The sequence below is a fragment of the Anoxybacillus sp. J5B_2022 genome (assembly GCF_026847645.1).
Lineage (GTDB): Bacteria > Bacillota > Bacilli > Bacillales > Anoxybacillaceae > Anoxybacteroides.
Genome location: NZ_JAPSMC010000011.1, coordinates 1 through 56,478, shown reverse-complemented (window position 1 = coordinate 56,478; position 56,478 = coordinate 1). Strand labels below are relative to the sequence as shown.

Sequence of the window (56,478 nt, the reverse complement as noted above, 5' to 3'; positions counted from 1 at the left end):
GTATATGAAAAACCAGAAAACATTTTCGTTGGCGGCTTTATCGGATCACCGGCGATGAACTTCTTAAAAGGCCGTTTGGAAGATGGAAAATTCATCATTGACAATGTCGTCATTGGCGTTCCAGAAGGCAAAATGAAAGTGCTTCGCGAACAAGGCTATGTCGGCAAAGAAGTCATTTTAGGAATTCGTCCGGAAGACTTCCACGATGAGCCCGTATTTATTGAAGCATCGCAAAACACGAAAATTACCGCCAATGTCGAAGTTGCGGAATTGCTTGGCGCCGAAACAATGGTTTACTCACAAATTGCCGGCCAAGAAATTGTAGCGCGCATCGATGCTCGCACGGAAATTAAACCAGGGCATCAACTTGATCTTGCGTTAGATATGAATAAAGCACATTTCTTTGATATCGAAACGGAGAAGCGCATTCGCTCCAATAATGAAAAGTGAGTCCCCCTAATTTTTATATAAATAGCCCCTGCCTTTTTTGGCTGGGGCTACTCTTTTACGAAACGAACTTCTTCGTTTTGGCAGCACGGACAATAAAATAAATGCACACATTCATGATTTCGCCACGTCATTGGGTATCCATCCGCTTGTTTCATCAAATCAATCTCCATATATGGGCTATAGTCATCAAAATAATCGGTCACTTTTCCTTGATCTTCCATCTCGGTCTGACAACGCGGACAAAAAAAGTGGAATGTTCTAAGGCCATTGCAAAGCGGACAAATAGTCATAGTCATCCTCCTGTTGAAAATCTTCCTTATTTTTACTATTCCCTAACTTCGCAAAACATAAAATACCAAAAATTACTATATGAAAAAAAGCATAATTGAACAAAAACGCTTCAAACTACTAGTACGAAAGTAACCATTGGGTTCAGCCAAGTTTGGCAGCATGCTTTTGAATTTTAGGGCATGCGCGCTGGTGCAAATCCAGCCAACCCAACCATAAAATGAAAAATGAGGAGATGATTCCACATGGCAAGATCAACTAACAACAATCAAGTATTAGTTGCTGGTGCTCAACAAGCGATTGACCAAATGAAATACGAAATTGCTCAAGAATTTGGGGTAAGCCTTGGCGCTGACACAACTTCTCGCGCAAATGGCTCTGTTGGCGGAGAAATTACAAAACGTTTAGTGGCGATAGCGCAACAACAACTTGGCGGCCAATACACTGCTCGCTAAAAACTGCATACACATGGCAAACGCCCCAGGCATCGTGCCTGGGGCATTTCTTTCATACTTTCTCCGCAATTGGCTCGTTCAACGATACGAGCACTTTGCGAATTCTTCGGTTTTCGACCTCGCGGACAGTTAAGGTGAGGGGGCCGTATTGCAACGTTTCACCAACGGCGGGGATGCGTTCAAACATTTCAAACACCCACCCTCCTAACGTATGCGAGGAGCTTTCCGGCTCTTCAATTTTCATTAATTCACAAAATTCATCGAGCGGCAATTCCGCATTCAGTTCATAGCTGTATTCGTCAATTTGATGAATGACTTTGACCGCATCATCATGTTCATCCCATATTTCACCAACAATTTGCTCGATAATGTCTTCGAGTGTAACCAGCCCTGCCGTTCCGCCAAACTCATCAACGACAATCGCCATATGCACTTTGCTTTTCTGCAAGGCCGGCAACAAATCCGAAATTTTCATCGATTCAACAACGAATAGCGGCTTTCGCAATAATTCACGAATGTTCACTTCTTTTTGCTGCACAAGTTGGCTTAAAAAATCACTCTCGGATAAAATCCCGATGACATGGTCAATATCTTCTTCATATACGGGCACGCGCGAATAGCGCTCCTCTAAAAAAACGTCGCGAATTTTTTCCACCGGATCGTTCACTTCGACGGCGACCATGTCAATGCGCGGCGTAAAAATTTCCCCAACTAAAATGTCATCGAAATCAAGCGACCGATGCACTAGTTCTTTTTCTTTATTATCGATGACCCCTTCTTCTTCACTTAAATCGATCATCTCTTTAATTTCTTCCTCGGTCACCGATGGACTAACGATCCCATGTGTCAACCGTTTGATTAACTTTCCTTTTAATTCAGAAAACAGCCACGTCAGCGGAAGCATCGCTTTCATTAGCACATACATCACGCCTGTATATTTTAACGCAAGCGACTCCGCATGTTCTTCCGCAATCGTTTTCGGCAAAATTTCGCTAAAGATTAACAGAAGCACCGTCATGACGATTGTGCTAATCCATAGACCAATATCTTCGCCAAGCAAATCAATGGCCATTTTCATCGAAATCGCAACCGCAGAAATTTTCACTAAATGATTGGCCACCACAACCGTCAGCAGCACTTCATCTAAATGTTCCGCGATATAAAATGTCCGCCTGTTTCCGTCCACATTTTCGTCGGCATCATGCTTTAACCGCATTTTATTGACAACAGAAAAAGCCGCTTCTGCCGAAGAAAAAAACGCCGACAACGCAATTAAGAAAAGAAGCAAACTTAAAAGGCTCAGAGGCAATTCTCCCAACGAATATTCACACTCCTAAACCGTTGCTTTATGTTTATTATTATGTATTATCATATCAAATTTTTCACAAAATTCCTATCGCCTAAACATAGGCGCAAAAAAACTGCAGCTATCTTGCTGCAGTTTTTACGAATCGAGCAATGTCGAGCCAATCACAAAAACTAACGTTAACAACGATGCGATATTCAATGTGATAGATAGGTCTTCCACTTTTTCAGCCTCCCATGCGTAGAAAGAATTCCCCCACTATCACATTAACATAAAACGTGGCGCCTTCTGTTTTCAAAATCGCACAATTTTTTGACAAGCAAAGCCTACCCTAAATACCGATGGTAAATCGCTTTCGCTTCTTGTATATCTTTCGTTCCATGAACGAGCGCACGCCCATCGCGAAACACGACAAGGCGATGGGAAGGAAGCGAAACAGAGACAAGATACGGATTCACGTCCACTTGCAACCCTTGTTTCGAAAACAAATCGGCAAGCTGCGCTAAATCATATTCCCGCTTTCCAGCTGGCCGAATTTGTACGGAATTTCGTCCGCACAATACAGCCGTTTTCGTTTGCATCTCGTACGATAAATACGGATACGTCGGATTCGCCCCACAAGACGGGCAATTTTCTTTTTTCACTTGATCGACGCGAATAGCGGTATGTTGATTGTTCCATACGTCGAACGACACGAGTTTTCCACGCAACGCCTGCTCATCCCCGACAAGCAGCTTCAACGCTTCCGCCACTTGATAAGCAACGACCATTTGCACTGCGGGGCTAATAATGCCTGCCGTATCACACGTCAACCCGCCAATTGGCATCGTTTCAAGCAGACAGTGTAAACACGGCGTTTTTCCAGGAATAAAGGCATAACTAATGCCGTAGCTCCCAACACAGGCGCCATAAATCCATGGAATGCGGTATTTACATGAAATATCGTTGATCATCATTCGCGTTTCAAAATTGTCAGTCGCATCAATGATCACATCCGGCTTCGTTTCTGTCGCTAACCGTTCTAATTCGTCTACGTTCGCATCACCAACAATTGTCTCAATCTCCACGTCCGAATTGACTTGTGTTAACCGTTGTTTGGCGGCAACCGCTTTCGGAAGCCGCTCTTTCGCATCGTCCTCGCTGTATAGTTGTTGACGCTGCAAATTGCTCCATTCGACATAATCGCGGTCAATCAACGTCAGCTTCCCCACTCCCGCGCGCACAAGCGCTTCCGCGTTTCCAGTGCCGAGCGCCCCAGCGCCGACAATCAACACGTGTTTTGTCGAAATACTTGCTTGTCCTGCTTTTCCAATCGGACGAAACAGCTCTTGCCGTGAATAACGTTCGTTCAAACAGTACTCATTCCTTCCATTGGGCTGCTTGCGGTTGCGTATCGTTTCTTCGGAATTCTTCCCGCCTCATAGCCGAGACGCCCTGCTTCAATCGCTAGCTTCATCGCTTTTGCCATTTTCACCGGATCAGAAGCACCGGCAACCGCTGTATTTAACAACACGCCGTCTGCTCCCAACTCCATCGCGAGCGCCGCATCCGCCGGACTGCCAATACCTGCGTCCACAATGACCGGAACGGTCGCTTGCTCGATAATAAAGCTTAAGTTTAACGGATTAATAATCCCTTGGCCTGAACCGATCGGCGAAGCCCCCGGCATAATCGCATGGCACCCAAGCTCTTGTAATCGTTTCGCGAGCACGACGTCATCGGACGTGTATGGCAGGACGATAAATCCTTCTTCCAACAACATTTCCGTTGCTTTCAGCGTTTCGATAGGATCTGGAAGTAACGTTTTATCACAACCGATGACTTCGACTTTAATCATATCACATAATCCCGATGCTTTGGCGAGTCGAGCAATGCGTACCGCCTCTTCCGCTGTTTTAGCACCAGCTGTATTCGGAAGGAGTTTATATTTTGTTAAATCAAGTTGCTCTAAAAAATTCGGCTGATCGGGCGCAAAAATATTCATCCGGCGCACCGCAAATGTTAAAATTTCCGCCCCGGACACTTCGACGGCTTCTTTTTGAATTGCAAAATTCGGATATTTTCCCGTTCCTAATAAAAGTCGGGATTGAAATTCATAAGGTCCAATTTTTAACATCATCATCCGCCTCCTACAAAATGAACGATTTCCACGCGATCCCCATTGCATAGCGCCGTCGTTTCATATTGATGTTTTTGCATAATCTGAGCATTCACTTCCACAATCACGATTTTCTCAATCAATTGAAAATGATCAAGCAAATCCGCGATCGTTCGAATGTGTTCCGGTACCTGAATCGTCTCCCCGTTAATGATAAATTCCATTTCGTTCCCACCTTTACACCGTATATGTCGCCTGATGCCTTGTCAGTGAAAACGGCGCAAGATCAAATTCACCGCTTCCCTTTCCCTCCACTAAATCAGCGATGATCACCCCAGTAATCGGGCTCAGTAAAATGCCGTTACGATAATGACCGGTCGCAATCCAAATATTTTTATAATGTGGATGCTCGCCAATGTACGGTACTCCGTCCCCGGTTTGTGGGCGAATACCGGCCCATGCCCGCTCCCATTCCGCCGTACGAATGGTTGGTAGTAATTGCTGCGCCCGTTCTAGCAAACTCATGATTCCTTGCACGGTTACTTTTTTGTCAAACGTATACGGCGTCGACGTCGCCCCAATCAACAAACGATTGCCTTTTTTCGGAACGATGTAGCAGCCGTTTTTCGCAAAGACGGTTGTTTGAATGATCGGCTTTTCCACTTTTACAAGCAAGCATTCCCCTTTGACCGGATACATCGAGAGTGAGAGGCCCGTTTTCTCTAAAAAGAGCGCCGACCATGCGCCTGCAGCGACAACAACAGCACCCGCGTGAACGGTTCCATGATTGGTGCGCAAACGATAGTCATCCCCTTCCTGCGCGACATCGAGCACTTCCGTAAATTCTTGCCACTCTGCTCCATAAACAATCGACGCTTTCGCGAACGCAAGCGACAAATCAGGGGCGCTCACTTGCCCGTCGTTTGGTAAATACATAGCCCCGCGCAAGTTTTTCGTTACATTTGGCTCGAATACTGCCACGTCATCGACAGATAGCCATTGAACCGACTGCTCCATTCTCCTCCAAAACTCGTAATTGCGTTGCAACGCTTCGTTTTCTTCTTCCGTCAATGCAATTTTCAAAATCCCTTTTTGAACAAGTCCGATATCAATGCCTGTAAGTTCTTTCAATTCCTCTGCGAGCGGAACGATCATGTCGCGGCTTTTTAATGCAAACGGAATAAAGCAAGGTGTCGAAGGGCATTTTTCGCATGGATACGCCATGCTAGAAATGAGCGGATGTTCGTTCGAAAATTCCGACTGCGCTCCCAACATTCCTGCTGCTGCGCTGGACGCTTCGCTTGCGATTCGATCTTTTTCCAATACGACGACCCGCACATTTCGTTTCGCTAATTGAAAGGCAATGGATCCCCCGATCACTCCACCGCCAATAATTGCTACATCGTAATGATTGCCATTCATCTCTATCCCTCTCCCTTTTGTGCAACTTTCCCCTACATCATCTGCGCGTAGCTTTTCACTTGAGCAAGCGGATCTTCCGCTAAAAATACACCCGACATCACGGCAATTCCATCAGCCCCTGCCTCCCATATGCTCGGCACGTGATGCGGTTGAATGCCGCCAATTGCGATCACCGGAATGCGCACCGCAACCGCAATTTGCGCCAATGTTTCCACCCCTCTTGGTAGCACCCCCGCTTTGCATTCCGTTGGAAACACATGCCCATATAAACAATAATCCGCCCCGCTATTTTCTGCTTTTTTTGCTTCGGATAATGAATGAACCGAGCAGCCAACGAAAAGTGCTGGGAAACTCGCTTTCACTTTTTGAACCGGCAAACTGTGATAAGCAAGCTGCACCCCTTTTACTCCATAAGCGATGGCCACATCGATGCGATCGTTCACGATCAGTTTTTCTTTCGGCACGCCATTCGAAAGGAGCGCCTCGATCATTTCTGCCAACTCTTTCGCCGTCTTTTCTTTCTCACGAAGATGAATCGCATCTACATACGGATGAATACGTGAAGCGATCGCCACCACTTGTTCGGTTGGCTGCCTTCCTGTCGAAATCACGTGAAGCTGCTTTTTCATCGTGTATCCCCCGCTAGCGGACATCGGTCACCGGAATATACGGGAAAACCGTTGCCATATAATACGACAGCACGACCAGTCCGATCAGCGAAACAAGAAAGACCACATCGTATCGGCTAAAACCGATATGATAGTAAAACGTCCGCTTCGTTGTGTCAGAAAAACGTTTCGCTTCCATCGCCACGGCAATGCGCTGCGCCCGGCGAATGCTTTGCGATAAGAGCGGGACTGCATACCGCTTCACTTTTTTGAACACCCCGCCATGATCGGCACCGCGCACTTTTAACGCGTTTTGTACGGTTTGAAATTCCTCGAGCATAATCGGAATAAGTCGTACTCCCGCCAAAAAGCTATACGCATATTTCGGTTTCAATTTTAGCTGCTGCATTAACGAGTAAAACAAATATACAGGTCTTGTCGTTAACGAAAAAATTAAGCCTAGCAACGCAAATGTTAACGCACGAAAGCCGAGGTGCATTCCCCGCAAAAAGCTTTCTTTCGTGATATGAACAAGCCCCCATTGAACCCATGTCGTCGTTCCTTGTCCAAACAACGTCATCGAAGAAGCGGTCGAAACGAAAATGACGAAAAACGGCAAAAAGAACAACACTAAATATTTCAGTGGATAACCGGTATAGATGAAAAGCAATAGAAGCAACCCGATCGATAAATTGATAAGCACGTTCGGATTATGCAAAAAGAGTACAACGATAAAGACGCCGGTCATCACTAGTAGTTTTAAGCTCGGATTCGTCCGATGCAGCCACGTTTCACGATAGCGAATATCCCATCTCACGACTCAATCCCCTTTCTCTTTCCGTCTGTGTGACCGGCTCATCGCGAACGAGCTGCCCGTTTTCAATCACCCATCTACGCGTCGCAAAATGCTTCACGATTTGTTCGTCATGAGTGACCATGATGATCGCTGCGCCTTGCTCACGATACGACTCTAGCAATTCTAACAACGCAAACGTATTTTTCGCATCTTGGCCAAACGTCGGCTCATCTAACAAAAATAGTTTTTGCCCACTAATGATCGCTGCCGCGACGCTTAACCGGCGCTTTTGCCCCATCGATAATTGATATGGGTGCTGCTCTTGTTGCGTTTCTAAATGAAATAGCTTCAATAGTTCCTCTACTTTCGTGGCAATTTCCTGCTCATTCCTTTTTTCCAGCCGAAGCGAATACGCCAACTCTTCCCATACGGAATTCGTAACAAACTGAAACTCTGGGTTTTGAAAGACAAAGGCTATCTGGCGAGCGAGCTGCTTCGTCTGTTCCAACCGTGTTCCGTACACTTCATACTCCCCGTCGGTTGGAATAAGCCTCATTAATGCATGGAGAAATGTGCTTTTTCCAGCGCCGTTTTTACCGGTAACAACAATCCATTCTCCACTCTGTACCCTAGCTGTCGGAACATAAATTTTCGCTTCTTTATTTCGGTATCCACGAAAATGGTGCAAGTGGATGACTTCTTGCCGTTCGCCGCTATCCGCGCGCGCCTTTTTCTGTTTCAAGTAATCGTCCCATACTCCCGGGTACCAAATGCCTTGTGAGGCAATGAGCTCCTTATGAGTGCGAAAAATAATAGACGCTTCGCCGTCCGCCACAATTTCTCCCGCATCGTTAAACAAAATGATGCGGTCAACGAAATCTAAGACGTGCTCAATTTTATGTTCGACGATAATGACCGTCTTATCATGCGCAATTCGCTTCACAGTCTGCCAAATCAATTTTGTCCCTTCGTCATCGAGCATCGCTGTCGGTTCGTCGAGAAATAACACATCTGGCTCGAGCGCAAGAACAGAAGCGAGGGCGAGCCGCTGCTTCATTCCACCTGATAACGTATGAATATTCGTATGGGGCGGCACGGACAAATCGACCGCTCGCAATAGGTGCTCGATTCGCTCGTTCATTTGTTCGCGCGGGACGCCGATGTTTTCAAGCGCAAACGCGATTTCCTCGTCGACAAACGGCATGCAAAATTGCGAGTCAGGGTCTTGAAACACGTATCCCCAATTGGTAGGAATACGAATATGCTTTACCTTCATCGGAATGTCTAACGAGTGTGGAATGATTCCGGATAATACTTGCAATAGCGTCGACTTCCCGCATCCGGACGGACCGAGCAACAATACTTTTTCTCCTTTTGTAAAAGAAACGGATACATCTTTAAATAACAACGTATCCGTTCCAGGAAATTTTAATCGCAACTGTTCAACAGATGCTACATATTCCATGCTAAAAAGCCACCTTCTAACGGTTTAACTGATCGAAATCTTCTTTTGCCGCCGAACGAACGAGCTGCGTCACCCCGGTCGCTTCGAGCGCTTTGACTAATGAAGAAGCAAATACGCCGGAAATGAGAATCGCACCGACAAATCGCGCAATGAGGAATAACGCTAAGTTCCAAGGAGCTAACGCCTCAATATATCCTTTGTAAAAGTCCATGATTAACGATCCGATCGTGGAACCGATAGCCGCTAATGAAACGACAAACAAATCGAACCGCTTATAGCGGAATGCTGCAAACGCCACTTCCGCAAATAATCCTTGGATGACACCATAAAGCAATACTTCTAATCCCCACTCCGAGCCCATAATAAACTCGCCGGAAGAAGCAGCAATTTCCGCTAGAAGGGCTACCCCTGGCTTGCGAATGATAAGAAATGCCACTGTCGCGGCGATAAACCACATCCCGTAGATGAATTGATCAATATGAAGTCCAAACGGTTTCACAAAATAATAAAACGGTCCCCATAACTTATACACAATACCGAATACAACAGAAATGACAATCGTTGTTAAAATATCTGCTAATTTTAATCCTTTTTGCATCGTGTCCTCTCCTTTCCTTTTCTCTAAACTTCCAAACACCCAACTGCTGCGCGCTCCTACATCGATGAACCCCCTTTTAAAAGATAAAAACCACTTTCTTCACAAGCGTAAAGAAAGTGGTTACAAACGTGAGTGAGCGAATGTATTTTTCCACTTCCCTACGCTGGTATAACCCAGATCAGGTTCTAAGGGTCTCAAAGGCACACTTTGATCTCAGCCTATCTAAAGGCCCCCCTAGTGGATGCTAAACGCAGCCATATTCGATTGTTTACATTTATCATATCACGGCTCTTACCGTTGTCAAGTTGTTTGCTTCTTCTTTACTATATTCCTCACACCTTGCGATCATTCCATCTTCAGCTAACGTTGCGTCTTGGCGGCCAATTCTGTATGATAAAAAGGCAAATAACTAGGTAATGGAGTGGAGAACGTGGCAAACGTATTTTTAAAACGAAAGCGGAAAAAACGGCTCGAACAAGGGCATCCTTGGATTTTTCAAAGCGAAGTCGATTATATTGAAGGGGATTTTGAACCAGGTGACTTTGTCAACGTATATAATCATCAGCGCCATTTTCTTGCGAAAGGATATATTAATCCAAAATCACAAATGATTGTGCGCGTCTTGACGCATCATCAAGAAGACGAATTAAATGAAACGTTTTTCATCGAGCGCATTCGAAACGCGTGGGCTTATCGCGAGCGAATGATTCCTAGCGTCCGTTCTTGCCGCGCTATTTATGGTGAAGCAGACTTTTTACCAGGGCTGATTGTCGATAAATACGAAGATGTGCTCGTTGTACAAATTCTTTCGCTCGGGATGGAAAAACGAAAAGATTGGATTTTAAAAGGGCTGCTCGACGTATTTAAGCCTAAAGCGATCTACTTGCGCAATGACGTATATGTCCGGGAGCTAGAAGGGCTGCCGCAAGAAAAAGGATTTTGGTACGGCGAATGTGAAACAGAAGTGATCATCGAAGAAAACGGCGTTCGTTACATAGTTGACATCGAAAACGGACAAAAAACAGGCTTTTTCTTTGATCAGCGACAAAACCGCGCCGCCATTCAACCGCTTATCGACCGTCACACGACTGTATTAGACTGCTTTACTCATACAGGGTCATTTATGTTAAACGCGTGTTTATACGGAGCTAAACATGTAACAGCGGTCGATATTTCGGAACATGCGATCGAAACCGCCAAACGAAACGCGGCATTGAACGGGTTTACGAACGTCGAGTTTGTCGTCGCCAACGCGTTCGACTATTTACGCGAAGCTGTTCATGCCGAAAAGAAATGGGACGTTGTCATTATCGATCCTCCTGCGTTCGCTAAATCAGCGCACGCCGTTCCGAAAGCGCTCGGCGGCTATAAAGACATTAACTTAAATGGGCTAAAGCTCGTCAAAGACGGCGGATTTTTCGTCACCGCCAGCTGCTCGTACCACGTTCATGCCGACTTATTCCGAGCGATGATCGAAGAAGCGGCCTTTGATGCGAAAAAGATTTTGCGACAAGTCCATTGGAGCGGCGCCGGCTACGACCATCCAAAACTGCTCGCTGCCGACGAAGGCGACTACTTAAAATTTGCCATTTTTGAAGTGCACTCACGGAAATAGCATATTGGCAAAAACAACAAATATATAAGTTGCAATAAAGAATTTCCGATTTTTCGTTTCCGTTTTCATCTAAATACAAACCGATATGATATAACGTGGTGAAGTGATCCGCTGGATGTAAAACAAAATTTCAACTTATATAGATTTTCCGTCGCTATTTCTCGATCATCATAAAAAGGATGTCCCGATGTGGACATCCTTTACGTTTACTTGTCTTTCAGCAAATATACCCGCGCTTCATACGGTTTCAGTTTAAAACGAGTAGCGTTTTTATGTGGCTTCACCTCATAGTTTTGTAACACTAAATGCTCTGACGATAATTTGATACGATCATAACGGTAAAGCGCAGGTTTGTCGGTCATGTTGACAATGATCACCGCTTTTTCATTCCCTAATGTTCTTGTATAAGCGTAAATTGCTTTATCTTTCTCTAAAATTAAATCGTACGTTCCGTAAATCAATACGTCGTTTTCTTTGCGTAGACGAATCATTTTTTTATAGAAATGAAGCACGGAATCAGCATCACTTAGCTGCTTCTCCACATTAATTTCTTTAAAGTTCTCATTTACCCCCATCCACGGGGTCCCTGTCGTAAAGCCAGCGTTCGCTGCGCTTGACCATTGCATCGGTGTCCGCGAATTATCACGCCCTTTTTTCCAAATTATTTCCATAATTTCTTCGTGCGGCCGTCCTTTTTCCCGTTCAAGACGGTAAAAGTTTTTCATTGCCACATCATCGTATTCTTCAATCGTTGCAAAGCGCACGTTCGTCATCCCAATTTCTTGCCCTTGGTAAATAAACGGCGTTCCTTGCATGAAAAAGTAAAGGGCTCCTAACGCTTTTGCGCTTTCTTTCCAATATTCTTTATCATTTCCCCACGTCGAAACAGAACGAGGTTGGTCATGGTTTTCTAAAAATAGCGCGTTCCATCCTTTGTTTTCCAACGCTTTTTGCCACTTCGTGAGCGTGCGTTTTAATTGTCGCACATCGACGCCACCATCTGTACCTTTCTCCCATAGCCCTAAATGCTCAAACTGAAAAATCATATTAAAAATGCCATTTTCTTCGCCGACCCACGCTTCCGCTTCTTCCGCTTTCACGCCGTTTGCTTCCCCGACTGTCATAATGTCGTAACGCGCAAACGTTTGCATTTTCAGCTCTGTTAAATAATCCATAATCCCTTCTTGGTTCATATGCCCAGCGAAAGACGGGACATAATCGAGCCCTTTTGGGTTTGGCAAATCCGGCAAGCCCGGCTTTTTCTTAATATGTGAAATCGCATCGACCCGGAAGCCATCAATCCCTTTATCTAGCCACCAATTAATCATCTTATAAAGTTCACGGCGCACTTCTTCGTTTTCCCAGTTTAAATCTGGCTGCTTTACCGCAAACACGTGCAAATAATATTGATCTGTTGTCGGATCATACTCCCAAGCTGATCCGCCGAAAATGCTTTCCCAGTTGTTCGGCTCACGTCCATTTTTTCCATCGCGCCAAATATACCAGTCGCGTTTCGGGCTATCTTTTGCCGAACGTGATTCAATAAACCATGGATGTTCGTCGCTCGTATGGTTAATAACAAGATCTAAAATCACTTTCATGCCGAAGTTATGGACTGCTTCTAATAGCTCGTCAAAGTCGGCCATCGTTCCGAACTCTTCCATAATCGCGTGATAATCGCTAATATCGTAACCGTTATCAGCATTTGGTGATTTGTAGATCGGACAAATCCATATGATATCGATTCCAAGGTCGCGCAAATAATCTAATTTCGAAATAATACCACGCAAATCCCCAATTCCATCCCCGTTGGAATCCATAAAACTGCGCGGATAAATTTGATAGGCGACGCCTTCTTTCCACCATGCCTTTTTCAATGCTGTTTCCTCCTCTTTTTTCGTATACGCTTTCAATGCTATTCTTCATTTTAATACACAATGACCGTTGGGAAAAGAGAAAGTTTTTACTTCACAAAATTTTTAACACTTCAAAGATTAAACAAAAAAGGCTAGAAAACATCTAGCCCCGTTGTTGCTCGTACAATTTCAAATGGTGGTACACTGCTTTTAATAGCGGCGCGTCGATTTGATATTGTTTAGCCAATGTCAGCAAATATCCTTGCAAATGGTCAACTTCGACCATATTCCCTTTTTCCATATCGCGCTGCATTGACGATTTCATGTCTGGAGACATTTCATTCATTTGCGCCAATTGCTTCTCTTCGATATTAGCGGCAATTGGTGCGCCATGTGCCCGCATAATTGCTGCAATCTCTTTCAACAATGCAAACAAAAGCTCTTGTCCGTATTCTCCGGAACGGACGGGACCCATCGGCGCACGAAATAACGTTGTTACTCCCGACATCGTCGCAATAAACAAATATTTATGCCACATATCGGTGACGATCTGCTCGCTTAAACGAAAGCGGGCATTGCAGTTCGAAAATAGCTCATGAAGCGCTCGCACCCGTTCAGTTATTTCCCCTGACCATTCCCCAAATTTCACATCATGGGACGGGCTTGATTGAATAATCGTTCCATCTTGATCCATTGTCGTTTCAATAAAGCAAAGGCCGCCTAACACATTTTCTTTGCTAAACTCCCGCCAAAGCACTTCCATATGAGCCATACCGTTTAATAATGGCAAAACGATCGTCGTTTCCCCTACATACGGCTTCGCATCGCGAATCGCTTCTTGTAAATGGTATGCTTTATTCGAAAAAATCACGACATCAAACGGCTCTGCCTTTTCTCCGGTGACAAGTGTTTTGGGCGTTAATACCACATCGCCGTGGACACTACGAATGACTAGCCCCCGCTCCTCTAATTGCTTTTTTCTACGCTCGCGGACAAGAAATGTGATATCTTCCCCTTTTTCCAACAGCCGACCGCCAAAATAGCCACCAACGGCACCCGCACCAACGACTAACACGCGCATTCATCATTCCCCCTTTATGAAATAGATTGAGGCTGCACATCCTAACAGATATGACAAAGCAAAATGAGAAAAGGGAGACTGCCTCTCCCTTTTCGTTCCATTTAACAACAACGCGAAACTTTTCCGCCTTTTCCGTTATATCTCGCTTCTTGAGCCTCACAAAAAAATTCTTTCCGCGACTTAATCGGCGCGCCTGGATGATGCGTTTTCATATGTTCCACATATCGTTCGTAGTTCGGTACGCCGACAAGCAAATCGACAAACTGCCGGCGATATTTCATTAGCTCTGCCATTAGCTTACGCATAATGCTTAACCTCATTTCCGGCATCGCGCGGAATGTAAGGTGACTCTTGTAATGGAGTTCCCTTGTTGTTCAATACTTTAATCCACATATTGATCGACGAAATGAGCATCACCAAAACAACTAGCATGAAAATAGCGCATAACGTCGCATCGACATAGTCGTTTGTAATAATTTGCTGCATTTGCGCTTCCGTCGTTGCGGGAGGTAAAATTTTCCCTTGGCTCAACGCATCTTTAAATACTTTGGCGTGGGCTAAAAAGCCGATTTTCGGATTTTCATGGAACAATTTTTGGTATCCAGCCGTCATTGTCACCACTAAAATCCATGTCGTCGGCACTAATGTGACCCATACGTACGCTTTTTTGCCCATTTTAAATAAAACGGTTGTGCCTAGTAATAACGCAATACCAGCAAGCATTTGGTTGGCGATTCCGAACAATGGCCATAACGTATTGATCCCGCCAAGCGGGTCAATTACCCCTTGATACAAGAAATAGCCCCATCCGAAGACGCACAATGTCGTTGCAATAATATTCGCCGGCAGCCAATCTGTTCTCCCGAACGGCTTATAAAAATGACCGAGAATATCTTGAATCATAAAGCGGCCGACGCGTGTTCCCGCATCAATCGTCGTTAAAATGAACAGCGCTTCAAACAAAATCGCAAAGTGATACCAAAACGCCATAAACGCTTTTCCACCAATTACTTTCGAAAGAATAACAGCCATGCCGATCGCTAATGTCGGCGCTCCGCCTGTGCGTGATAAGATCGTTTGTTCTCCGACATCTTTCGCCAATTCCGTTAACACGTCCGGAGTAATCGTAAAGCCCCAAGAAGAAACGGTTTTCGCTGCTTGCACGACATCTTGGCCGATCACCGCAGCCGGGCTGTTAATAGCAAAATACGCCCCCGGTGTCAACACGCAAGCTGCCACAAGCGCCATCACAGCAACAAACGATTCCATCAACATCGCGCCATAGCCGATTGGACGAGCATGGCTTTCCCGCTCGATCATTTTTGGCGTCGTGCCTGAAGAAACAAGCGAGTGGAATCCGGAAACGGCTCCGCACGCAATCGTAATAAACAAGAACGGGAATAAGTTGCCGGCAAATACCGGCCCTGTACCGTCGACAAACTTCGTAACCGCTGGCATTTGTAAATCAGGCGCAACGACAAGAATTCCTAACGCCAAGCCAACGATCGTTCCGATTTTTAAGAACGTACTTAAATAGTCACGCGGCGCAAGCAAGAGCCATACCGGTAACGCTGACGCTACGAAACCGTAACCAATCATTAACAGAGCGATCGTTTCTCCTTTAAATGTAAACATATTCGCTAATGTCGGATTTTCTGCCACGTATTGACCGAAAACGATTGAAGCCATCAACAAAACAAAACCGATGAGCGACGCTTCACCGACGCGACCCGGACGGATGTAGCGCATATACACGCCCATAAAAATCGCAATCGGAATCGTTGCCGCGATCGTAAACATCCCCCAAGGGCTTCCTACAAGCGCTTTCACAACAACTAACGCTAAAACCGCTAATAAAATAATCATAATGCCTAAAATACCTAACATCGCAATGAGACCTGTAAAAGAACCAATTTCTTCTTTAATCATTTCGCCAAGTGATTTTCCGTTGCGGCGCATGGACGCAAATAAAATCACGAAATCTTGCACTGCCCCAGCCAATACGACACCGACGACAATCCAAAGCGTCCCTGGCAAATAGCCCATTTGCGACGCTAAAATGGGACCGACAAGCGGACCTGCCCCAGCAATTGCTGCGAAATGGTGCCCGAACAATACCCACTTATTCGTCGGCACGTAATCTTTTCCGTCGTTAAACACTTCCGCTGGTGTTTTACGGTTGTCATCTAATTGGAACACTTTTTGCGCGATAAATTTACTATAAAAGCGGTAAGCAACAGCATACACACTGACGGCCGCAACGATGAGCCAAATGGCGTTAATCGTTTCGCCACGGTGCAATGCTAATACACCAAATGCGGCTGCTCCGAGGGCAGAAATGAGTCCCCAAAGCAAAATCGACTTCAGTCCTTTCAATCGTCTCTCCTCCTTCGGATATATTCATCGCTATTATACTAACTATTCTGAAAAGTTAGATAAACATCGTCATATCATGCTAAAAATAGATGATAACATGTCAAAATTCACCGACAACATGCAATGAATTCGCTTTTTCCTGTTTCATTATTGTAAAAAAATATAAAATACATATATTTGCTAAAAATGTAATCATAAAAGCGACACAAAGGGGGATTATAAAAATAAGAACCATACACTCCCCGAATTCTATACAAAAATGACTGATAATGACCGAACAAAATTCACTAGTAAAGGGTTAAGAACACGTGAAAGCGCTTGAACAATTATTATGGAGCATTGCGTTACCAGGATTCGGACAACTTTTAAATAAAAAATATTTCAAAGGAACTGTATTGATTTTATTGGAATTTCTAATCAATGCGCAATCGCGGTTTAATGAAGCGATCCGGTTAAGCTTTTTAGGTGAAACGAGAAAAGCAACAGAAATTATTGATTTTCAGTGGCTAATGTTTTACCCGTGTCTCTACTTTTTTGCGATGTGGGACGCGTACAAAGATGCAGGCGGCGGGCAGTCTCCTTATGCGTTTCTTCCGTTCATTTTTTCTGCTTATTTTGTCACAGTTGGGCTTATTTATTCTACTCATATAACGGTTTTTGGCATCTTTTTTGGCCCGATTTGGTTTCCAATGCTAACGGTCATTCCTGGTGTATTAATCGGACTATTCATGCAATCCATCGTAAATCGCTCATGAACGCGCGACAAAGCCGCCAATTATCCGTTGGCGGCTTTCGCTTCCTCTTTATGCGTTTTTCCTTTTTTCAATATTCCCGCAAGCAGCACACCAGCAACAACAAGAATTTCAAACCCATACTTTACGACCGGATTCGTAAAATAGTCTGCTAAAAATGGCTCGCCAACGATCATTTTCGCAGCAGTCCATGCCAACACACCAGCCCCGATCGTAATAATGATCGGAAACCGCTCGACCCATTTCAAAATGAGCGTGCTTCCCCAAACAACGACCGGAACGGAAATAAGCAACCCTAAAATGACTAATAAAAAGCTGCCGTGCGCGGCTCCTGCTACCGCTAACACGTTATCAAGACCCATTAACGCATCAGCGATAATAATCGTTCGAATCGCTTCCCACATACTTTTTCCAGCTTCCACTTCGTGTCCTTTTTCTTCAATTAGAAGCTTATAGGCGATCCAGACAAGCAGTACGCCACCAACAAGCAATAGTCCTGGAATTTTCAATAACCATACAACAGCGATTGTCGCCAAAGCTCGAATGACGATCGCCCCAACTGTTCCCCAAATGATCGTCTGCTTTTGTTGATGCTTCGGTAAATTTCGTGCCGCCAGTCCGATCACAATCGCATTGTCCCCTGCTAATACAAGGTCAATGATAATAATGGACAATAGTGCTGACCAAAATTCGATAGAAAATAATTCCATATATAGATTCCTCCTTTACACTTCATATTTATGTTTCAAATGATCTGGTGCTGTCTTTATCATTTTTTGCAAAATCAACATGAATATAGCTACATCATCTATTATTCCAAAAATCGACAACCAATCTGGAATTACATCGAATGGGAAAAGGAAGTAGCCAACAAATATGAGCATATACACTATTTTTTTGCGTAGCGCCACTTCATGTGAACGAAAAAACTCAATAAAGAACGGAATAAAGCTCCGAACCTTCAGAAACAACTTTGCTCTTTTCCATAATTTTTTCATCATCTCCCTCCTCTCAAATTTGAAATAAAAAAGACCTTTACCGTTTTGGTAAAGGTCTTTTATTCGAAACAGACCTTTACCATGCTGGTAAAGGTCTCGCTAACAACGTCACCGTTGCCAACAAAGCCGAGGGCGCATAACCCTGAACTGACGACTTTGCTGTAAAAGCTACTCCCCTTTGACACACGTTTCCATATATATTGTCATTTTTATGATAGCTGATTTTTTTCTACTTGTCAATAGTTTCTATTCATTACCGCCTGTACAAATTGTTTGTCGAACTGTTTGCACGTTTCTTTTTCTTCCGCGCTTGGCGCCAATTCGATTTTTAGTCCTTCGAGCACGACTTCCGCACCTAATTGTTGCAGTTTTTCGATTAAAATTATTGGGACTCATTAGAAGCGATTCAGCAATGGAAAGAACATGCATCGCATAAAATGGCGCAAGAAAGAGGAAAGAAGGAATGGTACCGTCGCTTTTCGTTAAGGGTATGCAAAGTAGAGCAAGAATCTTTTTTTGAAGCATAAACAAGAAAATGAGCGTCCAACTGATGTGGCCGCTCGTTTGCTTTTCACCTTATATTATGCTGTCTGCAATTCGATCTGATTTCCTGACGGGTCATTGACAACAACGCGTTTTTCGTCGTGCTGAATCGCTGCCCCTATTTGCTGAAGCTGATCAACTACTTTTTTTCGTTCTTCTTCGGTGGGAAGGACGATGGAAAATACACGCAACCCAACCGCATTTTCCGGTGGCTTTGGTGCACCGACTCCCGCCCACGTATTTAAGCCGATATGGTGATGATAGCCGCCAGCGGAAACGAACAACGCATGATCGGCCATGCGAATGACTGGCTCAAATCCAAGCCCATGCACATAAAACCGATACGTTTCATCCATGTTTGCGACGTGAAGGTGGACGTGCCCGATTTTCGTTTTTTCCGGAAGGCCACTCCATGGCTCGTTTCCCGCTTCAGCAAGAAGGCCGTTCACATCCAACGGTTCTGTTACTCCTTTATACTCTCCGCTTTCAGTTTTTTCCCATTTTTCCCTAGGGCGGTCAGCGTATATTTCAATGCCGTTTCCGTCCGGATCCGCCAAATAAACGGCCTCGCTAAACAAATGATCCGCCGCTCCGTGCAATGGATAGCCGCTTTTCAATAAATGCAACAATGATTGGGCAAGGTTTTTCCGCTCAGGAACTAAAATCGCAAAGTGATATAATCCTGTCGTTCGCGGCGGTTTTGGCACGGCATCGGCGTTTTCTTCCAACACAACGAGCGGTGTCACGCCATCCGCCGTTAATATCGCCTTTTTGTTCTCTTCGTTCAACACGTGAAACCCGATCATCTCCTTGTAAAAGCGAACCGAACGGTGCAAATTCGACACAATCAAATGAACATAACCAATTTCTGTTGCTGGGTGAATGATATGATTCATAGAACAACTCCTCTCTTTCCGATTTATTTCGATATCGAGATATCTTATTATCGGACGGTAAATTCCGTTTGACTAAAACATCGATTCTTTACTTCATCATAGTTATAACGATTAAAAATGTCAACAGTTCACCAATATAAAAAGCAAGGCTGCCTCTTTAGTTCGAAACAACCTTGCTTCTTTAATGTTTTATCCTTTTAAAACAAACTCATTCCCATCTTCATCTTTAAATTGGACAAACGTTCCCCATTGCATTTGCTGCGGCTCGCCTAAAAATTCGACACCTTTTGCTTTCATCGCTTCATATGTAGCCAAAACATCATCGCACTCAAACACAATCGACGGCTTTCTTTCATTCGAATCTTTCATCATCGCTTTCGGATAGATGACAACGGCTGTTTGAGCGCCTTTTGGGGCAACTTCGAGCCAAAAAGCGTTCGGCTCCATCGGATGCTCCGCAACGACTTCAAACCCTACTTTTTCTGTCCAAAACTGTTTTGCTTTTTGTTGGTCTTCGACGTAAACTGCAACTGTTGCAATTCGCTGAATCACGAAAATTCCTCCTCTTCGTCGAAACGGCTTGATTAAAAAGAACATACATTCTGATTTTACCATAAAAAAAGAAAAGAAGGTGGAACCACCTTCTTTACAAAATGTCAACCCAAATTTTGATCGCCGTTGCTAAAATTAAAACTGCTAAAATGACTTGCAATACTTTTGTATTCATTTTCTGTCCTACTTTCGCCCCTAATGGAGAAGCGATAATACTCGCAACTACCATAATCAATGCTGGAACAAATTCGACTTGCCCTGTCGTGATTTTGCCGATCGTCGATCCGATCGAAGAAATGAACGTAATCGCTAAAGAAGAAGCGATCGTCATTCTCGTTGGAATTTTGAGCACGACAAGCATAATTGGTACTAAAAGGAAGGCACCAGCTGCTCCCACAATTCCCGATCCTACTCCGACAACAAAAGCGAGACTAGCAGCGAGCCATTGATTAAAGGTAACTTGGTCTAACGGAACATCGTCGATCCCTTTTTTTGGAACAAACATCATAATAGCCGCTAATGCCGCAAGTATTCCGTAAACAAGGTTGATGCTACCTTCTGTCATTAATTTCGAGCCGTATCCTCCAATGAAACTACCGATTAAAATACTAATTCCCATATAGAGAATCAATTTTTTATTGAGGTAGCCACCTTTTCGATATGCCCATACACCGCCAATCGTCGCAAAAAAGACTTGCACTGCACTTACCCCGGACACTTCATGCGCACTAAACGCCGCAAGACCAAATAGCGGCGGGAGATAAAGCAGCATCGGATATTTAATAATCGAACCGCCGATTCCTACCATTCCAGATATAAAAGAGCCGATAAAACCGATGAGAAAAATAACGATAATATAATTGAGTGTCACGTCCATTTTATAAGGCCTCCTTTATGAAAACCGGGGGTACTTCCTGTGCGTATCCCCCTGTGTTTTCCTTTTTTAATGCGTATGATGTAACGCGCAACGGTTCGGTCCGATTTCTAGCTCTTGTTGTTGTTCGGCATCGACGACTTTTTGGCCGCGGTTAATCGCCACAATGTCCTCGAAGTTTGGCGGTGTTTCGGTATTGGCATTTTGGACGACGATTTCAATAAATTCGTCTTTTTGTTTATTTTGCATCATCTCATTGCGTGCGCGAATGTTTCCTAGCGTATCTCCAATGTATCCATCTTTATTCATTTCGTCGTCTAAGTTTGCATAATGCGCTGGCAATACGATCACATCGTCCGCAATTGTAGCGACTTTTTCATATACTGTATCGTATAAGTCCGCTGCCCATTCTGCCACTTTTCCGCCTAAGTCTGGACGGCCTAAACCGCCGACAAAAATCGTATCTCCTGAGAAGAGCAGTTTTTGGTTCACGAAGAACGATACACTTCCTGGCGTATGTCCTGGTGTTTTCACTGCTAACACTTCTAACTGAACTTGCTCAAACTCAATTTTGTCATGCGCTTCTAGCGGCTCAAAATCGAATAAAGCTCCTTCGCTTTTCATTAAGTAATATTTCGCACCTGTGCGTTCTGCTAACGCTCTGCCGCCAGAAATGTGGTCAGCATGCAAATGTGAATCCACAATATGCGTAATGTTGACGCCTTCTTCTTTCGCCACATTCTCGTATACATCAATAAAGCGTGAAGGATCGACAACAAGCGCTTCGTTTCCGGAGATGACCATGTAAGACAAACAGCCTTTTCCAACGCGAATAAATTGATATACTTTTATTTTGTCATCTTCATACACTTTTGCTTGATGAAGATGTTCGCTCCATGCTTTCATTCCGTCCACAAGCGTATACACATTGTCAAAGCCCGCTTCTTCCAATTGTTCGGCGATAAATGCAGCGGAACCGCCTTTGGCACAAACGACCACGATTTCTTTATCTTTTGGAATGCGATCCTTAACCTCTTCAACACCTTCCAACAACTCAAAATAAGGAACGTTTAAGTATTCAAAATTTTCCCCTTCAATTTTCCAATCGTTAAAATCGCTTTCGTTACGCACGTCGAAAATAAAGACATTTTCTTTATTTAACACTTTGCTTGTTAATTGTTGCACTGTCATTTCTTTCATAGCTTTTATACCCCCTATAGTATAAATTTATCAATAAAACTCCCCTTCATTACACCTGTTCTGTTTCCACTGGTCCAGTCCATTGCGACATGCCAGGAACGACATTCCAGACGTTAGCAAACCCTTTTTCCGCTAATTTTTGTGCGGCCAAGTCGCTACGATTACCTGTACGGCATACAACATAAATCGTATTGTCTTTCGATAATTCTTCTGTCCGGTTTTCCAATTCACCAAGCGGAATGGAAATCGCTCCTGGAATATGTCCGAACGCATACTCTGCTGGTTCGCGAACATCTAAAATCGTAACGGATGCATCATTCAATTTCGTAAGCAATTCTTCATTGGAAATCACATGAGGAAACTTTGCTTCTTCTTTTGCTTCATTCTCGCTTGCTTTGCGAATGTAATGTTTTAACACATTTCCTTCTTCGATCGTGCCAAGATATTGATGTCCTGTGCTTTCTGCCCACGCTTTAATATCCGCTTTGGAACCTTTATCTGTTGCTTCGACTTCTAGCACTTGACCTGGTTGCAGTTCGTTGATCGCTTTTTTTGTTTTGACAATTGGCATTGGGCATGATAATCCTTTTGCATCGATCGTCATATTCACTTGAATCATGTTCTCTCTCCTCCTTGCAATATTGGCTTATTCAACAGGCCCTTCCCATGCTAGCATTCCGCCTGTCATGTTCGTGACGTTGTATCCGTAGCTTTCTAAAAATTGAGTAGCACGAGCACTTCTTGCACCTGAACGGCAAACAATAATGTATTCTTGATCTTTTTCTAATTCATTCATGCGAAATTCCAATAACCCTAACGGAATATTGACAGCACCAGGAATTTTCCCAGCAGCGACTTCTTCCACCTCCCGAACATCAATGATATTTAATGAATTTCCGTTTTGCAGAAGTTGTTCGACTTCTTTTGCAGTAATTTCTTTCATGTTTCTCCCCCCTTACACCCAAGCATTCATGCCACCTGTCACATTCGTGACGTGTTTAAAACCGAGTTTCTTTAATAATTTGCTCGCTTTTGTACTTCTCATACCGCTTTGACAAATAACAATGACTTCCTTTTCTTTTGACAATTCATGCGCCCGCTTCTTCAATTCGTGAAGCGGAATGTTTTGAAAGCCGCGAATATGATGAGCCCGAAATTCCATCGGTGTACGAACATCGACATATTGTACATCTTTTTTGCCTAATTCCTTTTTTAATTCGCTCGCCGTAATCGTTCGCACACCTTTCGCCGGCAAAAGCCGACCGACAAGAAACCAAGCAGCAAGCAAAAATAATAATATATTCACGATGGTTTGGGTCATTGATCTCACCTTAAATAAATAAGTTGACGTTGCCTTCGGAAGCGTCTGCTAAGTAAGCGGCTACACCCGCAAATTCGATGCCGTCAATCAACTCTTCTTGCTTTAGCCCTAACAGGTCAACCGTCATTTGGCAAGCTACGAGTTTCACTCCTTGCTCTTTTGCCATTTCAATGAGCTGTGGAAGCGGCATCGCATTATGTTTCTTGATCACATGTTTAATGAGCTTCGGGCCCACACCTGCAAAGTTCATTCTTGAAAGCCCCATTTTATCCGCTCCGCGCGGCATCATTTTCGCAAACATTTTTTCTAAAAAGCCTTTTTTAACTGGGACTTGTTCCTCTTTTCTTAGAGCGTTGAGCCCCCAAAATGTATGGAAAATAGTCACTTCATGGTCATAAGCAGCGGCGCCGTTGGCAATGATATAAGCAGCCATCGCTTTATCATAATCGCCACTGAATAAAATAATCGTTGTCTTCTTCTTTTCTGACATTCCTTCGCCTCCTCTAACTTATACTAGTATAGGTATATAACAAACCGAAAAGTTATGCTTTTTCAATCCAAAATGTGAGTACGCCGTTTTCTTCTTTCATATCCACTAATTTATGGCCGCTCACTTTCGCCCAAGCGGCTAAATCGTTTTTCGCACCTTTGTCTGTTGTTTGTACTTCTAACACTTGCCCAGATGTTAACTCGTCGATCGCTTTTTTTGTTTTGACAAGCGGCATCGGGCAAGATAGTCCTTTCGCATCGACCATTTTTGCTACGTTCATATGTCAATTCCTCCTTAATTTTTGTTGTTTTGTTTTGTTTTTTACCATTACCCCTATATGTATATTATTATGCCTCAAAAAATTTGTCAACTCTTTTTTAAGAGTTGACGATTTATTTTATCGGCTTTTGACTAACAATTCGACCGCTTCTTTGACAAGATGTTCCGTTTGTTCCCCTTTTTCAACGTTTTCTCTAATGCAATGTTCGAGATTGGAACTTACGATCACCGCCATCGCGCGGTCGATCGCATTGCGTGCAGCGGACAGTTGAGCAACGACGCTTTTGCAATCTTTTCCTTGCTCCATCATCCCTAAAACACCTTTAATTTGCCCCTCAATTCGTCTGAGCCGGTTTTTTATTTCTTTATTATATTCCATCGTTCACACCTCTTTTCACGCATACAACCATTGTATGTCTATTATAGCATATACACAAATAATTATATACCCCTCACTGTATTTAATCAAGTATTTTTCCGATTGTTTCTATCGGGCTTATGCAGGAATGGAAAAAGCGAGACTAGTTGGTCTCGCTTTTTGATTATTTAATAAGCGCCATAATCGCTTCCGGATCAAACCCAAGCACCCATTGCCCGTTAATCTCTGTTTGCGGTACGCCCATATGTCCGGTAGTGGCAACTAATTTTCTAGCCGCAATCGGATCACGTTGAACATTCACTTCCGTAAACGGAATCCCTTGCGCCTGCAAAAAGTTTTTCAACATAACACAATACGGACATGTGGTGGTCGTATATACCGTCACCTTATTCATGTCTATCCCCCATTAGAACGTGAGTGTAATATCCGCATCTTTCGCAAAGCTTAAAAAGGTCGCTGCTCCAGCAACGTCTACGCCGTCGACGAACTGGTCTTTTTCAAGTCCCATGACGTCCATCGTCATTTGACAAGCGATCATTTTAACGCCAAGCTCTTGGGCCATTTTCACAAGTTCTTCAATCGATGGAACGTTCGCTTTTTGAAATCCTTCTTGAAAATGTTCTTTTCCTGCTGGCATTGGCAACTGCTTATACGTTTCTTTATGGATGAGATTCAATCCCTCAAACGTAAAGAAAATCGCTACTTCTCCATCTGTTGCCGCTGCCGCTGTGGCAATGTTAAACACTTTATACGCATCAAACAATCCACCATTTGCTGCAATAATCGCTACTTTCATCTTAACATCCTCCTTCACCATAATCATAAATACATATACAGGTATATTACCCATGCAGGTATATAATAAAATAGATCTTACAAAATGTCAACGTTCTTTATTATTTTTCCCAATAACCTAACTTTTTTCTACCTCTACAAAAGAACATCGCTACCTCTGTTGAAAGTTCTTAGCACGTTGCGCAAATTAGCATAATGAGGAATTGGCAAAGAAAATGATGAAGTATACGAAAGAAGATAGCATCTAAAAAAGTTCCGCATACCAACATTGTTTTATATGTTTAGACTATTTTCTCGATCGTTTCATCCATTCGAGCATACACCCTCATTCCCGCGCTAAACGGTAGTAGAGCAACTAACCCCATTGCCCATGTGACCCCTAGTACATCGGCAACCATTCCAGCTATAAGCGCCCCTATTGCGTATCCACTATCTCGCCAAAACCGATATACTCCCATGGCAGAAGCGCGCCAGTGTGGGGCAGCAACATCACCGATAGCTGCTTGTAATGTCGGATACACCATAGCTGTTCCTAGTCCTAAAAAGACTGCTCCGACAACCCATAAAAAAAATGGTTAACAATGAGAATGAACCAAATCGCCAATGCTTGCAACCACATTCCGTATGTGATCATCCATTTTCTCCCGATTTTATCACTTAAAGGGCTCTTCACCGAAAGTTGTACTTGACTATTTCAGAACACGCCTTCTCTGTACTTATAAGGAAAAATCAGTAAATCAGATTTTTCGTACACGGCGGCTCAAGAAAATCCCCCGCTTGTCAAGTACATGTTGTGGTGATGAACCTCTTTTATCCCAAGTTTTAAAAAAGCCATCTTTTACATCCCCTTCAAACAAAAATAAGAACGGCCATCGTTATCGCTAACCATCCTTATTCACATTTATAAATGCGTCAACAATAATCCATACACCGCTGGATGAAAATGAATAAGTTGCATGTCTATATGTTTTGTTTTCGCATACGCAAGCAACTCCTCGGATGGAATGTTCATGTAGCGGTGGCCCCATCTCGCTTTCGACAGTTTCCCAGTCAATCAAAAGAAATTTTCCATTTGGCTTCATGATTCGCTTTATTTCATCAAACGCCGCGTCCCACTCCGCAATTTCGTGAAAAACAAACGCCATTATTCCTTTATCAATGAAATGAGAAGGAAGAGGGGTTTCTGTCACATCACTAACGATATATTCAATATTTGCAACCTTTTCTTTTTCCGCATGTCCCTTCAACAGTTCAAGCATTTCAGGTTGCACGTCGATTGCATAGACAACTTCTTTTGTCGTTTTGGCCAATGGTACAGTGAAATAACCATTACCTGCACCTAAATCAGCAACGATATCACGCTGATCCATTTGTAATAAAGAAAGAACTTGCTGAGGAGAAATCAGTTCCTTCCGCTTTGGGTCTAACAGCTTTCCCGCTTTTTCTGGATTAAATCGATGTCCTGCCATTTATATCCCTCGCCTTTCATCACATATTTCTAACGCTAGCTGTTTTACACCTTTTCAACTACTTTATTCCATCATCGCTATATACCTATGTATGTATTCTACTACATACATAATGGTTTATGCAAAAAAATTCACCGCCCAATATAAAGGCGGTGAGAGAATAACCTTATTCTACTTGCTCGTCTTTTAGCCCTGCCCAAAAAGCGGCAACGATTGATAAAGCAACAACAAGAAGTGGTGCATACATGATTAAAAACGTTTGCATAGCGAAATCCCTCCCTTACACTTGTCCTTTGACATATTTTTTATCAAATAAAAATAACTTCAATAACAAAAACAACGACGGAACGAGCAAGAACAATCCAGCGATAAACGCAATGACAAGAGCAACAGCCATCGTGCGATTCGTAAAGCTGTCATAAATCGTCAAGTACGGATAAAGCAAATACGGATAATGCGAAATACCGTATGCGTAAAACGCAAACGCATATTGTAACACTAAACTAATAAACGACCAACCAAAATAACGTTTTTTTATAAGCAAGTAAAGCGATAAGACGAAAAAGAGGAACGAAACAACAAACATCCATGATACATCCATCATTTTGGTATAATGTTCCGCATTATGATGTTTTAGTTGATAAATAATGACAAGCGCGGATAAAATGGTCGGCCCGCTCCAAACAAGCGCGTATTTTCGCAACAAGTCGCGCGCTCGGTCATCCCCGGCGGCATTCGCATAATACGTTAAAAAGTTCGCCGAAATATATAACACGCTCGTCAAACTTAACAAAACAACGCTCCATGTGAACGGGCTAACGAATAACTGCTTATATAATAACGCCGGCTCTCCACCATCCATCCGCACAAATCCACCTTCTGAAATCGTGAGCACAATCGAAAGCGATGCCGGAATAAACACACCGGTCATTCCATATAGGAACATATACGCTTTATTGTCTTTTATGCCGTACGTACTAAAAGCATAATACGAACCACGAATCGCCAGCAAAATGATGGAAATGCTCGCCGGAACTAATAAAATCGTTCCGTAGTAATAGGCTGTTTTTGGAAAAAAACCGACCATGCCGACGAAGAAAAAAACGAGAAATACGTTTGTCACTTCCCACACTGGCGACAAATACCGTTGAATCACTTGATGAATAACATGCTTTTTGTTTGCTATTTCACTATATGCACTAAAAAAACCAGCGCCAAAATCGATCGATGCAACAATAATATAGCCGAATAAAAACAGCCATAATACAGAAATCCCCACTATTTCTAACGTCATGAGGACACCCCTCCTTGATTCAGCGCACGTTCTTCAAGCTCTCGCTCCACCGGATTGTTGCGAAACATTTTCGTTAACACGACTACACTAGCAATCCCCAGCACGACATAAAGAAGCGAGAAAACAACAAGCAACGTATCGACATGGGCAGACTTCGTCGCCGCTTCCGCCGTTTTCATATACCCGCGTAAAATCCAAGGCTGTCTTCCCACTTCTGTAAAATACCAACCAATTTCAATCGCAAGCATCGCAAGCGGACCTGACAACACTAACTGCATCAAAAACGATTTTTTCATCGTAAACGCTAACCCTTTTTTCATGCCTGCCCAATACAAAGCAGCAATGACCGTTAACCAAATACCAATGAGCACCATCAAATTAAACAAATAGTGAATATATAGCGGTGGCTGCTCCTCTTTCGGAATGTCATTTAATCCTGTTACTTCTGCTCCCGGCCGATTATATGCCAAAATGCTAAGGGCGTACGGGATTTTAATGGCGTTTTTCACTTCCTTGTTGTCATCTAACGTCCCGAACAAGACGAGGGGGGCATACGTGCTCGTTTCAAAATGCCATTCGGCAGCCGCTAGTTTTTCCGGCTGGTATTTCGCCAAAAACTTTCCTGATAAATCCCCAACGACAATCGTAGCAAGCGAGAAAATAAGCGCCGCTTTCATCGTCAAATGAAGTGCTTTTTTATGGTACGGATGGCGATTCCCTTTGAAAAGATGGTACGCCGCAATCGACGCTAATACAAACGCTGATGTCATGTACGCTGTCGTTAATACGTGTGCCACTTTTGTCGGCATCGCTGGCGTAAACATCGCGACAAGCGGCTGAATATTCGTAATCACACCGTTTTTCAGTTCAAATCCTTGCGGCGTATTCATGAACGCGTTGACGATCGTAATAAAGAGCGCGGAGGCCGATGAACCGATCGCCACCGGAATCAACAATAAAAAGTGCTTTTTCTGGTCGTTAAAACGATCCCACGTATATAAATAAATCCCTAAAAAAATCGCCTCGAAAAAGAACGCGAACGTTTCCATAAATAACGGAAGGCTAATCACTTGCCCCGCCAAATTCATAAAATTTGGCCATAATAGCGAAAGTTGTAGCCCGATCGCTGTACCTGTAACCACCCCGACTGCTACCGTAATGACAAACCCACGCGTCCATCGTCTCGCCAATAAAATGTAATGCTCATCCTTTTTTCGAATTCCTACCCATTGCGCAATCGCAATCATGAGCGGGACGCCAACGCCGATCGTTGCGTAAATAATGTGAAACGTAAGTGTCAACTCTGTCAATATTCGGCTAAACAACACCGGATCATAGGTGAACATCCAAACTCCTCCTTCACGAAAACAATCTTCCTATCATCGACAGCAACATAATCGAAGCGACGACAAAACTAAGCACCACTAACCGTTTTTCGTGCGTTTTCCACATTACCTTTCTCCTTTCTATCATTACCCCTGTATATAGTTCTAAAACAACAATCTCTCCTCACTCGCCACTCATATTTTGTGATATTTTTCATATAAATATTTGCACTTTAAACAGTATCGAAAACAGAGAAAACAAGCAATGGCAAAAGCGTGACGATTTTTTGTCGGTTTTATGTCTAAAAAAGCTGCCCTTACAAAAGGACAGCAAAAAAATACACGCCGAACATCGAAAGGACTAGCAGCATCAAAATAGATAAAAATAAAATGAGCGGTCTTGATGTGCGGAATGTTTGTTCATTAATTTGTTTGGCCTTTTGGAAATAGCTGATCGTTGAAAAAATAATCGTACTGATCCCCGCCAATACTGATAACGCTCCAATTCCCTGCACCGCGATATTCGGCAGCGAACGGAACGAAGATTTAATATGTAAGTTGATGATTAAAAACCCGATCCCTGTGATCGCAATCGCGGTTCGGATCCATGCCAAATACGTCCGCTCGTTAGCCAGATGCTGCTGAATATACTTTGAATCTTCCGTCATTATCCGCGTTTGTTTCTCCATTGCTTTAACCTCCTGTTTGGCAATACTCGCTTCTATTTTCATCATAACATTTTTCACCGGCAAAAATTTATCTCCTTCCCCTATTGACAAAATATTTTTGATCGTTGTAATGTTTAACATATGATGTTAGAAAATCTAACAAACAAGCGGGTGGATGATAAATGAAAAAAATCGAGGCGATTATCCGGCCAGAAAAATTAACGGAGACAATTAAAGGGCTAAAGCAAATCGGCGTGACTGGTTTTACAGTATCGCAAGTCGTCGGAAGAGGAAAGCAGAAAGATACGCAAGGAGTATATCGCGGTAAAAACTATAAAGTAACACTCCATCCGAAAGTCAAGCTAGAGATTGTTCTTTCTGACTATATGGTGGAACGGACGATTCAAACGATCGTCACTGCCGCGCAAACAGGTGAAGAAGGCGATGGAAAAGTTTTTGTTTATCCGATTTTAGAGGCTTACAACATTCGCACAGGAACGCTTGATTATGATATTGACGATTTAGCAAACCAACAGGAGGGACGTTCATGATGACGTATGTGAATACCATCTGGGTCGTTCTCGCAGCGGCGATGGTGTTGTTTATGGAAGGCGGATTCAGTTTATTGGAAGCAGGGTTAGTCCGGACAAAAAACGCCGTCAACGTGACGATGAAAATTTTTGTCGACTTAACGATCGGAGCGCTCGCGTTTTGGCTCGTTGGCTTTGGCATTATGTTCGGAAAAGATGCGTTTGGACTTATCGGCACGAATTTGTTCGGAGCGCCTGAAAATATTTCGCTTTCGCTCAAGCTGCCTAGCGCCGCGTTTGTCCTTTTTCAAATCGGTTTTGCGGTCGCATGCATCTCGATCATTTCTGGCGCCGTAGCGGAGCGCATGAATTTTAAAGCGTATGTCGTCACAGCAGCGCTTGTTTCCATGATCGTTTATCCGTTGTCTGGCCATTGGATTTGGAACAGCGACGGCTGGTTAGCAAAGTTAGGCATGAAAGATTTCGCTGGATCAGCCGCGATTCATGCGGTAGGAGGATTCGCCGCTTTCGCCATGGCAAAGCTGTTAGGTCCTCGCAAAGGTCGGTTCAATTCTGACGGCAGCGTCAACGTCTTTGCCCCAAGTAACATTCCGCTAGCTTCAGCAGGTGCGTTTATTTTATGGTTCGGCTGGTTTGCGTTTAATGCGGGAAGCACGTTGGACGCTTCGAATGCGTCGCTTGCTTCGATCGCTTTGAATACGATGTTGGCAGGCGCCAGCGGGGGCACGACAGCGTTGTTTCTAACGATGAAAAAATACGGGAAAGCAGACCCAAGTATGACGATTAACGGCGTGTTGTCGGGTCTTGTCGCCATCACAGCCGGATGCGCGTTCGTTTCCCAATGGAGCGCAATTGTCATTGGGGCGATCAGCGGAATCATCGTCATTTATGCGACGCTGCTCGTCGATTCGGTCAAGGTGGACGATCCGGTTGGTGCGGTAGCGGTGCACGGTTTCAATGGCGTGTTCGGTACGATTGCTGTCGGGTTGTTTGATACGACACAAGGCCTTTTGACAACCGGCCATGCTTCCCTTTTTGCTGTTCAGCTATTAGGTGCGGCCGTTGTGATCGTTTGGGGATTGCTCGGCGGGGTGTTTATGGCTAAAGTTTGCGAAAAAACGGTTGGATTCCGCGCAACAGAACGCGAGGAAGAAGAAGGATTGGACATGGCTTATCACGGTATTCCGGCCTACAACGAATTAGAGCGCTTCACCGATCTTCCTACCGGCTTGTATGACTTTGAAGAAACGACCGGCATTGTCGTTGCTCCAGTCAATAACAAAAAAGTGCTTGGATAAAAAGAAAAAAGGGTGCCCTTGCATAAAGGGGCGCCCTTTTTTATATATACTTCCGATGCACCGTTTTTCCGTCATACGTAAACAACACCGGTTTATTTTCCACCATCGTTTCCATATGCACCGTACGGCCCCATAGATGGTAAATGTACGGCAGCACTTTTTCTAAATATTTAATATCAAGTTCAATGCCTTCGTACCAATGTTTTAAATAAAGCTCGCCATTTCTCATATAATCGCCGTCATTGACAGTAATATACGGGAATCCGCCGTTGACGCGCATGCTCACTAACTGATCACGAACGTTTTCCCAATTTTTATCGACAATTTTATAATCTTTCCCTTGCTTTTGGAACAAATACATATCTTCGCGCATGACAAGCTCTTTCGTTAAATAATTGCGAAGAAACGAAATATCGGAATCAAGCTCACGCACTTCGAAAATTTTCTCTCTTCCCGAACCCGGCTTCACCCCTCTTCGCTTCATTTCTTCCGTCGGGTTGTTCCACCGCTCTTCAATGTCCTCAAAAATTTTCAACCCTAAATAATATGGATTAATGCTCGTGCGCGATGGTTGCACTACCCCTGCATTCAACTTTGCAAACTCAATCGCCTCATCGCTCGTTAAATCCATCTCTCGCAAAATGCGCTGATGCCAATACGAAGCCCATCCTTCGTTCATGATTTTTGTTTCCAGCTGCGGCCAAAAATAAAGCATCTCTTCACGCATCATCGTCATAATGTCACGCTGCCAGTCTTCGAGTTCACGGCTGTATTCTTCAATGAACAACAGCACATCTTTTTCCGGCTGCGGCGGGAATTTCCGCCGTTTTTTGCGCGGAGGCAGTGCCGTCTTGTTCTTTTTGTCAAGCGACCATAAATCGTCATACGGGCTCGGCTTCACTTGCTCTTCTTCTTCATATACTTCTGTATCCTCAAGTGTCCACGATAGCTTCGGCCGCAAAAGCGACGGGTCAATATGTTCTTGAATCGCCAAGACTGCATCTAAAAATTTCTCTACTTCCAATTTTCCATATTGATGCTCATACTGTTTAATCCGTTCCGCTGTTGCCGCCATGCTTTCAACCATGTCGCGTTTCGTGTTGCTGAAGCGAATATTGTTTTTGAAAAAGTCGCTATGGGCCAATACGTGGGCGACAATCAGCTTATTTTGAATCAGCGAATTGGAATCCAACAAAAAAGCGTAGCACGGGTCGGAATTAATAACTAATTCATAAATTTTACTAAGTCCTAAATCGTAATGAAGCTTCATTTTATAAAACTGTTTGCCGAAACTCCAATGGGAAAAGCGTGTTGGCATTCCGTACGCCCCGAATGTATAAATGATATCCGCCGGACAAATTTCATAGCGCATCGGATAAAAATCCAGTCCAAACCCTTCCGCAATTTCCGTAATTTCCGCAATCGCCCGCTCCAACGCCTTCAACTCATCCTGTTTCATTCACATCCCCCCTTTACCTCAATGTATGAACAAGAGGGGGATTTGATACGCAAAAAGGATAAAACACCACAAAAGCGTGGTGTTCTCGCAGTTTAATGCTCCTGTAAGCTCGAAACGGATACGCGTTGTTTGTTATTTGGCGCGTGTAACGGATGAATTAAAGCGGTGCCGTTTTGCTCATCCACTTGTTCAATGTATATGCGTTCTCCGTTGTACGTGACATTTGCCATCACCGGTGAAGCAGCAATTTCTTGTGCGCGTTTTGCGTTCATGAGCATAGCCTCCTTTTGCGTGATAACAGTTATAATATTCGTTATTACCCGCTTAAATATACGCATAGCAAAGAACCTAAAATAACATGCTAAGAAGGGAGATGATCGCCTTGACACAATCAAAACGGCAAAAAGAGCGGCAATGGACGGTGCGCAAACAAGCGAAAAACCCGCCGCATGAAAAAGCAAAGTCGTTCGAACAATTAGGCAAAGAAGAAAAATAATATTCATTCCCCCGCTTTCCGTCCATCGGAGCGGGTTTTTTATAGCACTGCTTCCTTTGTCGCGCTTAGTGGTTTATAATAAATAGCGACGAATAGTAAAGTGCGGTGATTCAATGGAACAGCATTTGCATCATTTTATCGAGCAATTCGGCTACATCGGCATTATAATCGCCCTCGCTGGGGGAATCATTGGCCTTCCTGTGCCTGACGAAGTATTGCTGACTTACGTCGGATATAACGTTTCAACCGGCACGATGTCTTACTCGCTTGCACTGACATGCAGCTTTGCCGGAGCGCTGTTAGGCATTACGATCAGCTATTATTTAGGCATCCGATTAGGGCTTCCTTTTTTGCATAAATTCGGTCCGAAAGTGCATATTACCGAAAAAAGAATCGAGCAAACGAAAACGCTTTTTACGAAAATGGGACCGTTCGTCTTGTTTATCGGCTACTTTATCCCAGGCATCCGCCACGTTTCTGCCTTCCTTGCAGGGATTAACGAATATCGCTTCAAAAAATTTGCGACATTTGCCTATACTGGTGCCTTCTTTTGGGTCTTTACGTTTATTACATTAGGAATGACATTAGGGAGAGATTGGAAAATAGTCAGGTACTATGCCGAGCATTACAGCATCTATCTCATCCCGTTACTTATCATCGTTGCAATCATCGGTATCTTTTTTTATTCACGAACAAAAAAGCACCTCCCTCATAAGTGAGCAAAGTGAGCACCGTTTTCGCCTAAAAACGGTGCTCACTTATTTAAGAAGGTAGCTCATTTTTTGGATACGTTTCTGTTAGAATCCCCATAAACGTGCCAAATCCGAACATAAACATCGACGCACCCATAATTCCTAAACTAACAATTGTTAAGAAAAAATCTGAATTGTAAGCGTTTGCGATAAAACTTAGCAAAAATAACGAAAATCCAACAATTAATCCGACAGACGCAATCATTTTACACATTTGTGTAATTGCTTTTCCTTCATTCCGTTCTTTCATCGCTATCATCTCCTTTCTTTAAAGATAATACTTTTGTCACAAAATCGCAACATTTTCATTTACACATTTGTTTTATTTTCATTTATAATTTATTTTTTGGCTCATCGCGCAACATTTACAACGCAAAAAACAAATAACGCACCACAAACTAACGATAGCTCCTCAATGAAGGAGGCAGGCACATGAATACAATCGATTACGATAAAGCGCTATACTACACGCATCGATCTGAATGGGACAACTTGCTTATTTTAATGGTTCGCACGAAAGATGACTTGCTTTCGAAAAAAATCGAGCATTTTCTCCACGCCTATAATTTTGAACATGACTACTCCGTCATCCAAAAACGACTAACCGCCCTTTTGCGCTATATCGATCACGCTTTAGAAACAAACGCGCACAACGAAGCAATAGAACAACACGCTTATTATTAACAAAAAAGGAAGGGGTTCCCTTCCTTTCACTTTCTACACCTGTTTCGCCGGCATGTTTAAGTAATCATGCACCCGTTTCATCACACTTTGCGATAATTTCTCAAGCAGTTGTTCGCTGTCCGATAACGAACGACCTTTCACACCAAAATACACTTTCGCTTTCGGCTCTGTTCCAGAAGGGCGCAAGCAAAACCATGAGCCGTCTTCGAGCAAATACTTTAATACGTTCGACTTCGGAAGCGTAATCACCGTTTTTTCTCCTTTTGTCATATCGATGCGTTCGCTCGTTTGATAATCCTCAATCGCCACAATTTTCTTTCCTGCCATTTCTGTCGGCGGCTGTTCACGGAAAGAAGCAAGTAGCCCTTGAATTTGTTCCGCTCCTTCTTTTCCTTTTAGCGTTAACGATTGTAGCCCCTCGCGATAATAGCCGTATTGTTCAAACAGCTGCATTAGTCCTTCGTACAACGACATCCCTTTCTTTTTATAAAAAGCGCATACTTCCACCGCTAGGACGGCCGCTTGAATCGCATCTTTGTCGCGGGCAAAGTCGCCAATTAAATAGCCGTAGCTTTCTTCATAGCCGAATTGAAACGCATATTGCCCTGTTTGTTCATACTCTTTTATTTTTTCGCCGATAAATTTAAACCCTGTTAACGTATCAACCGTCGTTAACCCAAACGAGGACGCAATATCACGCCCGAATTCGGACGTAACGATCGTTTTCAATACGACGCCGTTCTCCGGAAGCGTTCCTTGTTTCTGCTTTTGTGACAAAATATAATGGAGCAATAAGCCGCCTGTCTGATTGCCTGTTAAGACGACATATTCGCCCGCTTCGTTTTTAACCGCAATCCCTAGCCGGTCGGCATCCGGATCGGTAGCGATTAACAAATCGGCATCGATTTCTTTTCCGACGTGAATCGCCCGTTCAAATGCTGCGTGTTCTTCTGGATTTGGCGATTTTACGGTAGAAAAATTCGGATCCGGCAGCTCTTGCTCTTTCACAACAACTACGTTTTGATAACCGAGCGCTTCTAAAGCGCGGCGCACTAGCTTATTAGCCGTACCGTGAAGCGGGGTAAACACAACCTTTACATCTACTTGTTGCGAAAGCTCTCGATTAAGCGAAAGCGTTTTGAGCTTTTCTATATACGCTCGGTCGACAGCTTCGCCGATCATTTGAATCAGCCCTTTTTCCTTTAGCACCGCTTCGTCTTCCACCGCAATCGTTAGTTCATTTTCTACTTCATTTACATAGCGGATTACTTCATCCGCACTCTCCGGAGGAAGTTGCCCGCCGTCTTCTCCATATACTTTATAACCGTTATATTCCGGCGGATTATGGCTCGCGGTGATGACGATCCCAGAAAACGCCTTTAAATAACGGACCGCAAACGAAAGCTCTGGCGTCGGGCGCAATTCGTCAAACACATATGTTCGAATTCCGTGAGTCGCCAGCGTTTTTGCTGCTTCCATCGCAAACTCCGGCGATTTATGGCGTGAATCGTAAGCGATGACCACCCCACGTTGTTTCGCGTCTGTGCCAAATGACTCTATGTATCGTGCCAATCCTTCAGAGGCTTTACGCACCGTATAGACGTTCATCCGGTTCGTTCCCGGTCCGATCTCTCCGCGCATGCCTCCTGTGCCAAATTCTAAATTTTTATAAAAACAATCTTCGAGCCATTTTTCGTCGCTGCTTCGTTGTTCCAGCACCGCTCTTAACTCTTCATCTAAATGCTCGTAAGCCATCCACTGTTCATACTTGTCTCTCCAACCCAAGCCAAATCCCTCCAAATCATCGTTCCCTTATTGTTGTATTCGTCATTATGATACGATATTCCTTTCGTAAAAAAAAGCAAATATTCGTCTAGTTACAAAAAAAGGATGCCACATTGATCAATGTAGCATCCTCTTACAGTTACGCTTGCGGCTGAGACGGTTCGGAAATGTTCGTTAACGCCTGTTCTGCCGCTTCGTCATACGCATGATTCGTCGCGATATCACCTAAAGCGACAATCCCGCGCAGCTGGTTATTTTCGACGATCGGCAAGCGGCGAATTTGATGTTGCGCCATCACGTTGGCCGCTTCTTGAACGCTCATATTCGGCGTTCCTGTGACAACGTTAATCGACATTACTTGCGAAACCGGAATGGAAGCATTTTTCCCTTGTGCCGTCGTCCGAAGCGTAATGTCACGGTCCGTAATCATTCCTTTCACTTGACCGTTTTCGACGACAGGAAGAGCGCCAATATTTTTTTGGCTCATTAATTGCGCAGCTTCTTGAACGGTTTGGTTCGGAGAAACTGTTGCCACGTTCGTTGTCATAATGCTTTCAACAGTGTTATTGTTCAATGTAATCCTCTCCTTTCACCGATTAGTTTCACCGCTTTTTGCGGACATATAGGTAGAAAATAATGTTTGCATTGTTCGAATTGCCAGTGGAAAAAATAAAAACGGACGACTTCTCGCTGAAATCGCCCGATGAACGTTTATTGCAATTTGTATACACGCGCTTCCCACGGCCGTAAGCGAATTTCGTAGAGATCTTCTTTCTCGTCGACATCGTAGTTGCTAATGAGCAATTGTTTTGCCGAATATGTAATGTGTTCCGGCAGCCGGAAAATCGGCGTTTCACTCGAAAAATTTGTGATGACAACGAGCTTTTCTTTACCAAGCGTACGCGTATACGCGTAAATCAATGGATCGTCTTCTAAAATTAAATCGTACGTACCGTACACAATAATATCGTGTTGTTTGCGAAGTTGAATGAGCTTTTTATAATAATGGAAAACAGAGTTGGGATCTTCCATCGCCACTTTAGCGTTTATTTCTTTATAATTCGGGTTCACTTGAATCCACGGCGTTCCCGTTGTAAATCCTGCATGTTCGCTATCGTCCCATTGCATCGGAGTACGAGCGTTATCGCGACCTTTATAATAAATTTTTTCCATAATCGTTTTTGGGTCTTCGCCATTTTCCACGATCCGTTCGTTATACATATTAAGCGTTTCAATATCACGATAATCGTCAACCGACGGGAAACGAACATTGGTCATCCCCAGTTCTTCCCCTTGATAAATGTACGGCGTTCCTTGCATCATATGCAAAAATGTTCCAAGCATTTTTGCCGACTCGACGCGATACGTTCCGTCATCGCCAAAACGCGATACCGCTCGCGGCTGGTCATGGTTGTTTAAATAAAGGCTGTTCCATCCTTTCCCTTCTAACTCTTTTTGCCATTTGGTCATCGTCTTTTTCAAATCGGCTAGCGTCCATGGCCGAATATCCCATTTTCCACCTGGTCCTGAATCAAGGTCGACATGTTCAAATTGAAATACCATATTTAGTTCATGGCGCTCAGGATCGGTGTATAAAATCCCTTCTGCCGGTGTCACGCCCGGCGTTTCGCCAACGGTCATCACGTCGTACTTCGATAACACTTCCCGATTCATTTCTTGCAAAAATTCATGGACGCGTGGTCCATTCATAAAATATCGGCCGCCCCACGCGTACTTTTTCCCTGTTTGTACTTCTCCGTCTGGCAATCCCGGCACTTTTGAAATCATGTTAATAACATCCATTCGGAACCCGTCGACACCTTTATCAAGCCAAAATTTCATCATATCGTACACTTCACGGCGCACGTTCGGATTCTCCCAGTTTAAATCCGGCTGCTTTTTCGAAAATAGATGCAAATAATATTCACCTGTCGCTTCATCGTACTCCCATGCCGAGCCGCTAAAATGGGACTCCCAGTTATTTGGCTCTCTCCCCTCTTTTCCAGGGCGCCAAATATAGTAATCGCGATACGGGTTGTCTTTTGATTTTCGCGATTCAATAAACCATGGGTGTTCGTCTGATGTGTGGTTGACGACTAAATCCATCACTAGCTTAATGCCGCGGTTATGCATTTCTGCGATCATTTCTTCCCAATCAGCCATCGTACCAAACTCGTCCATAATGCCGCGGTAGTCGCTAATGTCATACCCGTTGTCATCGTTGGGCGACTGATACACAGGCGACAACCATACAACATCCACGCCAAGTTCTTTTAAATAGTCAAGCTTCGAAATAATGCCGCGAAGATCGCCGATTCCGTCACCATTAGAATCTTTAAAGCTGCGCGGATAAATTTGGTACACCACCGCTTCTTTCCACCACTTGCGTTCCATGCCCTCACTCCTATCTTTATGTATGAAAACGATTTCACATTTATAATTTTACTACAAATTGCCGCCAATGACTACAAATTTTACAACTCCCTTCGCCTCAACTATAATGAATTTTATAGAAAAGGTGGGGAGAATTTCGTATGCATCGGAAAGAAAACATGTTAGAAAATTGGCTGATCGCTGCATGGGGCGTTTCGTTGATCGCCACACTCGGAAGCCTCTATTTTTCCGAAGTGATGAAGTTTATCCCGTGCGATCTTTGCTGGTTCCAGCGCATCTTTATGTACCCGCAAGTCATTCTTTTAGGATTGGCGGCAATCCGCAAAGAGTATGGCATCGCCCGCTATAGTTTGGCGCTATCGGTCATCGGTGGAACGATTTCACTGTATCATTATTTGATTCAAAAAGTTCCGTTTTTCCAAGACCATGCGATCGTATGCGGCCGCATTCCGTGCACAGGCGATTACATTAACTGGCTCGGGTTTATTACCATTCCGTTTTTGGCGCTGACATCCTTTATCATCATTAGCGTATTAAGCATGCTCATGATTCGGACGTGGAAAGAAGGGAAAGTACATTGAAAAAAATTCTTATTTTTGGCACCGTCATCATTGCTTTATTTATCACCATTTCATGGATCACATCTTACCAGCAAAAAGAAAAAGCGCAAAACAATCCGTATAAAAAGGTGGAACTGAATCCGGCGACCGTCGCCCAACTAGATGACCCTAACTATCAAAATATCATTTTGCCGGATGAACTGGCGAAAAAGCTGGCAAATCATGAAACGGTAACAGTATATTTTTACAGTCCTACTTGCCCTCACTGCCATAAAACAACACCGATTGTCGTTCCAATGGCGAAAAAAATGGGCATTGATTTAAAACTGTTCAACTTGCTTGAGTTTGAAGACGGCTGGGACACTTATCATATCGACGGAACCCCGACGATCGTCCATTTTGAGAAAGGAAAAGAAATCAAACGGATTGACGGCTATCACGAAGAAAATGTCTTCCGTGACTGGTTTGAGTCCATTAAGAAAAGATGAGGCGACTGCCAGTAACGATTTAAGTATGCAAAAAGGGCTCACATTCAGAGCCCTTTTTACATGATCCAATCAGTCGCCGGCGGTGAGTACATGCTGAAAATAAACGGACGTTTCTCGCGGAATTGATCAATCGTAAACGGAAAAGCAATGCCATACTGTTCTAAGAGGCGGACATTCCGCTCAAACAGATGGCGGTATTCTTCGTTCAGCCCATTTGCTTCTATACACTCGATGATCGTTAATAACGATTGTAACGAAGAAATCATTTGAAACGCTTCTCTCATCGTGCCATTATAACGGTCTAACGATACGGAAAGAACGTTTAACTGTTCAAACTCACGAATTTGTTCGTCATCAAAATAACAGGGAAACACATGGCTATAAAACTGTTGAATTAACCCTTCTACATATTCTTCCTGTTCTCTCGTCGCTGCATTCATCACTCTCAATGCTACATACCACCTTTTTGTCCTATTGCCACACATATGATACTATGAGTTTATCATAGAGAACAAATCATTAGCGGTAGAAAGTATTTCCACTATCACAAAGGAGAGAAACGATGCTTACGGTTCGAAAAGGAGAATGGATTGAATTTGCGGGCGTTTCTGCGTGGTGCGGGCAAACGCTTGAGTCTTTTTTGAAAGAAACGTGGGGCGCGCCGAAAAAGTGGATACACCAGCTTCGCATGGAAAAAGGCGTAAAAGTGAACGGAGAAACCGTTTCATGGCAGACCGTCCTGCAAAAAAGGGATCGCTTGCAATTATGGCTGTACAAACCTGAAGCGTCCGACATCGAGCCGGAATATCAGGAACTTGATATTTTATGGGAAGATGAACATGTATTCGTCATTAATAAAAAAGCAGGGGTGGACGTGCACCCGACTGCTCCGAACGAAACAGGTACGTTAGCCAATGCGGTGGCGTTCTATCTACAGTCAGACGGGATTTTCACGAAAGTACGCCACGTTCACCGCCTCGACCGAGATACATCTGGCGCGATTTTATTTGCCAAACATGCTTTATCCGCTGCGATGCTCGACCGTTTGCTTGAAAAAAGGCAAATCAAACGAACATATATCGCACTTGTTCACGGCATCATCAAAAAAACAAACGGAACGATCCATGCTCCGATCGGTCGTGACCGTCACCATCCAACGAGAAGAAGGGTGTCCAAAACAGGAGACGATGCCATTACCCACTATCGCGTGCTTGAAACGTTCGCAAACTCACAAACGTCGCTCGTCGAGTTGACATTAGATACAGGACGCACGCATCAAATTCGCGTGCATATGAGCTACATCGGCCACCCTCTGGTCGGAGATGTGCTATACGGTGGAAGCGGAGAATTCCATCGTCAAGCGCTCCATGCGATAAAATTGTCCTTTCCGCATCCGTTTACAAACGAAATAATTACATGTATCGCTCCATGCACGGATGGGATCTTCCCGTCCACTTTGTATCAGTAAAAAAACAAGGCAGCCTCTCATCGCTGCCTTGTTCGATCTCAATAGTCAACTCCTAAAATTACGAGTGTCCGAGCGCTTGGTTCAATGAACTTGTGCCTCTTCATCTTCTGCAAGCATTTCATTTTCTGCTTCAGGTTCTTTTTTTGTTACTTCGATCGTTTTTACATGGTGTCCATCCATTTCAAGCACTTTCAATGAATAGCCATCGATGTCTACACAATCTCCTACTTTAATATCGTAATGCTCAGTTAAAATCCATCCCCCAATCGTATCGACATCGGTATCATCGATGGATAATCCAAACAAATCATTCACTTCGCTAATGAGAACCTTACCGTCGATGATCGTATGCGTATCGTCGATTTTTTGGATCATCGGCGTTTCATCGACATCAAATTCGTCCTGAATTTCGCCTACGATTTCTTCTAAAATATCCTCGACTGTGACAAGCCCTGACGTACCGCCATATTCGTCCACTAAAATGGCCATATGAATCCGCTCTTTTTGCATTTTGACAAGCAAATCGTGGATCGCTATCGATTCGATGACCTGAATAATTGGACGGATGTAATCTCTTAACTCCTTTGCCTCTGATGGATTTGTCACAAGATCCGTAAATATTTCTTTCACGTTCACTAGGCCAAGAACATGGTCTTTATCGCCATCAATCACAGGATAGCGCGTATATTTTTCTTCCTTAATAATGTCAAGGTATTCCTTTACGGAATGATGAATATCGAGGGCTACAATTTCTTTGCGCGGCACCATAATCTCTTTCGCCACCCGATCATCAAAGCGGAAAATGTTGTTCACATATTTATATTCGGACTGGTTAATTTCCCCGCTTTTATAACTTTCTGATAAAATTAAGCGCAACTCTTCCTCCGAATGGGCGAGTTCATGTTCAGAGGCCGGCTTTAGTCCGAACACACTTGTAACGATGCGCGCAGATGTATTGAGCGTCCAAATAAACGGGTACATGACTTTATAAAATAAAATCAACGGTTGCGCCGTCAATAATGTAATGGCTTCGGCTTTTTGAATGGCAAGCGTCTTCGGTGCCAATTCCCCGACAACAACGTGTAAAAACGTGATGCTCGCAAAAGCGATCGTAAATGACAACACGTTAGCAAGAGACGGCGATACATGAAACCGCTCAAATAAAGGCAGCAATATTCTTTCGACTGTCGGTTCCCCTAGCCACCCTAATCCTAAAGATGTAATCGTAATCCCTAGCTGATTGGCTGACAAATATTCATCTAGATTGGAAATGACTTTTTTCGCTGCGATCGCCCGCTTATTTCCTTCGCTAATCAATTGATCAATTCTTGAAGCGCGCACTTTGACAATGGCAAATTCAGACGCCACGAAAAAGCCTGTGATCGCAATTAATAACGCTACCATCAATAAACTAAATATGTCCAATTGGTTTCCACACACGTTATTCGCGCGCGGATCACACCTCCTACGAGACGGATTGTATTTTAATCTTCATCACTGCTTTGAGTAAAAATGAGGATATATTTTAGCAATTCCAACACGGAAATCAAGGCGGCAGCGACGTACGTTAACGCAGCAGCCCCAAGCACTTTATTGACACCACGCTCTTCTCCAGGATAAATGATTCCTTCCGCCAACATAAACTTTTTCGCTCTTGAACTTGCGTTAAACTCAACCGGAAGCGTAATGAGCTGAAAAGCAACCGCAAATGAAAAGAAAATAATGCCAAGTCCAAGAAGCGAGAACTGTTGGAATAAAAATCCTGCTAACAACAAAAACGGTGCCACTCCAGATGTGAAATTGACAACTGGAAACATGCGATGACGAAGCACTAATGCTCCATATGACTGCTTATGTTGCACCGCATGACCGACTTCATGAGCCGCGACCGAAATCGCCGCGATTGACCGACCATAATAGACCGGCTCAGACAAGCGGACGGTGCGCGAAACCGGATCATAGTGGTCCGTTAATCTTCCCGGCACCACTTCAACAGGTACATGGTAAAGCCCGTTGCGATCTAAAATCATTCTTGCCACTTCTGCACCTGTTAAGCCAGAAGAAGCTGGTACCTCTGACCATTTTTGAAAATTGCCTGATACTTTAAACTGCGCCCATAAAGAAATCCCAAACGCAATGATAATTAAAAAATCCATTGGATGAAAAAACATTCATAAACCCTCCGTTAATTTTCGTATAACATACTTTAGAATATGTTTATACTAATAGTTATTTTACTGTACAACTCCTTTTCCCGTCAAACAAAGCCCTCTTTAATCTTTAGTATGCAAAAAACGAATACATATACAAATTCCTTTTTATTGCAAAAAAAGAGGCCCCAACTTATTTGAAGCCTCTTTTTGCTTATTTAGAAATCAAAATTATCTGGGTCTGGGCCGATTCGCTGATCTTTATTTAACGAATCGATCGCTTTCATTTCCTCTGCCGTCAGCTCAAAATCGAAAACATCCGCATTTTCTTTAATCCGATGAGGAGTTACAGATTTTGGAATAGTCACGACTTCATGTTGCAAATCCCAGCGAAGGATCACTTGTGCCGGCGTTTTGCCGTATTTTTTGCCGATTTCCACTAACACCGGTTCGTTGAGCAGTTCGCCTCCGCGCATGAGCGGCGACCACGCTTCTAATTGAATGTCATGTTCCTTGCAAAATACATGAAGCGCTTTTTGCGTCAGGCGCGGATGGTATTCGACTTGGTTTACCATCGGCTTAATTTCGCAATCCGCCATAATATCTTCTAAGTGGTGAATTTGGAAATTGCTCACGCCAATCGCGCGGACTCGGCCGTCTTTATACAGCTTTTCGAGCGCTTTATACGTTTCTTTATACTTCCCTTTGACAGGCCAATGCACTAAATATAAATCGACATAATCCATTCCTAGTTTTTGCAAACTTGCTTCAAACGCTTTTAATGTCGTGTCGTATCCTTGATCCGAGTTCCATACTTTTGTCGTAATAAACAATTCTTCCCGCGGCACTCCGGATTCTTTAATCGCTCGGCCGACCCCTTCTTCATTTTGGTAAAACGCCGCTGTATCAATATGGCGATAGCCTACTTCAATCGCCGTTTTCACCGCTTGAACGACTTCTTCACCTTCTTGTACTTTATATACACCTAATCCAAGCCACGGCATTTTCACACCGTTATGTAATGTGGCAGCATCTTTTAAGCTTTTCATTCGCTCTCCTCCTCCCAAATTTGTATATTTTTATTATCGCTCTTCTTCATTCTAAAAAGCAAAAAATACGTCTTGAGAATTCAAAAAATAAAAAAGGAGACGAACAATCGCCTCCTTGCTAGAACAAAATCAAGCTGTACAACGCCGCAATGACAAACCGATAAATCGCAAATGGCGTCAATTTGACTTTTGAAACAAAACGCAGGAAAAATTTAATCGCCAAAAGTGCAACTAAAAATGCTGTAACAAAGCCAATTGCAAAAATAGGAACATCGTGTGCTGATAAAGATGAATAACTTTTTAACAAGTCCAATCCGCTTGCCGCTACCATCATCGGTACAGCAACAATAAACGAAAACTCCGCTGCTGTTTTCCGGTCTGTTCCAACGAGCAATCCTCCAGAAATGGTTGATCCTGACCGAGAGAAACCAGGCCATAGTGCCAAACATTGAAAGACACCGATGCTAAACGCTTGTTTATAAGAAAGCGTATCGAGACTTGTTGCGGTAATAGTCGACCGTTTCTTTTCCGCAAAAATCATTAACAAACCGCCGGCAACAAGACCAATTAATACCGTGTACGGGGAAAATAAATATGTTTTAATGGCATCATGCAAAATAAGCCCTAATACAATTGCCGGAAGCATCGCTAAAATGATATGGAAAAGATTTAAGCTCTTTTCTTCCTTATTTTCTTTCATAAGTCCAAAAAGATTGAAAAATCGTTTCCAGTACACAACGACAACGGCCAAAATCGAACCGAGCTGAATAAAAATTTCAAACGTTTTCGCTTGCTCTCCTTTAAAATTGATTAGTTCCCCTGTCAAAATTAAATGACCTGTCGAAGATACTGGAAGAAACTCAGTTAATCCTTCTACCATTCCCATAATGATAGCTGAGATATAATGCCACAACATCGCTACACCTCGATCATTTTTACTTTATCCGTACTTTGTTACAGTACAACAATAGAAATTGTTCCGTCAATATCGTTTTCTAAATACCGATATCATTGAACCATATACCTATGAAGAACAGCTAACAAAAAGTTAAAAAATTTCTCATAAAAAAAGATGAGGAACTATTCTCCCCATCTTTTCAATCTTTATTGTTGTCCGTTTTTCACCCATTGCGCTACTTGGATGGTACGTTTCGCTTGATGTTTAACAGCCGCTTCGGCATTCTCGAGAATGTTGCCGTTTTGGTCAACCGTGACGCTCGTGCCGTATGGATTTCCTCCGCCAGCAAAAATCGATGAATCTGTATAGCCAGGTGCAGCCACAATAGCACCCCAATGGTACATCGTTGTATATAATTGTAAAATTGTTTGCTCTTGACCGCCATGAGGGTTTTGCGCGCTAGCCATCGCACTGACGACTTTATTGACTAATTTTCCTTGGAACCAAAGCCCTCCTGTCGTATCTAAAAACTGCTTTAATTGGGAAGGCACGTTTCCGAAGCGTGTCGGCACGCTGAAAATGATCGCATCGGCCCATTCTAAATCGTTTAATGTCACCGTTGGAACATCTTTTGTCGCTTCCAGATGCGCTTTCCATGCTGGATTTGATTCGATCGCTTCTTGCGGCGCAAGTTCAGGTACTTTTAAGACTCTGACTTCTGCCCCTGCTTCTTTTGCTGCTTCTTCCGCCCATTTTGCTAATTTGTAGTTTGTGCCTGTCGAGCTGTAATAAATAATCGCTAAATTCACATTTGCCATTTTCATTCTCCCCTTTTGAAAAGTTTATGAATACTCACTGATCTAAGGAAGATCAATGAGCATCAAACGTGTGTCAGCATCGGCGGCTATTTTTAATTGAGGCGTTTCGGTTATTCTTGCCGAATCCCGTTTATATAGTTTGACCTCATCGTTTACTGTTAATTCCCCTTCAATGATAAAAAGGAAAATGCGCCGGCCGCTCTCTTGCGTGAATACGATTTCTTTTCCAGCTTCTAAATTCGATAAATAAATCGTTAAATCTTGATGGATGTGTGCAATGTTGGGCGACTGTGGATTTTTTGTCACTACAGGCAACAATTGATTTTTTAATTTGCTTATATCAAAGTCGGTTCTTTCATAGGATGGGGCAAGTCCATGCCTCTCAGGTAAAAACCATAATTGCAAAAGATTTACATCTTCTGTTGCTGACGGGTTCACTTCAGAATGAACTATTCCGGTTCCTGCTGACATCCGCTGAATGCCGCCGAACGTCGTAATCGCTTCATTTCCTAAGCTGTCTTGATGTTTTAACTGTCCGCTAAGCACGATCGAAACAATTTCCATTTCTTGATGTGGATGCGCCCCAAATCCGCGCAGCGGTTTAATCACATCATCGTTCAACACGCGCAAAGGGCCAAAATTCATATTGTTCGGATCAAAATATTCAGCAAACGAAAAACTAAAATACGTATCTAACCAGCCATGATTGGCGTGATACCGCTCATTGGCGGGATATACTCGAATCAATAAATCCACATCCTTCCATTACACAGAAATCTTGAATTCAAGATAATAGCTTATAATTCATTAATTTTTAATTCAAGATTTATTATATAAAAACATGATGTCATTGTCAACCATTCATTCTTTTAATAAAAAATGGACAGCTATACGAGCTGCCCTTATTTCGCTACTGTCATATTCGTTTGTTGCAATGTTGATTCTGCTGTAGGATGAAACTCGTTTTCCATTTTCGAAACAACGACCGTTGCGACACCGTTTCCAATCAAATTCGTAATCGCACGCGCTTCCGACATAAAGCGATCGACACCGAGAAGGAGCGCGATTCCCTCGACTGGAATCATCGGGAATGCCGCCAATGTTGCGGCTAATGTAATAAATCCAGAACCTGTTACTCCGGCTGCCCCTTTTGATGTTAACATTAACACCCCGAGCAACGTAAGTTCTTGCCATATCGTCAAGTCAATGCCGTATGCCTGGGCGATAAACATCGCTGCCATCGAGAGATAAATTGATGTCCCGTCCAAATTGAACGAATATCCTGTCGGGATCACAAGGCCGACAACGGATTTAGAGCACCCGTATTTTTCGAGTTTCTCCATCATTTTTGGCAGCGCTGACTCTGATGAAGACGTTCCTAATACAAGCAAAATTTCGTCTTTAATATAAGCTATAAATTTAAAAATGCTGAATCCATAAAATTTGGCAATTGCCCCTAACACAACAACGATAAATAAAAACATCGTCGTATAAACAGAACCCATTAATTTTCCAAGCGCTACTAAAGATCCTAATCCAAACGTTCCAATCGTATAAGCCATCGCGCCGAAAGCAGCGATCGGAGATACTTTCATCACCATATTTACAATACCAAAGAAAATATCGGTTAATCTTTCAAACAACGACACAACTGGTTTCGCTTTTTCCCCTAACGCAGCAGTCGCCAATCCAAATAACACGGCAAAGAACAGAATCGGCAGCAATTCCCCTTTCGCCATTGCTCCAACGACATTATCCGGGATGATGCCGAGCAAAAATTCAATCGCACCATGGTTGGCAGCCTCTGCTTGCTGCGTATATTGCGAAATGTCACCGCCTTTTACTGCGGCTGTATTAAATCCTTCGCCTGGTTTCACAAGATTCACCACAATAATCCCAATCGCTAAAGCAAACGTGGTGACGATTTCAAAATAAATAAGCGCTTTGCCTCCAATCCGTCCTACCTTTTTTAAGTCTCCCATATTTCCAATACCGATTACAACCGTAAAGAAAATGATTGGGGCAATGACCATTTTAATTAACTTAATAAAACCATCTGCCAACACTTTTAATTGCGTTCCAAATTCGGGAAACGAAAAACCTACAATAATCCCTAAAATAATACCGGTAATGACTTGAACAGTTAAATTTTTAAACGTGATTCTCATTTCTCTTTCTCCCCCTTTATTTTGATAACGCTTTCAAATTAATAACCCCTTTGCTGATTCCATGTTAACGAATCTTTAAAAAAATATGAACATTACGTTAATATTGGTCGTTTTGTTCATTTTGGTCTCAACATTTAAAAAGATAAAAAAGCTGAGCGTTTTTTTTCACTCAGCTTCTTTCATTTGACGCAAAAGTTCGCTTCCGAATTCCCGTTCAAACTCTTTATATAAAGGGGCAAATTTTTGTTTCCATGTTTCTCGTTCCTTTTTCGTTAATTCGTAAATGTGCATTCGTTTATTTTGTTTCATTTGCGCCAATTCTTCCTCGTTTTGCAGCTTTGACTGTTTTAAGTTCCAAATCGTCGTTTCCTGTATCGCTTCCATTATTTTTTCTTGAATGTCTTTTGGTAAACGATACCAAAACGCTTTGTTGACCATCACAGCATAACCGAGATATCCGTGATTGCTGATCGTCAAATACGATTGAAACTGATAAAATCCTTTTGAATAAATATTGGAGATCGTGTTTTCTTGTCCGTCGAATTTATGCTTTTCTAACGACTCGTACACACGATTAAAGGGAACAACGACCGGTGTTGCACCTAAAAGCTGAAACTGTTTTTCAATCACTTCGCTCGGCATCACCCGAATTTTTAAACCGGAAAAATCGGACGGCTCCACAAGAAGATGACGATTGCTCGTCATTTGCTTAAATCCATTCCCCCATAGAGCCAATCCTTTGATTCCCTTTTCTTCTAACATCGCTAATAACTTTTTTCCAACCTCCCCTGTAAACACTTTCTCCACATCGCTATAGTTTTCAAAAATAAACGGCAAATCAAGTACTTGCCACTCTGGAATCAGCTGCGTCACTTTTGACACCGAGGGAGCAATCATTTGCACATCTCCGCGCAACAGCGCATCGATTTCCTCTTCATCTGAGTACAACGACCCGTTTGAAAACACCTCCACTTTGACGCGCCCATTTGTCTTTTCTTCCACCAGTTGAGCAAATTTCTGGGCCGCCAATCCTTTCGGTGTATTTTCCGCCACGACATGGCTAAAATAAATGACAATTTGTTTATTTAATCCTTTCTGCTCATCGTCATACACGATCGGTTCCGACGATTGTTTTTGCATCATAAACATGACTGCACCTGCTAAAACGACCAATAAAATTCCAATGACCCATTGTTTGTTCATATCCCCACACCACTTGATTGTTGATTTGAGAAAATTCTAACATACAACAAAAGAAATGATAAAATATATGTTAATGAACCATTGTCCAAAGAGGTAGGAATGGATGAAACGATTATCGATTCGTTGGAAAATTACGGCCCTTATTTTCTTTATCGTGAGTTTTTCGTTGCTTCTTGGCGGTACCATTGTCGTTGGAAACTTTGTTCACACAAAAGAAGAAGAATTACGGCAGCGCGCGCTATTGACAGCGCGCACCGTTTCCGAGCTTTCAGAAATCAAACAGAAAATAAACGGAACGAAAAAGGAACGAAATACGATTAATATTATTGTAGAGAGATTGCGTATTATTCATGGTGCAACGTATATCATCGTTCTCGACATGCATAAAATTCGTCTTTCCCATCCTGTGAAAGAAATGATCGGAAAGCGTTCAAAAGGAGAAGATGAAGGTCCTGCCTTCGCAGAGCATACTTATACGTCAAAAGCACGTGGAGAAATGGGGATCGTCATTCGCGCATTTGTTCCAGTGATGAATGCTCAGCACGAACAAATTGGCGTTGTGATTGCTGCCTATCAGTTACCGAGCTTTATTCAAGTGCTGTTATCATTAAAAACAGAAATTCTCGTCACCACTAGCCTTTCGTTATTATTTGGGGGCTTAGGAGCGTGGATGTTGGCTTCGCATATTAAACGGCAAATGTTTCAGCTTGAACCGCATGAAATCGCCAAACTACTTGTTGAACGAACAGAAACGTTTAACGCCATGCATGAAGGGGTCATTGCCATCGATACGGACGAGCGTATTACGATTTTTAACGATAAAGCAAAAAAAATGCTTGGAATTCACGAAGATGTGGTCGGCCAACCAATTCGATCTGTTCTTCCCGACACGCACTTACCTGAAATTTTGCAAATTAATCAACCTATTTATAACAAAGAACTACAGATTCGAAACCTAAACATTTTGAGCAATCGAATCCCGATTAAAGTAGATGGGCAAACCGTCGGTGCAGTAGCTATTTTCCAAGATCAAACAGAAGTGAAAAAACTAGCCGAAGAACTTACAGGTGTAAAAGCGTTCGTAAGCGCTTTGCGCGTCCAAAACCATGAATACATGAATAAGCTGCATACGATCGCTGGACTCATCCAACTCGGCCATAAAGAAAAAGCGCTCGAATATGTATTTAAAGTGACGGAAGAGCAAGCACAACTGACGAGATTTTTAAGCAAAAACATTAAAGACGAAAGCATTTCTGGCCTTCTTTTAAGCAAAATTAGCCGTGGAAAAGAACTGGGAATTCAAGTGATCATTGACCGGCATAGCCAGCTAAAAAAATTTCCACCTCATTTGGACCATCACGATTTTGTTGTGATTCTTGGAAACTTAATTGAAAATGCATTCGATTCCTTTCAAACGGTTGTTGATCGAAACAAAGAAGTGTACATCAGCATTGAGCAAAACGATGAAATTTTATCTCTTTCTGTGGAAGATAACGGATGCGGCATTGACGAACAACATAAAGCGCACATTTTTGATGAAGGTTTTTCAACGAAAGGAACAAATGATCGCGGCATTGGCCTATATTTAATCAAACAAATTGTCGAGAAAGGGAAAGGTCAGATTCGTGTAGAGTCCGTGAAAGGAAAAGGAACGATTTTTACGATTACATTCGACATGTGAGAAAAGGGGATAGAGAATGTACAAAGTGCTGTTAATCGAAGACGATCCGATGGTGCAAGAAGTGAATCGGCAATTTATTGAACAAGTGCCACAGTTTCATGTAATCGGCATCGCGGCAAACGGAATTCAAGGAATCGAAATGATTCGCGAGCTTCATCCTGACTTAGTCATTATTGATATTTACATGCCCCATCAAGACGGACTCGAAACGCTACAGCAAATCCGAACAGAAGGGCATGCGGTTGATGTGATCGCCATTACGGCCGCAAGCGATATGGAAACAGTAAGGCGCGTATTGCAAAACGGTGCGTTTGACTATATTATGAAGCCATTTAAATTTGAAAGGTTAAAACAAGCGCTCGAAAATTACCACGCATTTCGTCAAACGTTAAAAATGAAAGAAAAGTTCACACAAAAAGAACTAGACGCACTTTTACAACCAAATGAAGTAGAAATGCGCCCCGAACTCCCTAAAGGACTAAACGATATTACATTACAAAAAGTTATTCACTATCTTCAACAACAAGCAAAACCTGTTTCCGCAGAAGAAGTGGCAGAAGGCATCGGCATTGCAAGAGTCACTGCACGCCGCTATTTGGAGTATTTAGAAAAGAAACAAAAAGTGCAGATTGATATTCAATATGGCGGTGTCGGACGACCTGTGAACCGTTATATCATGCGACCATAATTTTACGAGAGCGCTATATTTTGATAATATAGATGTAACATTTCTTTTCTCATCTCGACTAATAGTACAGACACCTTTTGTCATAAACCAAGGAGGTTTTCCAATGAAACCGTTATACAAAACATTGGCTGTTTCTTTATTAGGATTGTCGCTTCTATCCGGATGCGGCGCGACACAAGAAGTCGAAAAAACAGTGCCAAACAAGCAAACTGGAGAGCAAAACAGCAAGCAAGAGAAAGAAAAACAGACAGCCAAACAAGCGCAAAGCAAAAAAATTCGTTTGTTAGAAAAGAAATTATCTTATACCCGAAACGGAAAAACGTATGAAGAAATGGCGTATTTAAAAACAAGCGAAAACCAATCTTTTTCTCTTTATGTATTAGAAGGATGGGAATTAGAAGCGGAAGAACCGAACGCAGATGTTCTTTTAAAAGATGATTCGTTCGTCCGAATCAGCCTTATTCATCCGGACGGCGGAGAGATGGATTATGAAAAAACGGTGGAAGATCAAGCAAAAGCAGTTTCGGCCGATGCGGTTCGCCAAAATACTGACAATCTGCAAGGACCGCTTGACGGAGCGGTTTGGTATAAAGCCTACACAAACGACACAGCCGTCAATGTCATCTGGATCAAAGGAAACGTGCCGATGATTGTCAACATTCAAACACCGCGCAACCAAGAAGTACTTGAACCTATTTTCGCGATGCTCTCTACAGTGGAAAAAACAGAAGTGACAAAACCAAATGAAAGCTTAGACAATCCGAACGAACCGACAAGCTCTTCTAATAAACAATAAAGAAAAACGCAAAGTGCCCCCAATTTCGCCTGAAGGCAGCCCGCGTCCTGCGGGCAACGGCGAAATGTCGCCATCCTTGGCTCCGTGAAGATCGCACAAGCCCAGAGATCATCCCAAGCAAAGCTAGCTGACTACGACAGAAAAGCTAGAAATAGAGCCTTCCTAACTGTTTTTTATTATATAAATACAACCCGTGGTGCTAGTTGAGCGCTAGCGCTCAACTAGCCCGAGTGTTACAAGCGAATACACCAACAATATGCCATCTAGTGCCACTTCAAACCCTGAAATCGAATGAGCACGAATTTCTGTGATACGATACTGGTCGACGAGGACAGAGAACACCGTTTCAATGACTTTCCGTTTTTGTTTGAGCCATTTCTCCCATGATTCAGATGGGCGGTGTTTCTGATTTTTGCGAGATGGAGTCCAAAAAGCGATTTGGTACGCTTCATACAACTTTTTTTGCCATTCGCTACTGATGAATCCTTTGTCACCCAAATGAAAGGGATGAGGAATTTGAGTCATGACTGTTTCAGCTGCGGTTCGATCGTGACAGGACGCCTCCGTTACCACGTACCCCATCGGCAGTCCTTGGTCGGTCACTTGAAGATGGAGCTTAAATCCATAGTACCACTGCTTTTTCGACGCACAAAGCCCGATGTCCGCGATTCCTTGAAATCGTTTGACACGGTACATTCTTGCGGCATGGCACAACTCGAGCGGCATACTGTCTACGACCGCATAGGCGTGGTGTTGCCCACGTTTGGCTAGCTCATGGCGAATCCATTGGATCGCAAAGCGCAGCGCTCGACAACGACGATTGTAGCGAGAACGTTCGAGAAAATGTCCATCCGTAAACAAGTTCCCAGTCACAAAGCGATGCCATTCCCGTTCGGAAGAGAAGCCAAGCAGCTTCCCTAAAAGATGAATAGCAATGATCACCGTGTCTTCTTGTTTCGCTAAATGACGATTGCGACGTTGCAAATACATTTGAATCGATGGCAGTTGAGCAGAAACAAAGAAAAAAATGGCTGCATATTGTTTTTGAATCTTTGCTTGATCTGTAGTAAAATGAAAGTGCTCTTGCATAGGGATTCTCCTTTCGAATGTTGGATCGCACTTTCATTCTACAGGAGATCCACAAGCAAGGGCTATTTTTATGCTTACTCGATTTTATCTAGCACCACGGGTTTTTGAATAGATTTTCCCTTTAGTATTCAACATCCCTACGCTAATAACTTCGGGATATGATCCCGGATAGACATTATCGGTATCACCCGGATATTTAATATTTCCAGAAGAAGCAATTACAATGATGTTATTTTCAACAGCTTTTTTTATTGCTTCGTGTAATTGAGGATTGTCTTTTGGAAATTCTAAACTAATGTTAATGATGTCCACCTTTTGTTCTATCGCCCAATTAATACCTTTAATGAGATTTTCAAATTTTACGTTTCCGTTTTCATCGGCAACTCTGGCAATATACAAATCAGATTCGGGGGCAATCCCTAGTAAATTATAATTATTTTTACGTGCCCCGATAATACCGGCAATCTTTGTGCCATGACCATTTTCGTCATCAAACTCATCTTTCTTTTCACTAATAAAATTTATACCTTTTACATAAACAAGATCCTTGTTTGTTTTATCAATACCTGTATCAAGTATAGCTATTTTTACACCTTTACCATAAATATTCTTTCTATACCATTGATGTAGGGAGTTTTTAATTTCTTGTTCTACAATCTCTGGTTGATCTACGGTTTTTAAAGTGTTTTCTGAGTGGTTTTGATGGTTCATATGACTTTCATGATTATGGTTCGTAGCAGTTGTAGTATGATTATGACTGGAACATCCAGCAAATAAAACAAAACTAAGAATAAAGATCAGTGCTGTAATGCTAATCTTTTTCATTTTCCTTTCTTCCTAACTTTATGGAATCTGTTGCCACCATGAATGTTCATGCCAATATTTACTATGACCAATAAGCGGTGAACAATTTCGAACATAGGCTTTGCAGTATCGTAAATCAGGATCCATTTTACCTAGAGTGGAATCAGCAGCACAAATAGCAAATGCTACTATTGCCTTATAACAATCCGAAGTTATAAAGTTTTTATATCCCCAACCATTATCATCCAAACAATATGGCCATCCTCCACCTGATATTATTCCATCTTGTTTGTCTTTAGAATGATCTACATAAATTAAGGATTTAGGCCACTTCATTTCAAGCTCTTTTTTGAGTTTCTTAACAATCTCATGATCGCCCTTACCCAAAGAATCAAAAGATTCTACAAGAAGGGTAAGTTCCTGTTTATACATATAAACACCATCTTTTATTCTTTGCATATCCTCTTCACTAATGCCGAAATCTTCTGCACTTGCATTTAGGATTTCATCCATCGTGTAAAACTTTTCTTTATTTTCCTTAGCTTGTTCAATTTTTTGTGCTAATTCTGATTTCAGTTTCTTTTGCTTTTCAAACATGTCGTTAGTAAATCGAGGATCTTTAGTTGTTTTGTTTTCATCATGCATGTTCATCGAATCATACATTTCAATCATGGCTTTTGCAATTTTTTTGTACTCTTCTTTTTTAGCCTCCCCTATGTTGTCGTGTGAGTCCGCACGAGCATACAGTGGACTAATAAAAACAAAAAGAAGTGCGAACACACTTACTATTTTTAGGACTTTGTTCATAGATAAATACCCCCTTTTTTTGATTTTGATACCAAATTACCATAAATATTACAAACAATCAATACATTAATATTACAAACAATCAATACATTTACATAATTTACTCTGTATTCTAATACAAGATTGTGGTAATTTTTTATTAA

The 56,478-nt window shown here is 42.9% G+C and carries 65 protein-coding genes, 3 pseudogenes and 1 riboswitch (1 of these 69 only partly in view); of the genes and pseudogenes, 15 read left to right on the top strand and 53 right to left on the bottom strand.

Annotated elements, in window-relative coordinates:
* On the top strand, positions 1-450 hold the 3' end of the coding sequence (locus tag M4I42_RS05140; protein ID WP_268851163.1) for an ABC transporter ATP-binding protein. The gene continues 663 nt to the left of window position 1, outside the view; only the last 450 of its 1,113 coding nucleotides appear in the window; its start codon lies beyond the left edge, outside the window; the stop codon is at positions 448-450.
* A gap of 47 nt (positions 451-497) precedes the next feature.
* On the opposite strand, the gene M4I42_RS05135 is transcribed toward M4I42_RS05140, so the two are convergent.
* On the bottom strand, positions 498-740 hold the full coding sequence (locus M4I42_RS05135; RefSeq protein ID WP_268851162.1) for a hypothetical protein: 243 nt from the start codon (positions 738-740) through the stop codon (positions 498-500).
* Positions 741-983: 243 nt separating this feature from the next.
* Here M4I42_RS05135 and M4I42_RS05130 point away from each other — a divergent pair, with 243 nt between their 5' ends.
* On the top strand, positions 984-1,193 hold the full coding sequence (locus M4I42_RS05130) for an alpha/beta-type small acid-soluble spore protein (RefSeq protein WP_268851161.1): 210 nt from the start codon (positions 984-986) through the stop codon (positions 1,191-1,193).
* A gap of 52 nt (positions 1,194-1,245) precedes the next feature.
* Here M4I42_RS05130 and M4I42_RS05125 read toward each other — a convergent pair whose 3' ends face one another.
* The 9 genes from M4I42_RS05125 to M4I42_RS05085 all read right to left on the bottom strand — a co-directional run bounded on the left by M4I42_RS05125 (position 1,246) and on the right by M4I42_RS05085 (position 9,486).
* Positions 1,246-2,511, bottom strand: a complete 1,266-nt coding sequence (locus M4I42_RS05125) for a hemolysin family protein (RefSeq protein ID WP_268851160.1) — start codon at positions 2,509-2,511, stop codon at positions 1,246-1,248.
* A gap of 314 nt (positions 2,512-2,825) precedes the next feature.
* Positions 2,826-3,851, bottom strand: coding sequence for a thiazole biosynthesis adenylyltransferase ThiF (locus tag M4I42_RS05120; protein ID WP_268851159.1), 1,026 nt, complete (start codon positions 3,849-3,851; stop codon positions 2,826-2,828).
* Positions 3,848-4,615 carry a thiazole synthase gene (locus M4I42_RS05115; RefSeq protein WP_268851176.1) on the bottom strand — a complete coding sequence of 256 codons (768 nt, stop codon included), beginning with the start codon at positions 4,613-4,615 and terminating at the stop codon, positions 3,848-3,850. The genes M4I42_RS05120 and M4I42_RS05115 overlap by 4 nt, the downstream gene beginning before the upstream one ends.
* Before the next feature lie 2 nt (positions 4,616-4,617).
* Complete coding sequence (gene thiS / locus M4I42_RS05110) at positions 4,618-4,821, bottom strand: sulfur carrier protein ThiS (RefSeq protein WP_268851158.1); 204 nt, start codon at positions 4,819-4,821, stop codon at positions 4,618-4,620.
* A gap of 13 nt (positions 4,822-4,834) precedes the next feature.
* Entirely contained in the window at positions 4,835-6,019 is a 1,185-nt protein-coding gene (thiO, locus tag M4I42_RS05105; RefSeq protein ID WP_268851157.1) for a glycine oxidase ThiO, read from the bottom strand.
* Positions 6,020-6,051: 32 nt separating this feature from the next.
* Positions 6,052-6,648 carry a thiazole tautomerase TenI gene (gene tenI, locus M4I42_RS05100; RefSeq protein WP_268851156.1) on the bottom strand — a complete coding sequence of 199 codons (597 nt, stop codon included), beginning with the start codon at positions 6,646-6,648 and terminating at the stop codon, positions 6,052-6,054.
* Positions 6,649-6,661: 13 nt separating this feature from the next.
* Complete coding sequence (locus M4I42_RS05095; protein ID WP_268851155.1) at positions 6,662-7,444, bottom strand: energy-coupling factor transporter transmembrane component T family protein; 783 nt, start codon at positions 7,442-7,444, stop codon at positions 6,662-6,664.
* Positions 7,419-8,888 (bottom strand): ABC transporter ATP-binding protein, encoded by a 1,470-nt coding sequence (locus M4I42_RS05090; RefSeq protein WP_268851154.1) that lies wholly within the window; start codon positions 8,886-8,888, stop codon positions 7,419-7,421. The genes M4I42_RS05095 and M4I42_RS05090 overlap by 26 nt, the downstream gene beginning before the upstream one ends.
* Positions 8,889-8,904: 16 nt before the next feature.
* Positions 8,905-9,486 (bottom strand): ECF transporter S component, encoded by a 582-nt coding sequence (locus M4I42_RS05085; RefSeq protein WP_268851153.1) that lies wholly within the window; start codon positions 9,484-9,486, stop codon positions 8,905-8,907.
* 138 nt (positions 9,487-9,624) lie between these two features.
* A riboswitch (TPP riboswitch) is annotated at positions 9,625-9,732 on the bottom strand.
* Between the two features lie 184 nt (positions 9,733-9,916).
* Between M4I42_RS05085 and M4I42_RS05080 the strand changes: the two genes are divergently transcribed.
* On the top strand, positions 9,917-11,101 hold the full coding sequence (locus M4I42_RS05080; RefSeq protein WP_268851152.1) for a class I SAM-dependent rRNA methyltransferase: 1,185 nt from the start codon (positions 9,917-9,919) through the stop codon (positions 11,099-11,101).
* 206 nt (positions 11,102-11,307) lie between these two features.
* Here M4I42_RS05080 and M4I42_RS05075 read toward each other — a convergent pair whose 3' ends face one another.
* From M4I42_RS05075 to M4I42_RS05060, 4 genes are all read right to left on the bottom strand, one after another.
* On the bottom strand, positions 11,308-12,978 hold the full coding sequence (locus tag M4I42_RS05075) for a glycoside hydrolase family 13 protein (RefSeq protein WP_268851151.1): 1,671 nt from the start codon (positions 12,976-12,978) through the stop codon (positions 11,308-11,310).
* A 142-nt stretch (positions 12,979-13,120) separates the two neighbouring features.
* On the bottom strand, positions 13,121-14,038 hold the full coding sequence (locus M4I42_RS05070) for a ketopantoate reductase family protein (protein ID WP_268851150.1): 918 nt from the start codon (positions 14,036-14,038) through the stop codon (positions 13,121-13,123).
* A gap of 101 nt (positions 14,039-14,139) precedes the next feature.
* Entirely contained in the window at positions 14,140-14,343 is a 204-nt protein-coding gene (locus M4I42_RS05065; RefSeq protein WP_268851149.1) for a YbdD/YjiX family protein, read from the bottom strand.
* Positions 14,336-16,414, bottom strand: coding sequence for a carbon starvation CstA family protein (locus M4I42_RS05060; RefSeq protein ID WP_268851148.1), 2,079 nt, complete (start codon positions 16,412-16,414; stop codon positions 14,336-14,338). The genes M4I42_RS05065 and M4I42_RS05060 overlap by 8 nt, the downstream gene beginning before the upstream one ends.
* A 308-nt stretch (positions 16,415-16,722) precedes the next feature.
* On the opposite strand from M4I42_RS05060, the gene M4I42_RS05055 reads away from it, so the two are divergent.
* Complete coding sequence (locus tag M4I42_RS05055) at positions 16,723-17,169, top strand: hypothetical protein (RefSeq protein ID WP_268851147.1); 447 nt, start codon at positions 16,723-16,725, stop codon at positions 17,167-17,169.
* Positions 17,170-17,189: 20 nt separating this feature from the next.
* Here M4I42_RS05055 and M4I42_RS05050 read toward each other — a convergent pair whose 3' ends face one another.
* From M4I42_RS05050 to M4I42_RS04950, 21 genes and pseudogenes are all read right to left on the bottom strand, one after another.
* Positions 17,190-17,876: a TerC family protein gene (locus tag M4I42_RS05050; RefSeq protein ID WP_268851146.1), complete on the bottom strand. Its 687-nt coding sequence runs from the start codon at positions 17,874-17,876 to the stop codon at positions 17,190-17,192.
* 15 nt (positions 17,877-17,891) lie between these two features.
* Positions 17,892-18,164 carry a YkvA family protein gene (locus M4I42_RS05045; protein ID WP_268851145.1) on the bottom strand — a complete coding sequence of 91 codons (273 nt, stop codon included), beginning with the start codon at positions 18,162-18,164 and terminating at the stop codon, positions 17,892-17,894.
* A 236-nt stretch (positions 18,165-18,400) separates the two neighbouring features.
* Positions 18,401-18,547, bottom strand: a pseudogene (locus M4I42_RS05040) (flavodoxin); the annotation flags it as partial.
* Between the two features lie 198 nt (positions 18,548-18,745).
* Complete coding sequence (locus M4I42_RS05030; protein ID WP_268851144.1) at positions 18,746-19,603, bottom strand: VOC family protein; 858 nt, start codon at positions 19,601-19,603, stop codon at positions 18,746-18,748.
* Positions 19,604-19,792: 189 nt separating this feature from the next.
* A complete protein-coding gene (locus tag M4I42_RS05025; protein WP_268851143.1) occupies positions 19,793-20,155 on the bottom strand; it encodes a VOC family protein in 363 nt (120 codons plus the stop codon).
* A 94-nt stretch (positions 20,156-20,249) separates the two neighbouring features.
* Positions 20,250-21,032, bottom strand: a complete 783-nt coding sequence (locus M4I42_RS05020; protein WP_268851142.1) for a sulfite exporter TauE/SafE family protein — start codon at positions 21,030-21,032, stop codon at positions 20,250-20,252.
* A 66-nt stretch (positions 21,033-21,098) separates the two neighbouring features.
* Positions 21,099-22,229: an MBL fold metallo-hydrolase gene (locus M4I42_RS05015; protein ID WP_268851141.1), complete on the bottom strand. Its 1,131-nt coding sequence runs from the start codon at positions 22,227-22,229 to the stop codon at positions 21,099-21,101.
* A gap of 49 nt (positions 22,230-22,278) precedes the next feature.
* Positions 22,279-22,848 carry a sulfurtransferase TusA family protein gene (locus tag M4I42_RS05010; RefSeq protein ID WP_183254749.1) on the bottom strand — a complete coding sequence of 190 codons (570 nt, stop codon included), beginning with the start codon at positions 22,846-22,848 and terminating at the stop codon, positions 22,279-22,281.
* A gap of 27 nt (positions 22,849-22,875) precedes the next feature.
* Positions 22,876-23,172 (bottom strand): rhodanese-like domain-containing protein, encoded by a 297-nt coding sequence (locus M4I42_RS05005; RefSeq protein WP_268851140.1) that lies wholly within the window; start codon positions 23,170-23,172, stop codon positions 22,876-22,878.
* A 12-nt stretch (positions 23,173-23,184) separates the two neighbouring features.
* Positions 23,185-23,550 carry a rhodanese-like domain-containing protein gene (locus M4I42_RS05000; protein ID WP_268851139.1) on the bottom strand — a complete coding sequence of 122 codons (366 nt, stop codon included), beginning with the start codon at positions 23,548-23,550 and terminating at the stop codon, positions 23,185-23,187.
* 10 nt (positions 23,551-23,560) lie between these two features.
* Positions 23,561-24,040, bottom strand: coding sequence for a DsrE/DsrF/DrsH-like family protein (locus M4I42_RS04995; protein WP_268851138.1), 480 nt, complete (start codon positions 24,038-24,040; stop codon positions 23,561-23,563).
* Positions 24,041-24,092: 52 nt separating this feature from the next.
* Positions 24,093-24,320 carry a sulfurtransferase TusA family protein gene (locus tag M4I42_RS04990; protein WP_183254741.1) on the bottom strand — a complete coding sequence of 76 codons (228 nt, stop codon included), beginning with the start codon at positions 24,318-24,320 and terminating at the stop codon, positions 24,093-24,095.
* A gap of 117 nt (positions 24,321-24,437) precedes the next feature.
* Positions 24,438-24,698 (bottom strand): metal-sensitive transcriptional regulator, encoded by a 261-nt coding sequence (locus M4I42_RS04985; protein ID WP_268851137.1) that lies wholly within the window; start codon positions 24,696-24,698, stop codon positions 24,438-24,440.
* A 163-nt stretch (positions 24,699-24,861) separates the two neighbouring features.
* Positions 24,862-25,092, bottom strand: a complete 231-nt coding sequence (locus M4I42_RS04980) for a glutaredoxin family protein (protein ID WP_183185374.1) — start codon at positions 25,090-25,092, stop codon at positions 24,862-24,864.
* Between the two features lie 12 nt (positions 25,093-25,104).
* A complete protein-coding gene (locus M4I42_RS04975; RefSeq protein WP_268851136.1) occupies positions 25,105-25,494 on the bottom strand; it encodes a DsrE/DsrF/DrsH-like family protein in 390 nt (129 codons plus the stop codon).
* A 280-nt stretch (positions 25,495-25,774) separates the two neighbouring features.
* Positions 25,775-26,154, bottom strand: a pseudogene (locus tag M4I42_RS04970) (MFS transporter); the annotation flags it as partial.
* A gap of 240 nt (positions 26,155-26,394) precedes the next feature.
* Positions 26,395-26,962 (bottom strand): annotated as a pseudogene (locus M4I42_RS04965) (class I SAM-dependent methyltransferase).
* Positions 26,963-27,128: 166 nt separating this feature from the next.
* The gene (gene cydS, locus M4I42_RS17145; protein ID WP_442864073.1) at positions 27,129-27,227 is read right to left on the bottom strand and encodes a cytochrome bd oxidase small subunit CydS; all 99 of its coding nucleotides are present in this window, start codon (positions 27,225-27,227) and stop codon (positions 27,129-27,131) included.
* A gap of 15 nt (positions 27,228-27,242) precedes the next feature.
* Positions 27,243-28,256 carry a cytochrome d ubiquinol oxidase subunit II gene (locus M4I42_RS04960; RefSeq protein ID WP_268851135.1) on the bottom strand — a complete coding sequence of 338 codons (1,014 nt, stop codon included), beginning with the start codon at positions 28,254-28,256 and terminating at the stop codon, positions 27,243-27,245.
* Positions 28,253-29,602 (bottom strand): cytochrome ubiquinol oxidase subunit I, encoded by a 1,350-nt coding sequence (locus tag M4I42_RS04955; protein ID WP_268851134.1) that lies wholly within the window; start codon positions 29,600-29,602, stop codon positions 28,253-28,255. The genes M4I42_RS04960 and M4I42_RS04955 overlap by 4 nt, the downstream gene beginning before the upstream one ends.
* A gap of 296 nt (positions 29,603-29,898) precedes the next feature.
* The gene (locus M4I42_RS04950; protein WP_268851133.1) at positions 29,899-30,270 is read right to left on the bottom strand and encodes a YidH family protein; all 372 of its coding nucleotides are present in this window, start codon (positions 30,268-30,270) and stop codon (positions 29,899-29,901) included.
* Positions 30,271-30,431: 161 nt separating this feature from the next.
* On the opposite strand from M4I42_RS04950, the gene M4I42_RS04945 reads away from it, so the two are divergent.
* Positions 30,432-30,800, top strand: a complete 369-nt coding sequence (locus M4I42_RS04945) for a P-II family nitrogen regulator (protein WP_268851132.1) — start codon at positions 30,432-30,434, stop codon at positions 30,798-30,800.
* On the top strand, positions 30,797-32,098 hold the full coding sequence (locus M4I42_RS04940; protein WP_268851131.1) for an ammonium transporter: 1,302 nt from the start codon (positions 30,797-30,799) through the stop codon (positions 32,096-32,098). The genes M4I42_RS04945 and M4I42_RS04940 overlap by 4 nt, the downstream gene beginning before the upstream one ends.
* Before the next feature lie 40 nt (positions 32,099-32,138).
* On the opposite strand, the gene M4I42_RS04935 is transcribed toward M4I42_RS04940, so the two are convergent.
* Entirely contained in the window at positions 32,139-33,557 is a 1,419-nt protein-coding gene (locus tag M4I42_RS04935) for a SpoVR family protein (RefSeq protein ID WP_268851130.1), read from the bottom strand.
* A 92-nt stretch (positions 33,558-33,649) separates the two neighbouring features.
* The gene (locus tag M4I42_RS04930) at positions 33,650-33,829 is read right to left on the bottom strand and encodes a small acid-soluble spore protein H (protein ID WP_268851129.1); all 180 of its coding nucleotides are present in this window, start codon (positions 33,827-33,829) and stop codon (positions 33,650-33,652) included.
* 110 nt (positions 33,830-33,939) lie between these two features.
* Between M4I42_RS04930 and M4I42_RS04925 the strand changes: the two genes are divergently transcribed.
* Both M4I42_RS04925 and M4I42_RS04920 read left to right on the top strand, forming a co-directional pair.
* Positions 33,940-34,053, top strand: coding sequence for a DUF6254 family protein (locus tag M4I42_RS04925; RefSeq protein ID WP_268851128.1), 114 nt, complete (start codon positions 33,940-33,942; stop codon positions 34,051-34,053).
* A 113-nt stretch (positions 34,054-34,166) separates the two neighbouring features.
* Positions 34,167-34,772 (top strand): DedA family protein, encoded by a 606-nt coding sequence (locus M4I42_RS04920; protein ID WP_268851127.1) that lies wholly within the window; start codon positions 34,167-34,169, stop codon positions 34,770-34,772.
* A 43-nt stretch (positions 34,773-34,815) separates the two neighbouring features.
* Here the strand turns inward: M4I42_RS04920 and M4I42_RS04915 are convergent, their stop codons facing one another.
* Complete coding sequence (locus M4I42_RS04915) at positions 34,816-35,055, bottom strand: MFS transporter (protein WP_268851126.1); 240 nt, start codon at positions 35,053-35,055, stop codon at positions 34,816-34,818.
* A 182-nt stretch (positions 35,056-35,237) separates the two neighbouring features.
* Between M4I42_RS04915 and M4I42_RS04910 the strand changes: the two genes are divergently transcribed.
* Positions 35,238-35,489, top strand: a complete 252-nt coding sequence (locus tag M4I42_RS04910; protein ID WP_268851125.1) for a YhdB family protein — start codon at positions 35,238-35,240, stop codon at positions 35,487-35,489.
* A 33-nt stretch (positions 35,490-35,522) separates the two neighbouring features.
* On the opposite strand, the gene M4I42_RS04905 is transcribed toward M4I42_RS04910, so the two are convergent.
* From M4I42_RS04905 to M4I42_RS04895, 3 genes are all read right to left on the bottom strand, one after another.
* The gene (locus tag M4I42_RS04905; protein WP_268851124.1) at positions 35,523-37,274 is read right to left on the bottom strand and encodes a phospho-sugar mutase; all 1,752 of its coding nucleotides are present in this window, start codon (positions 37,272-37,274) and stop codon (positions 35,523-35,525) included.
* A 139-nt stretch (positions 37,275-37,413) separates the two neighbouring features.
* Positions 37,414-37,821, bottom strand: coding sequence for a CBS domain-containing protein (locus M4I42_RS04900; RefSeq protein WP_268851175.1), 408 nt, complete (start codon positions 37,819-37,821; stop codon positions 37,414-37,416).
* A 164-nt stretch (positions 37,822-37,985) separates the two neighbouring features.
* A complete protein-coding gene (locus tag M4I42_RS04895; protein WP_268851123.1) occupies positions 37,986-39,668 on the bottom strand; it encodes a glycoside hydrolase family 13 protein in 1,683 nt (560 codons plus the stop codon).
* A gap of 140 nt (positions 39,669-39,808) precedes the next feature.
* Between M4I42_RS04895 and M4I42_RS04890 the strand changes: the two genes are divergently transcribed.
* Positions 39,809-40,249 carry a disulfide formation protein C gene (locus M4I42_RS04890; protein ID WP_268851122.1) on the top strand — a complete coding sequence of 147 codons (441 nt, stop codon included), beginning with the start codon at positions 39,809-39,811 and terminating at the stop codon, positions 40,247-40,249.
* Positions 40,246-40,716: a thioredoxin family protein gene (locus M4I42_RS04885; protein WP_268851121.1), complete on the top strand. Its 471-nt coding sequence runs from the start codon at positions 40,246-40,248 to the stop codon at positions 40,714-40,716. The genes M4I42_RS04890 and M4I42_RS04885 overlap by 4 nt, the downstream gene beginning before the upstream one ends.
* A 56-nt stretch (positions 40,717-40,772) precedes the next feature.
* Here the strand turns inward: M4I42_RS04885 and M4I42_RS04880 are convergent, their stop codons facing one another.
* Positions 40,773-41,156 carry a DUF5365 family protein gene (locus tag M4I42_RS04880; RefSeq protein WP_328284588.1) on the bottom strand — a complete coding sequence of 128 codons (384 nt, stop codon included), beginning with the start codon at positions 41,154-41,156 and terminating at the stop codon, positions 40,773-40,775.
* 122 nt (positions 41,157-41,278) lie between these two features.
* Here M4I42_RS04880 and M4I42_RS04875 point away from each other — a divergent pair, with 122 nt between their 5' ends.
* Positions 41,279-42,184: an RluA family pseudouridine synthase gene (locus tag M4I42_RS04875; protein ID WP_268851119.1), complete on the top strand. Its 906-nt coding sequence runs from the start codon at positions 41,279-41,281 to the stop codon at positions 42,182-42,184.
* An 81-nt stretch (positions 42,185-42,265) separates the two neighbouring features.
* Here M4I42_RS04875 and M4I42_RS04870 read toward each other — a convergent pair whose 3' ends face one another.
* The 8 genes from M4I42_RS04870 to M4I42_RS04835 form a co-directional block, all read right to left on the bottom strand.
* The gene (locus M4I42_RS04870; RefSeq protein ID WP_268851118.1) at positions 42,266-43,609 is read right to left on the bottom strand and encodes a hemolysin family protein; all 1,344 of its coding nucleotides are present in this window, start codon (positions 43,607-43,609) and stop codon (positions 42,266-42,268) included.
* Positions 43,610-43,668: 59 nt separating this feature from the next.
* Positions 43,669-44,355, bottom strand: a complete 687-nt coding sequence (locus M4I42_RS04865) for a zinc metallopeptidase (RefSeq protein WP_268851117.1) — start codon at positions 44,353-44,355, stop codon at positions 43,669-43,671.
* Positions 44,356-44,552: 197 nt separating this feature from the next.
* On the bottom strand, positions 44,553-45,383 hold the full coding sequence (locus tag M4I42_RS04860) for an aldo/keto reductase (RefSeq protein WP_268851116.1): 831 nt from the start codon (positions 45,381-45,383) through the stop codon (positions 44,553-44,555).
* A 118-nt stretch (positions 45,384-45,501) separates the two neighbouring features.
* Positions 45,502-46,296, bottom strand: coding sequence for an undecaprenyl-diphosphate phosphatase (gene bacA / locus M4I42_RS04855; RefSeq protein ID WP_268851174.1), 795 nt, complete (start codon positions 46,294-46,296; stop codon positions 45,502-45,504).
* Positions 46,297-46,487: 191 nt separating this feature from the next.
* A complete protein-coding gene (wrbA, locus tag M4I42_RS04850; RefSeq protein ID WP_268851115.1) occupies positions 46,488-47,099 on the bottom strand; it encodes an NAD(P)H:quinone oxidoreductase in 612 nt (203 codons plus the stop codon).
* Between the two features lie 42 nt (positions 47,100-47,141).
* A complete protein-coding gene (locus tag M4I42_RS04845; RefSeq protein ID WP_268851114.1) occupies positions 47,142-47,846 on the bottom strand; it encodes a pirin family protein in 705 nt (234 codons plus the stop codon).
* A gap of 155 nt (positions 47,847-48,001) precedes the next feature.
* The gene (locus M4I42_RS04840) at positions 48,002-49,267 is read right to left on the bottom strand and encodes a dicarboxylate/amino acid:cation symporter (RefSeq protein WP_268851113.1); all 1,266 of its coding nucleotides are present in this window, start codon (positions 49,265-49,267) and stop codon (positions 48,002-48,004) included.
* A 165-nt stretch (positions 49,268-49,432) separates the two neighbouring features.
* Positions 49,433-50,470, bottom strand: a complete 1,038-nt coding sequence (locus M4I42_RS04835; RefSeq protein ID WP_268851112.1) for a TRAP transporter substrate-binding protein — start codon at positions 50,468-50,470, stop codon at positions 49,433-49,435.
* A 103-nt stretch (positions 50,471-50,573) separates the two neighbouring features.
* Here M4I42_RS04835 and M4I42_RS04830 point away from each other — a divergent pair, with 103 nt between their 5' ends.
* The 3 genes from M4I42_RS04830 (at position 50,574) to M4I42_RS04820 (ending at position 53,635) form a co-directional block, all read left to right on the top strand.
* The gene (locus M4I42_RS04830; RefSeq protein WP_268851111.1) at positions 50,574-52,151 is read left to right on the top strand and encodes an ATP-binding protein; all 1,578 of its coding nucleotides are present in this window, start codon (positions 50,574-50,576) and stop codon (positions 52,149-52,151) included.
* Between the two features lie 16 nt (positions 52,152-52,167).
* Complete coding sequence (locus tag M4I42_RS04825) at positions 52,168-52,839, top strand: response regulator (protein WP_268851110.1); 672 nt, start codon at positions 52,168-52,170, stop codon at positions 52,837-52,839.
* A gap of 103 nt (positions 52,840-52,942) precedes the next feature.
* Complete coding sequence (locus tag M4I42_RS04820) at positions 52,943-53,635, top strand: hypothetical protein (protein ID WP_268851109.1); 693 nt, start codon at positions 52,943-52,945, stop codon at positions 53,633-53,635.
* Positions 53,636-53,845: 210 nt separating this feature from the next.
* On the opposite strand, the gene M4I42_RS04815 is transcribed toward M4I42_RS04820, so the two are convergent.
* From M4I42_RS04815 to M4I42_RS04805, 3 genes are all read right to left on the bottom strand, one after another.
* A complete protein-coding gene (locus M4I42_RS04815; protein WP_268851108.1) occupies positions 53,846-54,724 on the bottom strand; it encodes an IS982 family transposase in 879 nt (292 codons plus the stop codon).
* Between the two features lie 84 nt (positions 54,725-54,808).
* Entirely contained in the window at positions 54,809-55,549 is a 741-nt protein-coding gene (locus M4I42_RS04810; RefSeq protein ID WP_268851107.1) for a S8 family serine peptidase, read from the bottom strand.
* An 18-nt stretch (positions 55,550-55,567) separates the two neighbouring features.
* A complete protein-coding gene (locus tag M4I42_RS04805; protein WP_268851106.1) occupies positions 55,568-56,335 on the bottom strand; it encodes a hypothetical protein in 768 nt (255 codons plus the stop codon).
* Positions 56,336-56,478 lie beyond the last annotated feature (143 nt).

Bases quoted from the DNA above. Each gene is read 5' to 3' on its own strand.
- M4I42_RS04960 (WP_268851135.1), bottom strand. From the start codon at position 28,256: ATGACGTTAGAAATAGTGGGGATTTCTGTATTATGGCTGTTTTTATTC.
- M4I42_RS04975 (WP_268851136.1), bottom strand. From the start codon at position 25,494: ATGAAAGTAGCGATTATTGCAGCAAATGGTGGATTGTTTGATGCGTAT.
- M4I42_RS04980 (WP_183185374.1), bottom strand. From the start codon at position 25,092: ATGAATAAGGTGACGGTATATACGACCACCACATGTCCGTATTGTGTT.
- M4I42_RS04900 (WP_268851175.1), bottom strand. From the start codon at position 37,821: ATGACAACGAACGTGGCAACAGTTTCTCCGAACCAAACCGTTCAAGAA.
- M4I42_RS04820 (WP_268851109.1), top strand. From the start codon at position 52,943: ATGAAACCGTTATACAAAACATTGGCTGTTTCTTTATTAGGATTGTCG.
- M4I42_RS04890 (WP_268851122.1), top strand. From the start codon at position 39,809: ATGCATCGGAAAGAAAACATGTTAGAAAATTGGCTGATCGCTGCATGG.
- M4I42_RS05010 (WP_183254749.1), bottom strand. From the start codon at position 22,848: ATGATTCAAGTGAATATGACGATCGATGCAAAAGGATTATCATGCCCA.
- M4I42_RS05015 (WP_268851141.1), bottom strand. From the start codon at position 22,229: ATGAAAGAAATGACAGTGCAACAATTAACAAGCAAAGTGTTAAATAAA.
- M4I42_RS05030 (WP_268851144.1), bottom strand. From the start codon at position 19,603: ATGAATCATATCATTCACCCAGCAACAGAAATTGGTTATGTTCATTTG.
- M4I42_RS04940 (WP_268851131.1), top strand. From the start codon at position 30,797: ATGATGACGTATGTGAATACCATCTGGGTCGTTCTCGCAGCGGCGATG.
- M4I42_RS04880 (WP_328284588.1), bottom strand. From the start codon at position 41,156: ATGAATGCAGCGACGAGAGAACAGGAAGAATATGTAGAAGGGTTAATT.
- M4I42_RS05130 (WP_268851161.1), top strand. From the start codon at position 984: ATGGCAAGATCAACTAACAACAATCAAGTATTAGTTGCTGGTGCTCAA.
- M4I42_RS05005 (WP_268851140.1), bottom strand. From the start codon at position 23,172: ATGAAAGAAATTACTGCAAAAGAAGTCGAACAACTTCTGCAAAACGGA.
- M4I42_RS04865 (WP_268851117.1), bottom strand. From the start codon at position 44,355: ATGTTTTTTCATCCAATGGATTTTTTAATTATCATTGCGTTTGGGATT.
- M4I42_RS05000 (WP_268851139.1), bottom strand. From the start codon at position 23,550: ATGACCCAAACCATCGTGAATATATTATTATTTTTGCTTGCTGCTTGG.
- M4I42_RS04950 (WP_268851133.1), bottom strand. From the start codon at position 30,270: ATGGAGAAACAAACGCGGATAATGACGGAAGATTCAAAGTATATTCAG.
- wrbA (WP_268851115.1), bottom strand. From the start codon at position 47,099: ATGGCAAATGTGAATTTAGCGATTATTTATTACAGCTCGACAGGCACA.
- M4I42_RS04830 (WP_268851111.1), top strand. From the start codon at position 50,574: ATGAAACGATTATCGATTCGTTGGAAAATTACGGCCCTTATTTTCTTT.
- M4I42_RS05115 (WP_268851176.1), bottom strand. From the start codon at position 4,615: ATGTTAAAAATTGGACCTTATGAATTTCAATCCCGACTTTTATTAGGA.
- M4I42_RS04835 (WP_268851112.1), bottom strand. From the start codon at position 50,470: ATGAACAAACAATGGGTCATTGGAATTTTATTGGTCGTTTTAGCAGGT.
- thiS (WP_268851158.1), bottom strand. From the start codon at position 4,821: ATGGAATTTATCATTAACGGGGAGACGATTCAGGTACCGGAACACATT.
- M4I42_RS04815 (WP_268851108.1), bottom strand. From the start codon at position 54,724: ATGCAAGAGCACTTTCATTTTACTACAGATCAAGCAAAGATTCAAAAA.
- M4I42_RS04875 (WP_268851119.1), top strand. From the start codon at position 41,279: ATGCTTACGGTTCGAAAAGGAGAATGGATTGAATTTGCGGGCGTTTCT.
- M4I42_RS04995 (WP_268851138.1), bottom strand. From the start codon at position 24,040: ATGTCAGAAAAGAAGAAGACAACGATTATTTTATTCAGTGGCGATTAT.
- M4I42_RS04910 (WP_268851125.1), top strand. From the start codon at position 35,238: ATGAATACAATCGATTACGATAAAGCGCTATACTACACGCATCGATCT.
- M4I42_RS04895 (WP_268851123.1), bottom strand. From the start codon at position 39,668: ATGGAACGCAAGTGGTGGAAAGAAGCGGTGGTGTACCAAATTTATCCG.
- M4I42_RS04945 (WP_268851132.1), top strand. From the start codon at position 30,432: ATGAAAAAAATCGAGGCGATTATCCGGCCAGAAAAATTAACGGAGACA.
- M4I42_RS05020 (WP_268851142.1), bottom strand. From the start codon at position 21,032: ATGGACGTGACACTCAATTATATTATCGTTATTTTTCTCATCGGTTTT.
- M4I42_RS04840 (WP_268851113.1), bottom strand. From the start codon at position 49,267: ATGAGAATCACGTTTAAAAATTTAACTGTTCAAGTCATTACCGGTATT.
- cydS (WP_442864073.1), bottom strand. From the start codon at position 27,227: ATGCAAACGTTTTTAATCATGTATGCACCACTTCTTGTTGTTGCTTTA.
- M4I42_RS05050 (WP_268851146.1), bottom strand. From the start codon at position 17,876: ATGGAATTATTTTCTATCGAATTTTGGTCAGCACTATTGTCCATTATT.
- tenI (WP_268851156.1), bottom strand. From the start codon at position 6,648: ATGAAAAAGCAGCTTCACGTGATTTCGACAGGAAGGCAGCCAACCGAA.
- M4I42_RS04930 (WP_268851129.1), bottom strand. From the start codon at position 33,829: ATGAACGCAAAACGCGCACAAGAAATTGCTGCTTCACCGGTGATGGCA.
- M4I42_RS05065 (WP_268851149.1), bottom strand. From the start codon at position 14,343: ATGCGTAAGCTAATGGCAGAGCTAATGAAATATCGCCGGCAGTTTGTC.
- M4I42_RS04920 (WP_268851127.1), top strand. From the start codon at position 34,167: ATGGAACAGCATTTGCATCATTTTATCGAGCAATTCGGCTACATCGGC.
- M4I42_RS04985 (WP_268851137.1), bottom strand. From the start codon at position 24,698: ATGGAATATAATAAAGAAATAAAAAACCGGCTCAGACGAATTGAGGGG.
- M4I42_RS04825 (WP_268851110.1), top strand. From the start codon at position 52,168: ATGTACAAAGTGCTGTTAATCGAAGACGATCCGATGGTGCAAGAAGTG.
- M4I42_RS05070 (WP_268851150.1), bottom strand. From the start codon at position 14,038: ATGCGCGTGTTAGTCGTTGGTGCGGGTGCCGTTGGTGGCTATTTTGGC.
- M4I42_RS04990 (WP_183254741.1), bottom strand. From the start codon at position 24,320: ATGAACGTAGCAAAAATGGTCGATGCGAAAGGACTATCTTGCCCGATG.
- M4I42_RS04915 (WP_268851126.1), bottom strand. From the start codon at position 35,055: ATGAAAGAACGGAATGAAGGAAAAGCAATTACACAAATGTGTAAAATG.
- M4I42_RS04810 (WP_268851107.1), bottom strand. From the start codon at position 55,549: ATGAAAAAGATTAGCATTACAGCACTGATCTTTATTCTTAGTTTTGTT.
- M4I42_RS04935 (WP_268851130.1), bottom strand. From the start codon at position 33,557: ATGAAACAGGATGAGTTGAAGGCGTTGGAGCGGGCGATTGCGGAAATT.
- M4I42_RS05085 (WP_268851153.1), bottom strand. From the start codon at position 9,486: ATGCAAAAAGGATTAAAATTAGCAGATATTTTAACAACGATTGTCATT.
- M4I42_RS05090 (WP_268851154.1), bottom strand. From the start codon at position 8,888: ATGGAATATGTAGCATCTGTTGAACAGTTGCGATTAAAATTTCCTGGA.
- M4I42_RS04955 (WP_268851134.1), bottom strand. From the start codon at position 29,602: ATGTTCACCTATGATCCGGTGTTGTTTAGCCGAATATTGACAGAGTTG.
- M4I42_RS05135 (WP_268851162.1), bottom strand. From the start codon at position 740: ATGACTATTTGTCCGCTTTGCAATGGCCTTAGAACATTCCACTTTTTT.
- thiO (WP_268851157.1), bottom strand. From the start codon at position 6,019: ATGAATGGCAATCATTACGATGTAGCAATTATTGGCGGTGGAGTGATC.
- M4I42_RS04805 (WP_268851106.1), bottom strand. From the start codon at position 56,335: ATGAACAAAGTCCTAAAAATAGTAAGTGTGTTCGCACTTCTTTTTGTT.
- M4I42_RS05045 (WP_268851145.1), bottom strand. From the start codon at position 18,164: ATGAAAAAATTATGGAAAAGAGCAAAGTTGTTTCTGAAGGTTCGGAGC.
- M4I42_RS04860 (WP_268851116.1), bottom strand. From the start codon at position 45,383: ATGAAAAGCTTAAAAGATGCTGCCACATTACATAACGGTGTGAAAATG.